Here is a 55,898-nt window from a genome sequence, read left to right as displayed (position 1 = left end):
ACGGCAGGCGCCTCATCCAGCAGGCCGCCGGCCGGCATCCGCGGCACATCGCCATCATGCTCGACGGGAACCGCCGGTGGGCCCGTGAAGCGGGCTTCACGGACGTTTCGGATGGTCACCGCGCCGGGGCGAAGAAGATCGCCGACTTCCTGAGCTGGTGCCAGGAGGCCGAGGTCGAGGTCGTCACCATGTGGCTGCTGTCCACCGACAACCTCAACCGCGACCCGGACGAGCTCACGCCGCTGCTCAAGATCATCACCGACGTCACCGACGAGCTCGCCGGGCCCGGCACGCCGTGGCAGTTGCGGATCGTCGGCGCGCTGGACCTGCTGCCCGCCGACGTCGCGAAGCGGCTCAGCGAGGCCGCCGCCCGGACCGAAGGGCGGACCGGGATGGAGGTCAACATCGCCGTCGGGTACGGCGGTCGGCAGGAAATCGCCGACGCCGTGCGCAAGCTGCTGCGCCAGCACGCCGACGAGGGGACGTCCATTCAGGAACTGGCGAAGATCCTGGACGTCGACCACATCTCCGAACATCTCTACACCTCGGGCCAGCCGGACCCGGACCTCATCATCCGCACCTCCGGTGAGCAGCGGCTTTCCGGCTTCCTGCTGTGGCAGTCCGCGCACTCGGAGTTCTGGTTCACCGAGGCGTACTGGCCCGCGTTCCGGCGGGTCGACTTCCTGCGTGCGATGCGCGACTACGCCTGGCGGCACCGCCGGTTCGGCTCCTGAAGCACCCGGAAAACCGCTGGTCACCGGGGCTGAAGCGCACCGAGAGTTGATTTCGGACGACCGACGGTGAGATGACGATCTGGCGAATCACCGTGTTGGCTCCCTGCGCGATCCGGCATTCGTGGGTACCTTCCGAGGAGAGGACGCGCGTTCCGTGCGGGTCCTCGCGGGAGGCCCTGGTCGTGGCGGTGATCGAGGGGGCGGCTCAGCCGCCCACGAGACGCTCGAGGGGGCCGGCACCCGGCCCTCGTGGCCGCGCCACCTGACCCACCGGTCAGGAGGAGTGGTCCAGCCAGGGAGGTGCCCGGCCCAGCGAGTGCGGGCGTGAGGTGCACACGCCCTCGAGGGAGATGCCGTCGTGACTGCGCAGCGTTTGCCCCGTAAGGCCTCTGGCCACTCTTCGACCGGTGCCGTTTCCGGCCCGGAGAAAGCGCCCGTATCCCAGCAGCACATGTACGTGCTCGACACGTCGGTCCTCCTTTCGGACCCGTGGGCCGTCACTCGGTTCGCCGAGCACGCCGTCGTGCTTCCGCTGGTCGTCATCAGTGAACTGGAGGCGAAGCGCCACCACCCGGAGCTGGGCTGGTTCGCCCGGGAATCCCTGCGCATGCTCGACGACCTGCGCCGGCAGTACGGCAGGCTCGACGCGCCGCTCCCCATCGGGGACCACGGCGGCACGCTGCAGGTGGAGCTGAACCACTCGGACCCGTCGGTGCTCCCGTCCGGGTTCCGGACCGACTCCAACGACCACCGCATCCTCGCCTGCGCGCTCAACCTCGCGGCCGAGAACCAGGCGGTCACGCTGGTGACGAAGGACATCCCGCTGCGGGTCAAGGCCGGGGCCGTCGGTCTCGAGGCGGACGAGTACCGCGCGCAGGAAGTGACGCCGTCGGGCTGGACCGGCATGGCGGACGTCGACGTCGAGCAGGACGTGCTCGACACGCTGTTCGGCGGCAGCACCGTCGACCCGGTCGAATACGGCATGGACGAGCTTGCCGAGCTGCCCTGCCACACCGGGCTGCGGCTGCTCGCGGGCAGCTCCAGCGCGCTCGGGCGGATCACGGCGGACAAGCGCATCCGGCTGGTCCGGGGCGACCGCGAGGCGTTCGGCCTGCACGGCCGCAGCGCCGAGCAGCGCGTCGCGCTCGACCTGCTGCTCGACTCCGACGTCGGCATCGTGTCGCTGGGCGGCCGGGCCGGCACCGGCAAGTCGGCGCTCGCCCTCTGCGCCGGCCTCGAGGCGGTGATGGAACGCCGTCAGCACCGCAAGGTCGTGGTGTTCCGGCCGGTCTACGCGGTCGGCGGCCAGGACCTCGGCTACCTGCCCGGGTCCGAGAGCGAGAAGATGCAGCCGTGGGCGCAGGCGGTGTTCGACACCCTCGGCGCGCTGGTCAGCCAGGACGTCCTCGACGAGGTCTTCGACCGCGGCATGCTCGAGGTGCTCCCGCTGACCCACATCCGCGGCCGGTCGCTGCACGACACGTTCGTGATCGTCGACGAGGCGCAGTCGCTGGAGCGCAACGTCCTGCTCACGGTGCTCTCGCGGCTCGGCACGGCGTCGCGGGTGGTGCTCACGCACGACGTCGCCCAGCGTGACAACCTGCGCGTCGGGCGGCACGACGGCGTCTCGGCGGTGATCGAGAAGCTGAAGGGCCACCCGCTGTTCGCGCACGTCACGCTGACGCGCTCGGAGCGGTCGCCGATCGCGGCCCTGGTCACCGAGATGCTGGAGGACCACGGCTGACCCGGTGGCTCGTGAGTGGTAAGGCGAGTTAGAACTCGCCTTACCACTCACGACCTGGACCACCGCACCCGGCAACCGTTTCCGCGTTTGCGGGACATCCGGTGGAAAACCCGCTCGGCCGCTGTACGGCCGATCCGGGCCTGGGCATAGTGGGCCGCATGGGGCCGGAGAATCTTTCCCGTCGTGAGCTTCTCGTCCGTGGTGGCGCAGCCGCCGCCGCGCTGGCCGTGGCCGGGGCGGGGGTTGCCGAGGCCGAACCGGACGTCCGGCCGGAGGCCGGGCCGGACGGCGTGGTGCTGCGGGAGGGCACGAACATGTCCGCCGCGTTGTCGCCGGACGGCCGGTGGATCGCGGTCGACCTGGTCACCGGGATCTGGGTGCTGCCCGCCGGCGGCGGCCGCGCCCGGCGGCTCACCGACGACCTGCAGGACGCGACGCTCCCAACTTGGTCGCCGGACGGCCGCCGGATCGTCTTCCAGTCCTACCGGGACGGCAACTTCCACCTGTACGTCATCGATGCCACGGGCGGGACGCCCCGCAAGCTCACCAGCGGGCAGTTCGACCACCGGGAGCCCGTGTTCTCCCCGGACGGCACCAAGATCGCCTTCAGCAGCGACCGGGACGGCAGCTACGGCGTCCACCTGCTGGACGTCGCCTCCGGAGCGATCAGCACGGTGGCGTCCACCGCCGACGAAGAGGCGTCGCCGCGGTGGTCGCCCGACGGCACGAAGATCGTCTTCACGGTGAACGACACCGCCATCGACGCCGTCACCCTCGCCACCGGCGCCCGGGCGCGCCTGGTCACCGCGACCGGCGCCGACAAGTTCTACGGCCCCGCGTTCGGTCCCGGCGGGCAGCCCAGCTATCTGCGGCTGCGCGGCGCCGAAGCGGACCTCATGCTCGGCGACGAGCAGCTGACCGACGGCGAGGACGTCTTCGGTTTCGCCGCGAACTGGTCCGGACCCACCGTGCTCTACACCGCGGACGGGCACATCCGGCGACGCGAGCAGTCCGGCGCGGTCAAGGACGTTCCGTTCGAAGCGCGCGTTTCCACGGCCACACGCGACTACCGCAGGCGGTTCCGTGACCTGGACTCGGCCGCGCCGAAGCCCGTCCGGGGCATCGCCAGTCCGGTCGTGTCGCGGGACGGCAAGCAGATCGCGTTCCGGGCCCTCAACGCGATCTACGTCGTCGGGGCCGGCGGGGGCCGGCCGCAGCGGCTGATCGGCGACGGCTACTTCAACTCCGATCCGGACTTCCACCCGGACGGGACGAAGCTGCTCTACACGAGCGACCGGCTCGGCACCGCCGACCTGTGGCTGCACGACCTCGGCACCGGCCGGGACACCGTCCTCACCCGGCTGGCGGGCGCCCAGGTCGCGCCGCGGTGGTCGCCGGACGGCGGCCGCGTGGCCTACGCCGACCAGGACGGCGCCACCTGGATCTACGACGTGGCCGCCGACAAGGCCCAGCAGGTGACGCCGCCGCTGTTCATGCCCGGCCGGCCCACCTGGTCGCCCGACGGGTCGGTCACCGCGCTGGCCGCGGTCAAGCCGTACTCGAAGCGGTACCGCGAAGGCACCAGCCAGATCCTCACCGTCGACCTGAAGACCCACGAACTCCGGTACGCCGAGCCGATGCCGTTCCGCTCGCTCGCCACCCGCGGCGACGACGGTCCACTGTGGTCACCCGACGGCCGGTACCTCGCGTTCACGGTCGAAAGCGTCGCCTGGATCGCCCCGGTCGACGGCGCCGGGAAGCTGATCGGCGCGCCGCGGCAGGTCACCCACGACGTCACCGACTCCCTTGCGTGGCAAGGGAACGACACGCTCGTGTACCTGTCGAAGGGGCAGCTCAAGGCCCAGAAGATCACCGGCGGCGAGCCGCGCACGATCCGGCTCGGCTTCACGTGGGCCCGGCCGCGCCCGCCGCGCCCGACCGTCATCCACGTCGGCGCGGCGTGGGACGGCGTCGCCCGCACGCTGCGGCGGGACGTCGACATCGTCGTCGACGGCGGCCGGATCGCCGACGTCCGGCCGCATCGGCCCGCCCCCGGGACCGTCGACGCGCGCGACCTGACCGCCATGCCCGGGCTCGTCGACATCCACAACCACTGGCACCTGCGCGGCCGGCAGTGGGGTGACCGGCAGGGCCGCCTGTGGCTGTCCTACGGCATCACCACGACCCGCTCGCCCGGCGACCCGGCGTACCAGATGCTGGAGACGCGCGAGGCCCTGGAATCCGGAAACCGCGTCGGGCCAAGGTACTTCGGCACCGGCGAAGCCATCGACGGCTCCCGGATCTACTACAACTTCATGCGGCCGACGCTGTCACCCGGGCAGCTGGACCTGGAGCTGTCCCGCGCGGTCGAGCTGGACTACGACCTGATCAAGACCTACGTCCGGCTGCCCGTGGCCTACCAGCAGGCGACGGTCCGGGCCGCGCACCGGGCGGGCATCCCGCTGTCGTCGCACTACCTGTACCCGGCGGCGAACATCGGCATGGACGCGATGGAGCACACCGGGGCCACCAACCGGCTCGGGTACTCGCACACCGTCAGCCGGACGGGCCGGGCGTACCAGGACGCGATCGCGTTGTTCGTCCGCTCGGGGATGTCGATCACGCCGACGTTGTTCACCTCCCGGGCGTTGTACGCCGACGACAAGTCGCTCGTGACCGACGAGCGCACCGAGGTCCTGTTCCCGCCGTGGGAATACCAGCTGCTCAAGACCACGGCGGACACCGCGGGCAACCCGGAGAACGCCTACCTCCGCCAGGTCCTCGCCGGGAACGTCGACATGGTGCTGCGGATCCACCGGGCGGGCGGGTTCGTGGTCACCGGCACGGACTCCCCGCTGGACAACGTGGCCGTCTCCACCCACCAGAACCTGCGGGCCATGGTCGCGTTCGGGTTCACGCCGTACGAGGCGCTCACCACCGCCACCCGCAACCCGGCGCGCTGGCTGGGTCTCGAGGGCCGGATCGGTGTGCTCAAGCCGGGTGCGTACGCCGATCTGTCGCTCGTCAGCGGCAACCCGTTGCAGGACATCAAGGCAGCCGCGAACGTCCGCACCGTGATGGTCGGCGGGGTGCTGCGGTCGGTCGGCGAACTGCTGGCGCCCTACCGGAACCAGCCGGGCACGCGGGCGGCCACCGAGGTGGCGCCCGCGGCCCGATCGGCGGAGAAGCAGCACTGGTGGCACGTTCCGGAGTGGTCGGAACACGTGTGCTGCGCGGGCTGAGCTCTTACCAGCCGGCGGGGAGGGGGCGGCCTTCGGCGAAGCCGGCCGCCGACTGGACGCCCAGCAGCGCGCGCTCGTGGAACTCCTCCAGGGTGCGGGCGCCCGCGTAGGTGCAGGACGAGCGCACGCCGGAGCCGATCGAGTCCAGCAGGTCCTCGACGCCCGGGCGCTGCGGGTCCAGGGCCATCCGCGACGACGAGATGCCCTCCTCGAACAGCGCCTTCCGCGCGCGGTCGAAGACGTTGTCCGTGCGCGTCCGCGCGCCCACCGCACGCTTCGACGCCATGCCGAACGACTCCTTGTAGGGCCGGCCCTGCTCGTCGAACCGCAGGTCGCCGGGGGATTCGTAGGTGCCGGCGAACCACGAGCCGACCATCGCCGCGGACGCGCCGGCGGCCAGCGCCAGCGCCACGTCACGCGGGTGGCGGACCCCGCCGTCGGCCCAGACGTGCTTGCCCAGCTCGCGCGCGGCGGCCGCGCAGTCGGCGACCGCGGAGAACTGCGGGCGGCCCACGCCGGTCATCATCCGGGTCGTGCACATCGCGCCCGGCCCCACGCCGACCTTGACGACGTCCGCGCCGGCCTCGATCAAGTCGCGCGTGCCCTCGGCCGTGACCACGTTCCCGGCGACCACCGGGACCTGCGGCGACACCGACCGGACGGCCCGCAGCGCGGTGATCATCTTCTCCTGGTGCCCGTGCGCGGTGTCGACGACCAGCACGTCGACGCCCGCCTTCAGGACCGCTTCGGCCTTCGCCGCGACGTCGCCGTTCACGCCGATCGCGGCCGCGACACGCAGCTTGCCTTCGCCGTCGACGGCCGGGGTGTAGATGTCCGCGCGCAGGGCCCCGACGGCGGTCAGGACGCCCGCCAGGCGGCCGCCGGCGTCCAGGCCCAGCGCCAGGGTGGCGCCGTGGCTGTGGAGCAGTTCGAAGACCTCGCGCGCCGGCGTGTCCAGCGGCACCGCGACGCTCGCGGGCTGCGCGACGTCGGCGAGCCGCGCGAAGCGGTCGACGCCCGCGCAGGCCGCTTCGTCGACGATGCCGACCGGGCGGCCTTCGCCGTCCACGACCACGACAGCGCCGTGGGCGCGCTTGTGGACCAGGTTGAGGGCGTCGGCGACCGCGTCGCCGCCGGTGAGCACCAGTGGCGTGTCCCACACCGTGTGGCGGCTCTTGACCCAGCCGACGATCTCGGTGACGGCGTCGGTGTCGACGTCCTGGGGCAGCACCACCAGCCCGCCGCGGCGGGCGACGGTCTCGGCCATCCGGCGGCCTGCGACCGCGGTCATGTTGGCGACCACGATCGGGATGGTCGCGCCGGTGCCGTCCGCGGTGGCGAGGTCGACGTCGAAGCGGGACTCCACGTCCGAACGGTTCGGCAGCAGGAACACGTCGTCGTAGGTCAGGTCGTGGGCGGGCCGGTGGCCGTCGAGGAAACGCACGAGTCACCAGACTACCTGCCGGGCCCGTGGCAGGATCTCAGGGTATGAGCCGCCGCGACCGCGACAACGAGGGACGGGCACGCAACGCACGGCCGCGCGACGGCCTCGGCCGGCCGCTGCCGTACGGCGCGGACGGCGTCGAGCGCCAGCCCGAAGGCATCGAGCGCACCCCGGCGCAAACGCTTGCGGAGGCCCAGCGCCTGCTCGACGACGGCAAGCCGTTCCACGCGCACGAGGTGTTCGAGGACGCCTGGAAGACGACCGACGGCGCCGACCGCGAGCTGTGGCGCGGCTTGGCGCAGCTCGCGGTGGGGCTGACGCACGCGGCCCGCGGCAACAACGTGGGTGCGGTGTCGCTGCTGGAGCGCGGCGCGGCGAACATCGAGCCGTTCCGGAGCGAGCCGCCGCACGGCATCGACGTCGCCGGGCTGCAGCAATGGGCGCTCACGCTGGCCGAAGAGGCGAAGCAGCGCGTGCGCGTGTCGCCGAGCGTGCCGCGGCTGACGTGCTGACGGAGCGAGCGCGGGCGATCGGGGAGATCGCCGCCGCCTGGGAGCACGCCTCTTAAGGTTGTTCCCAGCCGTCCGAGGCCGCCTTCTCATCGCCGATCGTGGTGCCTTCACCGTGTCCGGTGTGGACCTTCGTCGCGTCCGGGAGGGTGAACAGCTTCTCGCGGATGGACCGCACGATCGTCGGGTAGTCCGAATAGGACCGGCCGGTGGCGCCCGGCCCGCCGTGGAACAGCGTGTCGCCGGTGAACAGGACGCCCAGGTCCGCCGCGTACAGGCAGACCGCGCCCGGCGCGTGCCCCGGCGTGTGGATGACCTGCAGGGCCGTACCCGCGATGGTGAGCACCTCGCCGTCGGCCAGTTCGCCGTCCGGGGCGCGGTCCGGGTGCGTGAGGTCCCAGACGACCCGGTCGGCGGGGTGCAGCAGGATCGGCGCGCCGGTCGCGGCGGCGAGCTCGGGGGCGGCGTTGACGTGGTCGTTGTGCGCGTGGGTGCAGACGATCGCGGCCAGCTTCCGCTCGCCCACGACGTTCTCGATCGCCTTCGCGTCGTGCGCCGCGTCGATGACGATCACCTCCGCGTCGTCGCCCACGATCCAGACGTTGTTGTCGACGTCCCAGCTGCCTCCGTCGAGCCGGAAGACGCCGGAGGTCACCAGGTTCTGCACGATCGCCGTCATGCGCCCGACCCTAGTGGTCATTCGACGGGTAGATGACATACCGGCGGTATGCTACCGTCGAGTCATCTTACCGTGAGTAAGTTCGAGAGGTGACGCGATGACGCTCCTGGCGGAACCGCTGAAGCTGCGGTGCGGAGCCGTGCTGCCGAATCGCGTGGCCAAGTCGGCGCTGAGCGAGCAGCTCGGCGACCGCCGCAACGCCCCCACGCGCGAGCTCTTCGAGCTGTACCGGGCGTGGGCCCGCGGCGGCGCGGGCGTCCTGGTCACCGGGAACGTCATGGTCGACCCGGCCGCGCTCGGCGAGCCGCGCAACGTGGCGGCGACCGCGGACCCGGCCGGCTTCCGGGCCTGGGCGCGGGCGGTGGAGGGCACGGACACCCGGCTGTGGGTGCAGCTGAACCACCCCGGGCGGCAGAGCCCGCGGTACCTCTCGCGCGAGCCGGTGGCGCCGTCCGCGGTGTCGTTCGGCAACCGGGGCATCCGGACCGCCTTCGCGCCGCCGCGCGCCCTGACCGGCGAAGAGATCGAAGCGATCATCGAGCGCTTCGCGGTGGCAGCGCGGACGTTCGCCGACGCCGGCTTCCACGGCGTCCAGATCCACGGCGCGCACGGCTACCTCGTGTCCCAGTTCCTTTCGCCGCTGACGAACCTGCGCACGGACGCGTGGGGTGGCGACGCGGTGCGCCGCCGCCGGTTCCTGCTCGAGGTCGTCCGGCGGGTGCGCGCGGCCGTCGGGGACGGCGTGCCGGTGGCGGTGAAGCTCAACAGCGCGGACTTCCAGCGGGGCGGCTTCACCGAGGAGGAGTCGCTGGAGGTCGTGCGCGAGCTCGGCGAGGCCGGGCTGGACCTGCTGGAGGTTTCCGGCGGCACGTACGAGAAGGCCGCGATGATGGGCTCCGGACGCGCGAGCACGCAGGCGCGCGAAGCGTACTTCCTGGACTATGCGGCGAAAGCGCGTGAAGTTTCCGACGTCGCCCTGATGGTCACCGGCGGCTTCGCGACCCTCGGCGGGATGGAGGAAGCGCTGCGCTCGGGCGCGCTGGACGTCATCGGGCTCGGCCGGCCACTGGTCGTCGACCCGGGGTTGCCGGCGCGGCTGATCGACGGCGAAGACGTCCGGGCCGAGCGGCGCTGCCCGAAGACCGGCGTCCGGCTGGCCGACAGCCTGCTGGAAATCCAGTGGCACACCCGGCAGATGCACCGGATCGCCGCCGGCAAGCCGGTCGACCGGCGTGGCGCGCTGCCGACGCTCGTCCAGGCCGGGCTGACCGACGGGCTCAACGCGTTCCGCCGCGTCCGCGGTTAAGCGGGTTCGGCCCGCGCGAGCCGGCGGTCGTACAGGAACGCGGCGGCCGCGAGCGCGGTGAAGAACAGCCCGATGAACACGCAGTTCAGCGCCACCCGGCCGTAGCCGAGGGCGCCCGCGTCGACGAACGGGTACGGGTAGAAACCCGTGACCGCCCCGCGCGGGAGCGTGAACGCGAGCCAAGCGAGCGGGTACAGCAGCGACCACCACACCGTGCGCCGGCCGAGCACGCCCCGCGGGGCGGCGAGCAGCCAGCCGAGCACGAACAGGATCGGCGTCACCTTGTGCAGCATCGTGTCGGCAAACAGCGAGAGGCCGTGCAGTTCGTAGAGGCCGGCCAGCGCCACCTGGTAGACGATGCCGGTCACGATGATGCCGACCAGCGCGTCGAGCCAGAGGACGGTGAACAGCCGGCCGCGGGCCACGCCCAGCGCGACCAGCGCCGAGGTGAGCGTGACCAGCAGGTTCGAATCGATCGTGAAGAAGCAGAGCAGGTTCGCGACCCGCCCGTCCGGGGCGCTCGCGGTGGCGACGACCTGGGTGACCAGGCCGGCCAGCGCGACCACGGCGGTGACCGCGAACCAGGCGCGGGTGAGCTTCTCGCTGGGCATCGGAGGAGTTTAGCTCCACTGTGGACCGACTGCGCCCCGGCGCCGTCCGGCCCCGGGGCGCCCGGTCGTCAGGCCGCGAGGAGCGAGTCCCGGAGCGCGACGAACGCCTCGTACTCCGCCTTCTGCTCGACCGGCAGCTGGTAGGCGGCGGCGAGGAGCTTGTTCACGGAGGGGAGGATGCTGAGCCGGAACGTCCGGCCCTCGGTCGTCTTGATGACGAACCGGCCCTGCAGGTCACGCTTCTTCACCGACGCGCGGTTCGTGTCCGTGATCGTCAGCGGCGTGCCCGCCGTGACGGTGCCGTTCTTCTCCTCGAGCGGGACCAGGACGAGGTCCGTCTGCCCCGGTTTGAAGCCCAGCGCGAAGTTGGCGACGCTGGTCGTGCGGAAGACCAGGTAGTTCTTCTGCCGGATCTCCGCGGCGTACACCTTGGTGTAGTCCGCTCCGCCGTCGACGGCGCCGTCGAAGGCGGCGTGGATGGCCGCCTTCATCTGTTCCTTGCTGACCACTGGTTGCTCCTGCCATGACCGCTCGGGAAGCGAGCGGGATCCCTGTGAAGGAGCGCACTTTAGGGAACCTCGGGCACCGGCCGTGTCGGGAAAATTCTCGTCACCGCACGTCGAATTCGTCGAACGACAGCCCGGACTCGACCTTCCTCCACTGTGGCCGGTGCGGAGCGCGGGCACCAGCTACTTTCGTCTGTCAGCTCCCTTCCGGCCGGTCGCCGTGCAGCAGGCCGCGGACGGTGTCGATCGTGTCGGCGTCCGCCGGGTCCTTGTCCGGGCGGTAGCGGACCACCCGCGCGAACCGCAGGGCCAGGCCGCCCGGGTAGCGGGTGCTGACCTGGGCGCTGTCCAGCTCGATCTCCACCACGATTTCCGGGCGCACGTACACCGTCCAGTCGTCGCGGTGGGTTTCGATCTCCTGGAACGTCCTCGTCTGCCAGGCCAGCAGCTCGTCGGTCATGCCCTTGAACGTCTTGCCCACCATGATCGGCGGGCCGCCGTCCGGGTCGCGGGCGCCCAGGTGCAGGTTCGACAGCGTGCCGGTGCGCCGGCCGTGCCCCCACTCCGCCCCGAGCACCACCAGGTCGATCGTGTGCACCGGCTTGACCTTCAGCCACGCCCGCCCGCGCCGCCCGGCCGCGTACGGCGACGCGAGGTCCTTGACCATCACCCCTTCGTGGCCGGCTTCCATCGCCGCCTCCAGCACGGCGTCCGCGCGTTCGGTGCCCACCTCGCCGGGGATCACGTGCGCCCCGGCGACCTTGCGCAGCGCCGCGTTGCGCTCCGACAGCGGCGCGTCCAGCAGGTCGACGCCGTCGAGGTGCAGGCAGTCGAAGAAGTACGGCCGCAGCAGCAGCGCCTTGACCTGTTCCTCGCGGGTGCTGCCGAACCGGCTCTGGGTGTCCTGGAACGGCCGCGGCCGCCCGGCGTCGGTCAGCGCGAGCGTCTCGCCGTCGAGCACCACCGATTCGCACGGCAGCGCCCGCACGAGCTCCACCAGTTCCTGCACGCTGGCGGTGATCTCGCGCAGGGTCCGCGTCCAGATGTGCACCTCGTCGCCCTGGCGGTGCACCTGGATCCGCGCACCGTCCATTTTGTACTCGACGATCGCCTCGGCGTGCTCGGCGACGGCCTCGTCGAGCGACTCCGCCGGGGAGGCCAGCATCGGCTTGACCGGCGTGCCCAGGGTGAGCCGGAACTCCGCCAGCGCCGCCTGCCCGCCGGTCAGCGCCGCGACCGCGGTGACGCCGAGCTTCCCGGACAGCATGAAGGCCCGCCGCACGTCCGGCGCGGGCACCTCGGCCGCCGCCGCGACCGCGTCGACCATCACGCCTTCCAGCGCGCCCTGCCGCAGCTCGCCGGTGACCAGCCGGAACAGGAACCGCTGTTCCTCCTCCGTCAGCCGCACGAACAGCGCACGCAGCACGTCCTGCCGCCGCGCGTTCGACCCCGTGCCCGCCGCCACGCCCGCGGCCGCCGTCAGGGCCGCGTCGACCTCGGTGACCGTGGCCACGGGCTCCGCGGCCGGCGAAGCGCCCAGAGCCGCCAGAGTGCGCCAGCCCGCACCCAGCCTGTCCTGCGCCGTCTGCCCCGTCAGGTACGCGACCACCGCGGGCAGCTCGGCGATCTCCGCCGCGCGCAGCACCGCGGCCAGGACGGCGATCTTCGCCTTCCTGGACCTGGTCGCCGCCAGCTCGGCGGACGCGCGGACCAACTCGTTCAGCAGCACCCGGACATCATGACCCGGACCACCGACAATTTCTCGTCGGTCAGCTGTCCGCCCTGGTGCAGAGGGGGTCGAGCAGCCCGTCCTTGGCCACGCAGGGCGTGTACCCGGCGTCCTGCAGCTCGGCCCGCGCGGCCGGGCTCGCCAGGTAGTCGAGGAACCGCTTCAGCACGCTCTCGCCGTCCGGCACGCCCTTCGTGTACAGGTACTCGACGGTCCAGAACCGGTAGCCGGCGTCGATGGCCGTGACGTCGGGGTAGTGGCCGTCGAGCTGCACGACGCCGACCTGCTGGTTCCGGGCGGCCGCCGTTTTGGCCGCCGGGACGTCGGCGTACCCGATCGCGCCCGGCACCGCGGCGACTTCGGTGAGCACCTCGGCGGTCGTGCCGCGCTCGCAGCGGGTGGTCGCCGCGGCCGGGTCGCGTTCGGGACGGCGGCAGGAGTCCGACGTCAGCCGGTCCTCCGCGCCGCCCAGCACCTTCCGCTCGAACGTCTTGCGCGTACCCGACTCCTGGCCGCGCCCGACGATCCCGATCGGCACCGAGGGCCCCGGCCGCAGCTGGTCCCAGTTGCGCACCCGGCCGCTGAAGATGTCCTTGACCTGCTGGGTCGTCAACCGGTCGACCCCGGCGGCGCGGTTGACGACCAGGCTGTACACGACCACCGCGACGGCCTTCGCCTCGAGATCGGGCCCCGCTTCACCCGACCGGCCGTCCGAAAGCACTGCCAGCCCGTCCTTGCCCGCGGCGTCGAGCGGGGCGAGCGCGCGGACGCCGGTGACGCTGCCGGTCGCGCGGGTCGTGATGGCCGCGTCGTCGCACTGGGCGTGGTACTCGGCGGCGATGCCGTCCATGATCGGGACGAACGCGCTCGACCCTTCGACCGACAGCTTCCCGCCGGCGCACTGCGCGGAGCCGCTCGGCCGGGACCACGAGACGAGCAGCGTCGCGAGCAGTGCGCCGGTCAGCAGCACCCCGACCGCCGTCGTGACGATCGGCCAGGTGACCCGGCGCTGCTTGCGCTCGTCCTTGATCCGGCCGGCGGCGAGCCGGGCGTGGTGGTCGATCTCCTTGCTGATCTCGCCGTCATCGTCGCCGGGCTCGCGCAGCACGACGACCAGCTTGAACTTCTCCTGGCGCTTCAGGGAAAGCCGGGCCAGCCGGACGCCGTGCCATTCGGGCGCTTCGGGGGCGGGCACCCCGGCCAGCCGCTTGGGCAGCAGGGCGCGCACGCGGGACAGCTTCGCGCTTTCGACCGGCTGCGGGGTTTCCCGCGTGAAGAACTCCAGACCTTCGCGGACGTGGCGGCGCAGCCCGTCGTCGGTGGCGTCGGACACCCGCGCGTCCCAAACGATCCGGCTGCCGAAGGTGAACGACAGCGGGATCTCGAAGTCGCCCGGCGCGATGTCGAACCCGCCGGTGTTGCGGATCCGGATCACGACCACGCTCATCCGGCTCAGCAGCCGCGCGGTGCGTGCCAGCTGCGGATCCGCTTGCGCGGAACCGTTTTCGCCGTCGTGCAGGTCGATCGGGGACAGCCCGATCTTGGAGTTGTAGAGCACCCGGAACGCCAGCCGGCGCCGCCGGATGAAGTAGCGGTCGACGAACGGCGCGGCCATCGCGACCAGCGCGGCGAGGCCCAGGACGAGACTGCCCGAGTCCGAGCTGAGGATCTCGGCGAGAGACTGCATCGTCGCGCCGACGCCCACCGTGCTGCTCCTCTACCCCCGACGCCCCAGGACAAGCAGCGTAGGCAGCGCAACCGCGGCACGGGACGGCTATCGGTGAGTGTTCACCGGTCGTTCACCGGCGCCGAGCCGGCCGGCCAGCAGGCCGAGCGCGCGCTCGCTTTCCGACCCCGGTTCGGCGTGGTAGATCACCACGCCCTGGTCGGGGTCGTCGGGCAGGCGCAGCGTCTGGTAGCGCAGCCGCAGCTCGCCGACGACGGGGTGCACGAACAGCTTCCAGCCCTGGGCCTTCTCCTGGACCGCGTGCTCGGCCCACAGCTCGCGGAACTGTTCGCTCGCCAGCGAAAGCTCGTCGACCAGCCGGGCGAGCTGCGGGTCGCCGGGGTGCCGCCCGCTCTCCGCGCGCAGGTTGGCGACGAGCTCGCGGCACACCACGTCCCACTCCGGGTGCAGCTGCTTCGCGCGTTCGTCGGTGAAGAGCAGCTTCGGCATGCTGCGTTCTTCGAGACGGCCGAAGTCGAACGAGACCGCGCCGCCGAGCGGGTTCCAGGCCAGCACCTCCAGGTACCGGCCGAAGACGAACGCGGGCGCCTGGATGGCGTCGAGCAGCTGCTGCAGCTCGGGCCGGATCCGTTGCGGCGCAGTGCGTTCCCGGCGCTTCGGCGCGGCGAGGTTGTGCAGGTAGGACTCCTGGCCGTCGTCGAGGCGCAGCGCACGGGCCAGCGAGCCGAGGACGGCGTCGGAGACGTTCTTGGCGCGGCCCTGCTCCAGCCGCGTGTAGTAGTCGACGCTGATCCCGGCCAGCTGGGCCAGTTCTTCGCGACGCAGCCCCTCGACCCGGCGGTGGGTGATCCCGCGCGGCAGGCCCAGCTCGGCCGGGTCGAGGGCGGCCCGGCGTGCCTTCAGGAAGGCGCCGAGCTCGGCTGCGTCACTCATCACTTCCCGCCGCGGGCCATGCGCAGCACGTCGAGCGCCTCGTCGAGCTGCGCTTCGGTGAGCTTGCCGTCCTTCACGAATCCGCGTTCGATGACGACTTCGCGGATCGTCTTCAGTTCCTTCAACGCCTGCTTCGCGACCGCGGCCGCGGCTTCGTACCCGATGTACTTGTTCAACGGCGTCACGATGGACGGCGAGCCCTCGGCGTAGGTCCGCGCGCGGTCGGCGTTCACCGTGATGCCCGCGAAGACCTTGTCCGCCAGCAGCCGCGAAACGGCCGCGAGCAGCCGCGCCGATTCGAGGACGTTGCGGGCGATCACCGGCAGGTTGACGTTGAGCTGGAAGTTGCCCGCGGCCCCGGCGAACGCGACCGCCGCGTCGTTGCCGATCACCTGCGCGACCACCTGCAGCGTCGCCTCCGGGATCACCGGGTTCACCTTGCCCGGCATGATCGACGAGCCCGGCTGCAGGTCCGGCAGCGCCAGCTCGGCCAGGCCGGTGCGCGGCCCGGACCCCAGCCACCGCAGGTCGTTGGCGATCTTGTTGAGCGACACGGCGACCGTGCGCAGGTGCCCGGAGGTCTCGACGACGCTGTCCTGCGTCGCCTGCGCCTCGAAGTGGTCGCGGGCCTCGGTCAGCGGCAGCCCGGTCACCGCGGCGAGTTCCGCGGCGACCGAGGAGCCGAAGCCGTCCGGCGCGTTCAGGCCGGAGCCGACGGCCGTGCCGCCGATCGGCAGCTCGCCCAGCCGCGGCAGGCCCGACTTCAGCCGCTCGACGCCGTAGCGGATCTGCGATGCCCACGCGCCGGCCTCCTGCCCGAGCGTGATCGGCACCGCGTCCATCAGGTGCGTGCGGCCGGACTTCACGACGTCGGCCCACTCGGCGGCGCGGACCTCGATGGCCCCGGCGAGGTACTCGAGCGCGGGGATGACGTCCTTGGTGACGGCTTCGGTCGCGGCGACGTGGATCGTCGTCGGGAAGGTGTCGTTCGACGACTGCGACGCGTTGACGTGGTCGTTCGGGTGCACGTCCCGCCCGAGGGCCCGCGAAGCGAGGGTCGCGATGACCTCGTTGGCGTTCATGTTCGACGACGTCCCCGAGCCGGTCTGGAAGACGTCGATCGGGAAGTGCGCGTCGTGCGCCCCTTCGGCGACTTCGTCGGCGGCGGCCGCGATGGCGTTCGCGACGTCGGCGTCGAGCACGCCCAGCTTGAGGTTCACCCGCGCGGCGGCGGCTTTGAGCAGGCCGAGCGCCCGGATCTGGGCGCGTTCCAGGCCCCGGCCGGAAATCGGGAAGTTCTCGACGGCCCGCTGGGTCTGCGCGCGGTAGAGCGCGTCGGCGGGCACGCGGACCTCGCCCATCGTGTCGTGTTCGATCCGGTATTCCTGATCAGCCATGACACCGATTCTGGACCTGTTCGGCGGCCGCCGCGTGGTGGCGTCGGCCACCCCGCCCACCGGATGGTGTACGCGGCTGTACACGACACCTACTCGCTGGTAGGTTACGGCGATCCGCGTGATCAGCTTCATGATTCAAAGGGGAGTCATGACCGTTCGCACCGCCGCGTTCGCCGCCGCGCTCGCGCTGGCCCTCGCCGCCGCACCGGCCAGTCCCGCCGCCGCCGCGTCGTCCGATCCCTTCTACTCCTACGACGGCGGCACCCCGCTGTCGTCCTACGCGCCCGGGACCGTCCTCAAGACCCGGACCCTGGCCTACCACGTCGTCGGGCTCGCGACGCCGGTGCAGGCGGTCCAGCTGCTCTACCGGACCACCGACGCGCAGGGCCGCCCGGCCGCGAACGTCACCTCGGTCGTCCGCAGCATCACCGGTGACACCACGAAAGCCGTGTCGTACCAGTCGGCCTACGACTCGCTCGACCCCGCGGACGCGCCGTCGCGGGCGATCGCCGGGGACGTCACCCTCGGCGGCCTCCTGCCCAACGGCGAGTCGCTGCTGCTCCTCCCGTCGCTCCTGCTGGGCTACAACGTCGTCGTGCCCGACACCGAAGGGCAGACCGCGGACTTCGCCGCCGGGCCGGAGTACGGCACGAACACCCTCGATTCCATCCGCGCGGTCACGAGTTCGGCCGCGACGGGGATGACCAAGAGCACGAAGTTCGGGCTCCTCGGCTATTCGGGCGGCGCCATCGCGACCGGCTGGGCCGCCGCACTGGCACCGGGCTACGCCCCCGACGTCGACGAAAACCTCGTCGGCTTCACCGAAGGCGGTGTGCTCGTCGATCCCGCGCACAACCTGAAGTACGTCAGCGGCAGCCCGGTCTGGTCCGGCGTCATCCCGATGGCGCTGATCGGCGTCGCGCGCGGCTACGGCATCGACCTGCGGCCGTACGCGAGCGAATACGGGCTGAAGGTGCTCGACGAGCTGGAGCACGCGTCGATCATCACCGCCCTCGGCCGGTACCCGGGCCTGACGTGGCAGAAGATCGCGAAGCCGGAGTACGCGAACCCGAACTCGGTGCCGCCCTTCGTCGCGGCGGTGAACAAGGTCGACATCGGCTCCGCACCGACCCCGTCGGTGCCCGGGTTCATCGCCCAGGGCAACGCCGGGTTCCTGGAGGGGACCACGAGCAACTTCCCGGGCATCGGCACCGGCGACGGCGTGATGGTGGCCGGCGACGTCCGGGCACTGGCCCGCCAGTACTGCGCCACCGGCAACGGCTCGATCAAGTACACGCAGTACGACGCGCTCAGCCACGTCGGCGGCGCGGCGGCGTGGGCGCCTGCGGCGATCGCCTGGCTGGCCGACCGGTTCGCCGGGAAGGCGGCGCCGTCGAGCTGCGGGCACATCCCGGCGGGCAACGCGCTCGACCCGGAACAGCCGGCCTGACCGCGGCCGTACCCGGCGGGTCCGCCCGCCGGGTACGGTGCCGCGATGCAGACCCGTCTCCCCAAAGGTCCGCACAGCCTCAGCCGGGAGGAGGTGGCGCAGGTCCAGCGCGCCCGGCTGGTCGAAGCGGTGCTGGCCAACGTCGGCGAACGCGGCTACGCGGCCACGACGGTCGGCCACGTCACGGCGTCCGCGGGTGTCTCCCGCACGTCGTTCTACGAGCAGTTCGCCGGCAAGCAGGCCGCCTTCCTGGCCGCCTACCGGTCGGTGACCGGGGAATTCCTCGACCAGGGCGTCGCGGTGGCGGCCGAGGCACCGAGCCCGCTCGACGCCGTCACCGCGTGCGGCGACTTCGTCGTCGGCTACGTGCGCCGCCGTCCCGTCGCAGCCCGCGCCGTCCTCCTGGAGATCTACGCCCTCGGCGACGCGGGCCTCGAGGCGCGCGAAGAGATGCTGCGCGCGAGTGAAGCGGTGTTCGACCGGACGGCGGTGTGGCTGCACACGACCGAGCCGGGCCTGCCGCTCCCGCCGCCGTTCACCGCACGCACCGTCGTCGCCGCGACGATCGAGCTGCTCACGCAGGCCATCTGGCTCGCCACCGGCGACGCCTACGACCGCGCCCGCGAAGCCATCCGCCACACCTGGCTGCTCGGCCTCTACGGACACCGGAACATCCCCGGGCGATCCGGCTAGGATCGGCTGTGTTCTCGATCACCGCCATCCACCACTGGCTGGAGCGAGCATGACTGACGTTGCTGGGGATCCGTACGACCTCGTGATCATCGGCGCGGGCCCGACCGGCCTGTTCGCCGCCTACTACGCCGGGTTCCGCGGCCTCTCGATGGCGGTGGTCGACTCGCTGCCCGAGCCCGGCGGGCAGGTCACCGCGATGTACCCGGAGAAGATGATCTACGACGTCGGCGGGTTCGCCGAGGTCCGCGGCCGGGACCTGGTCGAGGGCCTGGTGAAGCAGGCCGCGCCGTTCAAGCCGAAGTACCTGCTCGGGCGCAAGGCCGAGAAGCTGGAGCCCGCCGGGGAAGCCGTCGAGCTGACCCTCGACGGCGGCGAGACGCTGCACGCCCGCGCCGTGCTGATCACCGCGGGCATCGGCGAGTTCACCCCGCGCCCGCTGCCCGCCGGCGACGGCTGGCTCGGCCGCGGCATGGTGCACTTCGTGCCGTCGCTGCAGGCCCACGCGGGCCAGCACGTCGTGGTCGTCGGCGGCGGTGACTCGGCGTTCGACTGGATCCTCGCGCTGCACCCGGTCGCGGCGAGCGTGACGCTCGTGCACCGGCGGGCGAAGTTCCGCGCCGCCGAGTCGATCGTCCGGCAGGCGCGCGAGCTCGGCACCCGGATCATCACCGACGCCGAGGTCACGCGGTTCGTCGAAGCCGCGGACGGCACGCTCGAAGCCGTCGACGTTTCGATCAAGGGCGCGGGCGACGAGCGGCTCCCGGCCAACGCCGTCGTCGCGGCGCTGGGGTTCACCGCCGACCTCGGCCCGATCGAGAGCTGGGGCCTGGAGATCCACCACCGCGCGATCGCCGTCGACTCGACGATGGCGACCGCGCGCGAACGCGTCTACGCGGCCGGCGACGTCGCCGCGTACCCCGGGAAGGTGAAGCTGATCGCGACCGGCTTCGGCGAGGCCGCGACGGCCGTCAACAACATCGCCGTCGCGCTCGACCCGGACGCCCACCTGTTCCCGGGCCACTCGAGCAACGCCGAATAGGTCAGGACTTCGTCTTCTCCGCGATCCACGGCGCGTAGGCGACGACGGAGGTGTAGATCGACGGCGCCGTCGCGCATTCCGGGTCGTTGTTGCCCGGCCGGCTGGTGACGCCGACGAGCAGCCAGTGGTCGCCGTCGCGCACGATCTGCGGGCCGCCGGAGTCGCCGAAGCACGCTCCGGCCTTGCCGCCCGGGTTGTCGGTGCACAGCTCGGCTGTGCCGTCGAACACCGACGTGCACTTCGTGCCCTCGACGATGTGCGTGTCGAGCTGCTGCAACGTCGTGGGGATCGCGCCGCAGTTCAGCTTCGGGCAGGTCTGGCCCCAGCCGACGATGCGGGTCGCGGTGCCCGGGGACGCGGCCGCCGCGAGCCCGATAGGTGCCGTCGAGACCGGCTTCGCCAGGCGCAGCAGCGCGATGTCGCCGGCCGGGCTTTCGGTGTTGAACGCCGGGTTGACGACGATCTCGGCGGGCTGCGCGACCTCGCCGCCCTGTCCCGAGTCGTTCGTCCCCACGCGCAGCGAAATCGCGGACGCGGTCTTGCCGAACGCGCAGTGCGCGGCCGTGACGACCCAGGTGGGTGCGATCAACGCGCCCGCGCAGTACAGCTTGCCCGAGGAGGTGTGCAGCGAAACCGTGAACGGGTACGGCTGGTCCGCAACGACACCCCCGACGATGCCGGGGGCGGCCGTGGCCGTGCCGGGGACCAGGACGGCCAGGATCAGGACCAGCAGGGCCGGCAGTCGCCTGGGCACGGAACTCCTTACGGCAGCGGGGGCACGACGTCGTCGTCGGGGGCGTCCAGGTGGCCGTCGAAGTTGACCGAGGAGTACGCCCGCAGCTTGTTCAGCCGGTGGTAGCCGTCGATCATTCTGACGGTCCCGGACTTGGACCGCATCACGATGGACTGCGTCGTCGCGCCGCCCTCGCGGTAGTGGACGCCGCGCAGCAGGTCGCCGTCGGTGACGCCGGTGGCGCAGAAGAACACGTTGTCACCGCGCACGAGGTCGTCGTTCAGCAGGATCCGGTCGAGGTCGTGCCCGGCGGCGAGGGCCTTCTCGCGCTCGGCGTCGTCCTTCGGCCACAGCCGGCCCTGCAGCTCGCCGCCGAGGCACTTCATCGCGCAGGCCGCGATGATGCCCTCGGGGGTGCCGCCGATGCCGATCAGCATGTCGACGCCGGTGGTCGGCCGGGCCGCGGCGATCGCGCCGGCGACGTCGCCGTCGGAGATGAACCGGATCCGCGCGCCGGCCTCGCGGACCTCCTTGATGATCTGCTCGTGCCGCGGGCGGTCGAGGATGCACACGGTGACGTCGCTGACGCTGCTGTGCTTCGCCTTGGCGACCCGGCGGATGTTCTCCGCGATCGGCGCGCCGAGCTCGACCTTGCCGGCCGCGTCCGGCCCGACGGCCAGCTTCTCCATGTAGAACACCGCGGACGGGTCGAACATCGCGCCGCGCTCGGCGACCGCGAGCACGGCGAGCGCGTTCGGCATGCCCTTGGCCATCAGGGTGGTGCCGTCGACCGGGTCGACCGCGACGTCGCAGTCCGGCCCGTCGCCGTTGCCGACCTCTTCGCCGTTGAACAGCATCGGGGCTTCGTCCTTCTCGCCCTCGCCGATCACCACGACCCCGCGCATCGACACCGTCGAGACGAGCTGGCGCATCGCGTCGACGGCCGCGCCGTCCCCGCCGATCTTGTCGCCACGGCCGACCCAGCGGCCGGCCGCCATCGCGGCGGCTTCGGTGACCCGGACCAGCTCCATCGCGAGGTTGCGGTCGGGCGCTTCACGACGACTGTCTGCGGCGGGCATCTGTGCCTCCCGGATCGTGGAACTGGCGGGTAGCCAGTCTGTCAGATACCCGCGTTGTTTCCAGATACCGACGGCATGGCCTACCTCACTGCTCGGAGTCGTCCTCCACGGACGCCAAAGCAGCTTCAATCCGCTCGCGGGCGCCTTCGAGATGGCGCTCACAGACCTTCGCGAGCTTCTCGCCCTTCTCCCACAACGCGAGCGACTGTTCGAGGGACAGACCGCCGGCTTCGAGCTCGCGGACGACCTCGACGAGGCGGTCGCGCGCCTGCTCGTACCCGAGTTCCTCGCTGGCTGCTTCACTCACGCTCGGTGTTCTCCGACCTTCCGGGCTTGCACGCTGTTCGCGCACACTACCGCGCTGGCCATGGCGTGGTCGTACCCGACGAAGGCGAGGGCGAACTCCTGCCCGTCACCGTCCGCGATCGCCTCTTCGAGGTTCTCCTGCGCGCCGGCCACCCGCTTCCGGTGCCCCGCCCCTTCGGCGAACCACCAGCGCGAGCCGACCTGCATCGACGTCGCTTCGGACAGCCGCCGCAGCTGCGGGCCCAGGTCGCGGCGGGCCGCAGTGCCGCAGCCGGCGAGCAGCGCCGTCCAGCACTCGGCGGCGGCCCGGTCGGTGCGCACCGCCTGGTCCAGCAGCGGACGCGCGCCCAGCCTCCTGGCCGCGTCCACGGTGAGCGGGAGGAACGTCACCTTCACTCCTGCGCTCCTTCCGCCACCGCCTTGATCGCGCCGTCGCCCACGCGCACGCGCAGCTGGGCACCGGCCTCGACTTCGGAGACGGAGCGGAGTACCTGGAGGTTGCCTTCGGCGTCGACGAACTGCACGACCGCGTACCCGCGGGCCAGCGTCGCGGCCGGGCCGAGCGCGGTGAGCCGGGCCCGCGCGCTCGCCACCTCGGCCTGGTCCTTGGCCAGCAGCGTCAGCATGGCGCGGCGGGCCCGTTCGCGGTGGACGTCGACGTCGTCCTGCCGGCGCTGGACCGGCCCCAGCGGGTCGGCCAGCGACGGGCGGCTGCGGATCTGGTTGAGCAGCCGCGCCTGGGTGTCGACCCAGCCGTGCAGCGCGCGGCGCCCGCGGTCGCGCATCTGCCGGACCCGCTCGGTCTCCTCGCGCAGGTCGGGCACGATCCGCTTGCCGGCGTCGGTCGGCGTCGAACAGCGGAGGTCGGCGACGTAGTCGAGCAGGGGGGTGTCGGGCTCGTGCCCGATGGCGCTGACCACCGGCGTGCCCGCGGCCGACACCGCGCGGCACAATGCCTCGTCGGAGAACGGCAGCAGGTCCTCGACGCTGCCGCCGCCGCGGGCGATGACGATGACGTCGATCTCGGGGTCGGCGTCGAAGATCCGGAGCGCGCGCATGACCTGCGGCACCGCCTGCGAGCCCTGGACGGCCGTGTTGAGCACCTTGATCCGGACGTGCGGCCACCGCCCCTGCGCGTTGGCCAGGACGTCCCGCTCGGCCGCCGATGCGCGGCCGGTGATCAGCCCGACGCCCTTCGGCAGGAACGGGATCGGCCGCTTGCGCTGGGCCGAGAAGAGGCCCTCGGCGGTCAGCAGCTTCTTGAGCCGTTCGATCCGGGCCAGCAGCTCACCGATGCCCACCGCACGGATCTGGTCGGCACGCAGGCTGATCGTGCCGCGGCCGAAGAAGTACGACGGCTTCGCGTGCACCACCACGCTCGCGCCCTCGCGCAGCGGCGGCTCCATCTCGCGGATCAGCCAGTTCGGGCAGGTGACCGACATCGAGACGTCCGCCGAAGGGTCACGCAGGGTCAGGAACGCCGTCTGCGTGTTCGGGCGCGAGCTGACCTGCGTGACCTGGCCTTCGACCCAGACGCTGCCGAGCCGGTGGATCCAGTCGCCGATCTTGCGCGCGACGGTCCGGACCGGCCACGGCGATTCCGCGGTGCTCGCGGGGGCTTGTGCGGACTCGGTGCTCACTGGCCTTCGGTGCCGTCCCCGTCTTCCTTCGCCTGCTGGGTCTTGCGGGCGTTGGCGATCCGGCGGGACAGCATGCCGGTGAACGACGAGCGGTCGGCGTTGGCGCGTTCGTACTCGAGGATGGTCTCGAGCTGGTCGATCGACAGCTGGCGCAGCCGGGCGCGCAGCTGCGGCAGGGTGAGCTGGTCGTAACCGGTCAGCCCGGCCGGCCCCTCGTACCCGGCGGCGCTGGTCCGGGGCGTCTCGTTCTTGACCTTCTTGTCGATCTTGGGCGTGCCCGGCTTCGGCTTGCGAGGCGGTTCGTCGTCGCTGTCGTTCTCGCCGTCGGCGTGCTCCTCGGCGAGCGCGCGTTCCTCCTCGGCCCACGGATCGCCGAGCTCCGCTTCGAGCTCGGCGGCCGACGGGACGCGGCCGTTGATCTCCGAACGCGGTTCGGGCACGTCGGCGACCGGGGCGAGGTTCGGCCGGGCCGGCGGGACGTCGGGCTCGGCGTCCTCGTCGAACGTCGCCCAGCTCGGCGTGTCTTCGACCGGGCGCAGGCTCGACAGCGCGCTGTCGCCCTTGATCGCCAGCTCGGTGACGTGCTGCTGGACGCGCATGGAGGCCTGGAGCACCTGGCTGACCACGGTCACCGGGAGCCCGGCCAGCTGCCGGGGAAGTTCGCGAACCCGCTCGGCGGTGGAGACGGCGAGGCCCGCGGCGACCCGGAGGGGGAGCGGGAATGGCTTCATGGGTCCAGCCTGCCCCATGACCGCCCCTCCTGCCCAACCGAACGGGTGGGACCGGCCGCGGTGCGTGACCTGCGGCACAGCGCGGAAGGGGGACGAAGCTCACCCGAAAGGGACTTCGAGTTCGGTTCGGGGCTGCCCGTACCCTGGGTGGCATGAGTGCAGCGAGTCCCGGAATCGAGCCCGCGGGTACCCCCACGATCACCGGAACCGCTTCCGGCAAGCGGGTGCTGCTCGCCAAACCCCGTGGTTACTGCGCGGGTGTCGACCGCGCGGTGATCGCCGTCGAGAAGGCCCTCGAGGTCTACGGCGCCCCGGTCTACGTCCGCAAGGAGATCGTCCACAACAAGCACGTCGTCGAGACGCTGCGCGAGCGCGGCGCGATCTTCGTCGACGAGACGTCCGAGGTGCCCGAGGGCGCGCTCGTGGTGTTCTCCGCCCACGGCGTCTCGCCGATGGTGCACGCGGAGGCGGCCGAGCGGAACCTGCGCACGATCGACGCGACCTGCCCCCTGGTGACGAAGGTGCACAAGGAGGTCAACCGGTTCGCGAACGACGACTACGACATCCTGCTGATCGGCCACGAAGGCCACGAAGAGGTCGAGGGCACGGCCGGCGAGGCGCCGGACAAGGTCCAGCTGGTCGACAAGGCCGAGGACGTCGGCAAGGTCGAGGTGCGCGACCCGTCGAAGGTGATCTGGCTGTCCCAGACGACGCTGTCGGTCGACGAGACGATGGAGCGCGTCGACCAGCTCCGCGAGCGCTTCCCGAACCTGGCGGACCCGCCGAGCGACGACATCTGTTACGCGACGACGAACCGCCAGGTCGCGGTCAAGGCGATGGCCGCGGAGTGCGACCTGGTGCTGGTGGTCGGGTCGACGAACTCGTCCAACTCGAAGCGCCTGGTCGAGGTGGCCCTGAAGGCCGGCGCGCGAGCGTCGTACCTGGTCGACTTCGCGCACGAAGTCGACGAAGCGTGGCTTTCCGGCGTGACGACCGTCGGGGTCACTTCAGGCGCCTCGGTCCCGGACGTCCTGGTCATGGAGCTGCTGGACTGGCTGGCCGAGCGCGGCTACGGAGACGTCGACGAGGTCACGACGGCCAACGAGAAGATCTCCTTCGCCCCGCCCAAGGAACTCCGCAAGGTCTGATGCCCCGCCAATCACGCGTGTTGACCTGCCAATCACGCGTGATGACCCTCTGATCACGCGTGATGCCTCTCGGCGCACGTGAAAACGGCGGTCACCTCCGGGCTTGGAGGTGACCGCCGTTTCGTCAGCGTTCTTCGTCGTCCCAGGGACGGTTCCGCCGCGGCGGGGCACTCCGGCCGCCGGACGGGCGGCGGGGCGGCGGGGTGTCCCGGCCGTCCTCGGCGGGCGGGCGCGGACGTCGCCGCGGAGCGTCACCGCGGGGCTCGCGCCGGCGCGGGTCGCCGTCTTCGGGGCGGGGCGTGCGCCGGGTGGCCGGCGGCGGCTTGCGCGTGCCGCGGGTCCCGGGGTCGCGTTCGGCGGGCGCACCGGCCCGGGGTGCGCGGCGTTCGCCGTCGGCGGGCGGCCGCGGGCGTCGCGGCGGTTCGCCGTCCCGGCCACGGCGGGCGCCGGACGGCAGGGGGGTCTGCCCGGTGCGGTTCGAGCCGGCCGGCCGCGGACGGCCGGCCGCAGCGCGCGGCTTTTCGTCGTCCTCGTCGGTCTTCTTGACCTTCTTCGGGGCGTCCGGATCGCGCTCGCGGACCATGCGGACGATGCCGATCAGCAGGGTGACGCCGGTGGTGATGGCCATCATGGGGAAGCTGTTGATCAGCGGGGTGCCGATGTTCAGCGCCTTCGACAGCATGTCGTCGCCCTGCGCACCCGAGGCCGACCCTGTCAGCAGGATCACGCCGGGCACGGTCACGGCCAGCACCAGCGGCGGCATCACCATGGGCCCGAACAGGCCGCGCCGCCGCACCGCGCAGACCGCGATCACGGCCCCGGCGATGAAGCAGACGACGAAGATCACCGGGATGTTCGCCTGGCTGGGTTTGCCGAGGACGGCGCCCACGACCGCCAGGCCGAGGCCGACCAGGACCGCGGCCCACCAGGGCAGTCCCCGCCTCGAACCGACGACAGGACGCTCATCCCACGGCACGGGGACGTCGTCGGCATCTGGATCGCTCTGGCGATCGCGAATCGCGGTCACAAGCGAACACCGTATCTCGTGGTTGTGAAGATCTTGCCAGCACCGCCGCCGACGTGGGCCGACAGCCACCCGCCGGCATGATCCGGTGGCGCGGGGCAACGGCTGGTGAGCACGCCCGTTTTCGGCCGGCCGGGGGCGTTCAGCCGCCTACCGGTGAGGGTGCTCGGCGGCCGGGCGGAATCCAGCTGTCGGACGAAAGCCGCTGGTCACGGCGTGGCGTGCGCAGCCGGCAGGCTCTCGTGCGAGCCGGCGCGGCCGGTTCCCGCCACCCGAGGTCTCAACCGGCTCGATTCGCGAGCTTCGACAGCCGTCGGCTCCGGGCCGTGCCGGGCGATCACTCCCAGAGCCGCGAAATTCTCGCGGCACCCGGCCGCGCACCCCGGCACGGCAGTGTCGCCGATCCTCAACTCGCCGCCAGTTCGTCCCCCTTCCGGACCGTCGGCAGGGCGGCCGGGCTCCCCGACGCCTCGCTCAACGGCGCCGCCGTCGCCCGGAACGTCTCCAGCGCCTCCAGCTCCCGCCGCCGTGCCGACAAGAACCGCTGCAGGTGCGTGCTCGACAGGTTCAACGCCTCCACCGCGCCGCCCGCCGCCCGGTGGGCCGCCGCCGCTCCCGCGCGCACCTGCTCCACGTCCGCCTCCAGGGTCCGGTCGCTCGCCGCGAACAGGGCGGCCGAGGCCAGCACCCCGAAGCCCGTCGGACCGCACAGGAACACCCGGCGGTCGAGCAGCCAGCGCAGCAGCTCCGGGTCGGTGTCGAGGGCCGCGACCACCGCCGCGTCCGAGGGGACGAACATGATCGTGCCGTAGATCGCGTCCGCCCAGCGCTGGTAGCCCTTGCCCGCCAGCTCCGCCGCCCGGGAGCGGATCTGGCGGACGTGCGCGCGCAACGCGTCCAGCCGCTCGTCCGGGTCGTCCGTCTCCACCGCCTCGGACCACGTCGCCATGCTCGCCTTCGCGTCCACCGGGACCGTGCGGTCGCCGCCCACGCGCAGCACCATGTCCGGCTTCGCCGAGCCGCCGCCGCCCAGGTCCGTCTGCAGCGTGAAGTGCAGGTCCTCGCGGAGCCCGAGGGCGCGCGCCGTTTCGACCAGCACCTGCTCGCCCAGCTCGCCGCGGCCGCTGATCGAGGCGAACGCGACCTCGTAGCGCCGCAGGGCCAGCTGCTGCTGGTCCGCCTTGGCCCGCTCGGCCGCCACCAGCCGGGCCGCCGCGTCCGCCCGGCGCATCCCGTCCTGGTACAGCCGCCACAGCAGCGCGACGGCGAACAGCAGCAGGACCGCGAGCACGATCGCCGCCGTGGTCAGCACTGTCGCCACTTCGTCTCCTCCGTCCGAACTCTCCGGGCTCGCAGACATCATGGCGGACCGCACCGACAAAAACCGCACCCGTACCGTCGCTCTGGGTAGCTGACCTGCGAACACATCGATTCGCGGCAGGGCGTGTCCGATCCGGCACGCTCGTGTTAGTACACACGTTCGAGTGAGCCGGCGGCGTGCCTGCGCGATTTCGTCGGAGCCGGGTCGTACCTTGGCCACCGTGAGATTCCTGCACACCTCCGACTGGCACGTCGGGCGCACGTTCCACGGCGCCGACCTGCTCGCGGAACAGGAAGCGGTGCTCGGGCACCTCGCCGCCCTCGTGGCCGGCGAGGCGATCGACGTCGTCCTGGTGGCAGGCGACATCTACGACCGCGCGGTCCCCTCCGCCGAGGCCGTGCGGGTGGCCACCCAGGCCGTCGCCCGGATCCGCGCGGCCGGCGCGCAACTGGTCGTGACGCCGGGAAACCACGACTCGGCGCCCCGCCTCGGCGCCTTCGCGGAGTTCGCCGCGGCGGGCGGCCTGCACCTGCGCACCACCGTCGCCGGGCTGGCCGAACCGGTGCTGTTCGAAGACGCCCACGGCCCGGTCGCCGTCTACGGAATCCCTTACCTGGAACCGGAACCGGCGCGCCACGCCCTCGGCGTGCCGGCGGCGCGCGGCCACACCGGCGTGCTCACCGAGGCCATGCGCCGGATCCGCGCGGACCTCGAAACCCGGCCGGGTGCCCGGTCGGTCGTGCTCGCGCACGCGTTCGTCACCGGCGGCGAACCCACCGACAGCGAACGGACCATCGCGGTCGGCGGCGTCGAGCAGGTGCCGGGTTCGGTCTTCGACGGCGTCGACTACGTGGCACTGGGCCACCTCCACGGCCCGCAGACGCTCGCCGGGCACCTGCGCTATTCCGGCAGCCCGCTGGCGTACTCGTTTTCCGAAGCGCGCCAACGCAAATCGGTCTGGCTCGTCGACGTCGGCGAACACGGCCTCGCCGAAGTCCGGCGGCACGAACTGCCCGTGCCCCGGCCGCTCGCCACCCTCGAAGGCGCCATCGACGACCTCCTCGCGAACCCGGACCACGACCGGTACCTCGGCCACTTCCTGTCGGTCACGGTCACCGACCGGGTGCGCCCGGTCGACGCGATGCGGCGGCTGCGCGAGCGGTTCCCGTACGCGGTGCACCTGGAGTGGGAGCCCGTGGGCGGGCACGCCGGCGCCCCGCTGCGCTACTCCGACGCCGTCCGCGGCCGGTCCGACATCGAGGTCTCGCGCAGCTTCCTCGACGACTGCCGCGGCGCCCCGCCGACCGAGCGCGAAGAGCGGCTCCTGTTCGAGGCACTGGAAGCGGCCGACCGGGGGGCCCTCGCGAAATGAGGCTGCACAGGCTGGAGGTCGAAGCCTTCGGGCCGTACTGCGCACGCGAAGTGGTCGACTTCGACGTGCTCGGCGCCGACGGCCTCTTCCTCCTGCACGGCGAAACCGGCGCGGGCAAGACGACGCTGCTCGACGCGATCGCGTTCGCGCTGTTCGGCGTGGTTCCGGGCGCCCGCAACGAAGCCAAGCGGCTGCGCTGCGACCTCGCCGAGCCCGACCAGGTCACCGAGGTCGCGCTGGAGCTGACCGTGCAGGGCCATCGGCTGAAGATCGTGCGCAACCCGGAGTACCAGCGGCCGAAACGGCGCGGCGAAGGCACGACCACCCAGCAGGCCCGGGTGTCGCTGAGCTGGATCGGCACCGCGCCCGCCGGGCTGGCGCCGGAAGGGCTGATCCGGATCGAGGAGGTCGCGCGCACGGTCGAGCGGCTGCTCGGGATGACCGCGGCCCAGTTCTTCCAGGTGGTGCTGCTGCCGCAGGGCGAGTTCGCCCGCTTCCTGCGGTCGGACACCGCGGAGCGCGAGAAGCTCCTGGAACGGCTGTTCGGCACCGAGCGCTTCGCCGACGTCGAACGCTGGTTCGCCGAGCTGCGCGCCGAGCGCGGCCGTCAGCTGGAAGCGCGGCAGCGGGACGTGCGCGAGCTGCTGGCCCGGTACGCGCAGGAGGCGCAGCAGGAGGTCCCCGACCAGGACGTGGCCGAGTGGGTCGACGCCGTGCTCGCCGAGGCCCAGGAACGAGTCACGCGGGTGACGGCCGAGGAGGAGCGGGCGCGATCGGCCGCCCAGCGGGCGGACGCGTACCTGCAGGAAGAACGCGCGAGCGCGGAGAAGATCCGCCGCGTCCGCACCGCGCACCTGCGCCTGCTCGAAATCACCGAACAGGCGCCGCAGCGCGCCGAATGGGCCCAGGAGGTCGCGGCCGCGCGGCGGGCGGCCGGTGTCGCCGTCGAGGCCGACCTGCTGGACCGGCGGGCCGCCGAACTGGCCGAGGCCGAACAGGCGGAGAAGGCCCGCGGTGCCCGGCTGCGGGAGTTCGGCACCCGGGCGACCGGCGACCTCAAGGCCCGGGCGGCCACCGCGCGCGAAGAAGCGGGCGCCGTCGCGGAGCTGGTCGCCGATGCCGAGCAGCAGGAGCTCGACGTCATGCGGCGGGACGACCGCAAGCTCGCCGCCGTCACGGCGCAGCAGCAGGTCGAGGCCCTGACCGCCGAGCTCGCCGCGATCCCCGGCCAGCTGGCCAAGCTGCGGGCGGACGCCCTCGCAGCGGCCGAAGCCGAGGCGAAACTCGACGGCGCCAAGGCGAAGGTGGACGAGCTGCGGGCCTTCGCCCGTGACGCGGCCGAGCTGCCCGAGGCCCAGGCGAAGGTCCAGCGCGGCGAGGCGAAGCTGCGCGAAGTGGTCGACGCGCACCAGGCGGCCCGGCAGCACCGGCTCGACCTGCGGGAGCGGCGGCTCGACGGGATGGCGGCCGAACTGGCCGCCGCGTTGCCCGACGGCGCGCCGTGCCCGGTGTGCGGGTCGGCCGAGCACCCGTCGCCGGCGAACCGGGACGTCGAGCTGGTCGACCCGGCCGAGGAACGCCGGGCCGAAGAAGCCGAACAGGCGGCGGACGCCGTGCGCCAGCGGGTCGTCGTCGCGCTGGAAGAGGCGAAGGCCCGGCTGGCCGGGCTGATCGAGCGGCTGGCCGGCCGCACGGCCGAGTCGATCACCGCCGAGCTCGCGGAAGCCCGCACGACGGTCGCGGCGCTCACCGAAACGGCGGCCGCCAAGACCAAGCTGGGTCAGCAGGTCGTCCTCCTGGAGCGGGACGTCGAGGCGCGCACCGAACGCCTCCGCCGGGCCGAACAGGCGGCGACCGAAGCCACGACGGACGTCCGCGCCCTGGAAGACAGGCTGGCCGAGCGCGAACGCCGGCTGATCGCCGGGCGCGGCGAGTTCGCGGACGTCGGCGCCCGGCGGACCCACCTCCTCGGCTTGGCCGAGGCGCTGGAAGCCGTCGCGGAAGCGCGCACGGCCGTCCTGGGCGCCCGGGAACGGGTCGCCCAGCAGAAGACGCTGGTCGAAGCGGCGGTCGCGGCGAAGGGGTTCGCGTCGCTGAAGAAGGCGCGAGCCGCGATGCTGCCGGACGAGCAGATCGAGAAGCTCGAGCAGGGCATCGCCGAGGCCGAAGCGGCCGCCGCCGGGGCGCGGGCGCTGCTGGCCGAGCCGGACCTGTTCGGGATCTCGCCGGACGACGTCGCCGATGTCGGCCGCGCGGCCGACGCGGCCCAGCTGGCCCGGGCGCGCGCCGATTCCGCGTACGCGGCGCTGCGGGTGGCCACCGCGCAGCACGAAGAGCTGACCCGGCTCGCCGCCCGGCTGCGCGAGACGCTCGCCGGGCTCGCGCCGGCCGAAGCGGAGTACGCCGAGCTGCGGGCGCTCGCGGACGTCGTCAACGGGCGCGGGCAGAACAGCCGCAAGATGTCGTTGCGCTCGTACGTGCTGGCCGCGCGGCTCGAAGAGGTGGCGGTCGCCGCCACGCACCGGCTGCGCACGATGAGCCAGGGCCGGTACTCCTTTGTGCACTCGGACGCGGCCGGGGCGCGCGGCACCCGTGGCGGGCTCGGCATCGACGTCCTGGACGACTACTCGGGCACCATCCGCCCGGCGAAGACGCTGTCCGGCGGCGAGTCGTTCCTCGCCTCGCTGGCCCTCGCGCTGGGGCTGGCCGACGTCGTGGCGGGCGAGACCGGCGGCGCGCTGCTGGACACGCTGTTCGTCGACGAGGGCTTCGGCACGCTGGACGCCGAAACCCTCGACGTCGTGATGAACATCCTCGACGAGCTCCGCGCCGGCGGCCGGGTGGTCGGGCTGGTGTCGCACGTCGAGGAACTGCGGCAGCGCATCCCGACCCGGCTGCGGGTCCGCAAGTCCCGCACGGGCTCGACGCTGGAGGTGCGCGCCGGCTGATCGCCCGGCCAAGATGAGGGCATGACCGACCAGCCGCCGAACGGCCTGCCCCGCTACCGCCTGCTCACCGGCCCGGACGACGCGAAGTTCTGCCACCGGGTCAGCGAAGCGCTGGAACTCGGCTACCGCCTGCACGGCTCACCGGCGGCGACCTTCGACGGTGACCAGGTCATCGTCGCCCAGGCCGTGCTGTGGCCGGGCGAACCGGGCTAGGCGCAGGTACATCCCGGCGTAGGAACACCACGGCGTCCACGCGCGCGCCCGCTCCGGCAGCGAGTCCGGCGCGAGGCCCAGCGCCTCGGCACCGCGGCGGACGTCGGCGTCGCCGGTGAGCAGGACATCCGGGGCGCCGAGAACGCGCATCAGCACGTAGTCCGCCGTCGACGCGTCGATCCCCGGGCAGGCCAGCAGCTCCGCGCGCAGCTCGGCCGCCTCTCGGCCGACGTGGACGTCCAGGCGCCCTTCGGCCAGGGCTGCGGCCACGCCGGTGACGGTCTCGCCCAGCCCGGCCGCCGCGACCTGCGCCGCCGTCGGGAACAACCGGTTCACGCCCCACTCGCCGGGCACCTCCTCGCCCGGCGGCACCTCCCGCAGCAGGGCGCGAAGCAGCAGCTCCTCGCCGTCGACGGCGCCCGGCACCCGCATCCCCGGCGCGGCCGCGACCACCGGCGCCAGCGCCGGGTCGCCGCCGAGGACGCGGGTGACCGCCGCGGGGTCGGCGTCGAGGTCCAGCAGCCGCCGCACCCGGCTGACCGCGCTGCCGAGGTCGCGCAGGTCGGTGAGCAGCAGCTCGCAGCGCACGTGGTCCGGCGAAGGCGTCAGCCGCACGACACCGGTGCCGTGGGCGAGCCGCAGCGTGCGCGCGTAGGACTCCGAAGTGACGTTCTCGACGCCCGGCATCGCGTTGTCCGCGAAGAAGCGAAGCAGCCCTGAAGCGTCGAACGGTGGCCTGAACGGCAACCGCAGGCTGAGCCGGGTTCCGCTCACGTCTCCCTGACGCCCACGCCGTGAAGCAGCGAAGGCGCGAAGCTGCGAAGGCGTCGTCGCGAACACTTCGCGGATCGTCTCGTTGAACTGCCGCACGCTGGAAAAGCCTGCCGCGAAGGCGACGTCCGTCAGCGGCAGCTCGGACATCTCGATGAGCAGCCGCGCCGAGTGCGCGCGGTGCGCCCGGGCCAGCGCGAGCGGGCCGGCGCCGAGCTCGGCGGTGAGCACCCGGCCGAGCTGGCGTTCCGAGTAGCCGAGCCGCCGGGCGAGGCCCGGGACGCCTTCGCGCTCGACGGTCCCGTCGGAGATCAGGCGCATCGCCCGCGCGGCCAGGTCGGCGCGCACGTTCCAGTCCGGCGAGCCGGGCACGGCGTCCGGCAGGCAGCGGCGGCAGGCGCGGAAGCCGTTGGCCTGCGCGGCCGCCGACGTCGGGAAGAAGCGGACGTTCTGCACCTTCGGCGTCGACGCCGGGCAGGACGGGCGGCAGTAGATCCCGGTGGTGCGGACCGCCATGATGAACTGGCCGTCGAAGCGCGGGTCGCGGGCGGTGACCACGCGGTAGCAGCGCTCGGCGTCGCGCCAGAGTGAGAGCGTTTCGGTGACCATTGCACCGAGCATGCCAGCAGGTCAGCGCGGTCGCTGGCGGAAATCCGCCACGGCGTTGGGTGCGTGGGGCCGTGGCCGGGCGGACACGTAGACTGCGGGGTCGTGAGCCTCACCCTCGGTATCGTCGGCCTGCCCAACGTCGGCAAGTCCACCCTGTTCAACGCGCTGACCCGCAACGACGTGCTCGCCGCGAACTACCCGTTCGCGACGATCGAGCCGAACGTCGGTGTCGTGCCGCTGCCGGACCCCCGGCTGGACAAGCTGGCCGAGCTGTACAAGTCGGAGAAGACGGTCCCCGCCGTGGTGTCCTTTGTGGACATCGCGGGCATCGTCAAGGGCGCGTCCGAGGGTGCCGGGCTGGGCAACAAGTTCCTCGCGAACATCCGTGAGGCCAACGCGATCTGCCAGGTCATCCGCGTGTTCGACGACCCGGACGTGGTGCACGTCGACGGCCGGATCGACCCGTCGAGCGACATCGAGACGATCAACACCGAGCTGATCCTCGCCGACCTGCAGACCCTGGACAAGGCGCTGCCGCGGCTGGAGAAGGAAGCGCGGACGAAGAAGGAGAACAAGCCCGCGCTCGACAACGCCCAGAAGGCGAAGGAGATCCTCGACGCCGGGCGCACGTTGTTCCAGGCGCAGAAGGAAGTCGACTTCGAGGCGCTGCGCGAGCTGAGCCTGCTGACGACGAAGCCGTTCCTGTACGTCTTCAACGCCGACGAGTCGGTGCTGACCGACGACGCCCGCCGCGAGGAGCTGACCAAGCTGGTCGCGCCGGCGGACGCGGTGTTCCTCGACGCGAAGGTCGAGGCGGAACTGCTGGAGCTGGACGACGAGGAGTCGGTCCGCGAGCTGCTCGAGTCGGTCGGCCAGCCGGAGCCGGGCCTGTACTCCCTGGCCCGCGCGGGCTTCCACACGCTCGGCCTGCAGACGTACCTGACGGCGGGCCCGAAGGAGTCCCGCGCGTGGACGATCCCCCAGGGCGCAACGGCCCCCCAGGCGGCGGGCGTGATCCACACGGACTTCGAGCGCGGCTTCATCAAGGCGGAGATCGTCTCCTACGACGACCTGATGGAGGCGGGCTCGATGGCGGCCGCGAGGGCGGCGGGCAAGGTCCGCATGGAGGGCAAGGACTACGTCATGGCCGACGGCGACGTGGTCGAGTTCCGCTTCAACGTCTGACGTCGTTCGTAGCAGTCGGCTACTGACTGTTGTTTTCATTGGACGCAGGATATGCTGCGTCCAATGAAAGCTTCGCCGAGTCTCCTGCCGCTGCTGCGTTCGCGCATGCAGGGCGAGCTGCTCGCGCTGGTCCTGCTGCACCCGGAGCGCGAGTACAGCATCACCGAGCTCGCCGAGGCTTGCGGCGTCACGCCGACGGCCGTGCTGCGCGAGGTCGAACGGCTCGTCGGGGGTGGCATCCTCGAAGACCGGCGGGTGGGCCGGAGCCGGCTCGTCAAAGCGCGCACCGACACCCCGCTGTACCGGCCGTTGAGCGAGGTCATCTCGGTCACCTTCGGGCCGCTGCCGCTGCTCGCCGAGGCCCTGTCCGGGCTGGCGGGCGTGCGCGAGGCCTACATCTACGGGTCCTGGGCCGCGCGCTACCGCGGCGAACCGGGGCCGCCGCCCGGTGACGTCGACGTGCTCGTCGTCGGCTCGCCCGATGCCGACGCGCTGTTCGACCTGGCCGAGGGTGTGTCGCAACGGCTGGGCCGCGAGGTCAACGTCCACCGGATCTCGCCGGCGGCGTGGGCGGCGGACACGGCGGATCCGTTCCTCACCAGCGTGCGCGAACGTCCGCTGGCCCGGCTGCACCTCGACCAGGAGGCCTGATGCCCCCAGTGGAACCAAGGGCGTGAACGGATCGACGCCTTCATCGCACGCGGCGCCATCGAGCACGTCCCGGCGTCGCGGGAGGCGGCCGAGGCCGAGCTGATCAGGGCCCGCACCCACCTCGCTTCGGCACGGCAGCTGCAGGACACCGACCCGGAAGGCGCCTACACGCTGGCCTACGACAGCGCGCGCCGGGCGTTGGCGGCCGTCCTGCAGAACCAGGGCCTGCGGGTGACGAGCCGGGGCGGCCACGTGACCGTCTACGAGGCGGTCCTCGCCCAGCTGGATCCGCCGCTGGGGTCGCTCCTGCGGCCGTTCAACCGGATGCGGGCGCGGCGCAACGAAATCGCCTACCGGTCTTCGGAGGTGCCCTCGATGACCGCCGAGGACGTGGCGGCCGACGTGCCGAAGGTGCTCGCCCTCATCGAAGTGGCGGAGAAGGCCATCCCGAACATGCCCCGGTACTGATCGTGGAACGCACCCGCCCGCTGACGCCGGACGAGCGGACGACGCTGAACACGCTGCTCGCCGGGGACTTCCCCGGCGCCGCCGAACTGCGCGCGCAGGCCGCCACGGCGCGGGTGACCGGCCGCTGCGGCTGCGGGTGCCCGAGCATCAACCTGGCGGTCGACCGGACCCTGCCGGCCGCGGCGGTCGCGGACGACCCGGTGGCGGTCGAAGCCGACGCGCCCGACGGCGGTCTGATCGTGTTCGTCGAAGACGGCCGGCTGTCATGTCTCGAGTATTGGACGACGGCCGACGAATCCCCGGCCGGTTTCCCGCCGGCCGGGCAGATCGTCGTGTAGCGAACTAGCCGAGCAGGCCCAGCAGCGCGATCGCGATCAGCACCACCGCGGGGGCGAGGGCGCTGATCCAGGCGCGCTGGGCGGGGGTGAGAGCGGCGGTGCTGTTCATGGCGTTTCCCGGAGTCGAGCCGATGCTTCCGCAGGATCAGCGCGCCGATCATGCCCCGCGTTAACAGCTGTGATCGAACTCTCAGCCGTCCAGGTGACGGCGGTGGCGGGCGGTGAACCAGAGCACACCGCCGGCTGCCCCCACCATGGTCGCGAACGCCGCCGTGCCCACCACGATTGCCTGGGTCATCTCGTCTCCCTTCCCGAAGGTTCCGGTAACCGAGAGACGCCGAACCGGCGCTATGGTGCACTCAGCGTAGCCAGGATCACAGCACCGAGTCGATCTGCCCGGCCAGGTCGAAGTCCTTCGCCGTCAGGCCGCCCGCCGAGTGCGTGGAGAGCCGGAACGTCAGCGTGCGCCAGCGGATGTCGATGTCCGGGTGGTGGTCGGCCGCCTCGGCGAGCTCCGCCACCCGGTTCACCGCCGCGATCGCCTCGGGGAAGCTGCCCAGCTCCACCTCGCGGGAGATCACCGCACCTGACCGCGTCCAGCCCGGGCCCAGCCGCCGGTCGGCCTCGTCGTCGCTCAAGATTTCCGTCATGTCTCCATGGTCGTCCGTCCTGGACTACGCTGCACGGTTGCCACGGGAGTCCGGTGAGCCGGGCTGAGAGGCGGGGTCACCCGCGACCGTTCGCACCTGACCGGATCATGCCGGCGAAGGGAGGGCTTCCTCTCCTCGTCCGGCGAAGTGCAGGAGGGTAGATGAAACGCAGGGCTGTGCGCGCCGCGACGGCCATCGCCGCCGTCAGTGCCGTCGCCGCGGCGTGCTCGCTGTCGGACGGATCCGGTGGCACGCAGCAGACGCCCACCGTCACCCTCGTGACGCACGACTCCTTCCTGGCGCCGCAGGAGGTGCTCGACGCCTTCCAGAAGCAGGCGGGCATCAAGATCTCCGTGCTCAAGCAGGGCGACGCCGGATCGCTGACCAACAAGCTCGTGCTGACTAAGGCCAACCCGATCGGCGACGTCGCGTACGGCGTCGACTCCACCTTCGCCTCGCGCGCGCTCAGCGAGGGCGTCTTCGAGCCGTACACCAGCCCGGAGGCCGACCGCGGGCCGCAGCGCTACGCCGTCGACCCGGAGCACCGGCTGTCCGCGGTCGACGTCGGCGACGTCTGCGTCAACGTCGACACGAACTACTTCACCGCCAAGGGCATTCCGGCGCCGTCGAGCTACGACGACCTGGCCGACCCGAAGTACAAGGACCTGCTGGTCGCCGAGGACCCGGCGACGGCGTCGCCCGGCCTGGCCTTCCTCCTCGGCACCATCGCCAAGTACGGCGAAGCCGGCTGGAAGGACTACTGGACGAAGCTGAAGGCCAACGGCGTCAAGGTGGTCAGCGGCTGGGAAGAGGCCTACACCAAGCAGTTCTCCGGCTCGTCCGGCAAGGGCCCGCGGCCGATCGTCGTGTCGTACGCGTCCTCACCCGCCGCGGAGGTCGGCGACGACGGGAAGCCGCGCACCAAGGCGCTGCTCGACACCTGCTACCGGCAGGTCGAGTACGCCGGTGTGCTGGCGAACGGCAAGCAGGCCGACAACGCGCACAAGGTCGTCGACTTCCTGCTCTCCCAGCAGTTCCAGGCGACGGTCGCCGCCAACATGTACGTCTACCCGGCGCGCCAGGGCGTCGACCTGCCCGCGGGCTGGGCGCAGGTCGCGCCGCTGCCGCAGAAGCCGCAGACGCTGCCCGCGGACCAGGTGCAGGCGGGCCGCGAGAAGTGGATCGGCGAATGGCGCACGCTCCTGCAGTGACCGCCGAGGCCGGGGACTCCGCCGGCCGGAGCCCCGGAAAAGCCACCGCCCCGCCGCGGACCGCCCGTGGCCTCGGCCTGGCCCTGCTCGGACTCGCGCCGATCGGGTTCCTGGTGGTCTTCTTCGCCTGGCCGGTGCTGGCGATCGTCGGCCGCGGGTTCGCCGCGGGCGGCCTCGGCGTCGTCCTCGGCGACCCGCGGACCTGGCAGCTGGCCGGGTTCACCGTCGGCAGCGCGGCCGCGTCGACGGCCGTCGCGGTCGTGGCCGGGCTGCCGGTCGCCTTCCTGCTGGCGCAGGTGCGGCTGCCCGGCGTCGGCCTGGTGCGGACGCTGGTGCTCGTGCCGTTCGTGCTGCCGACGGTGGTGGTCGGCCTGGCGTTCCGCGCCCTGTGGCCGGACGGCGGCGTGCTGCCGATCGTGCTGGCCAACGCCTTCTTCAACGTCGCCGTCGTCGCGCGGACCGTCGCCGGGCTGTGGGCGCGGCTGGACGCGCGGACGACCGACGCCGCCCGCGCGCTCGGCGCCTCGCCCTGGCGGGCCTTCCGGTCGGTGACGCTGCCCGCGCTGGCGCCCGCGATCGCGTCCGCCGCGGCCGTGGTGTTCCTGTTCTGCGCCACCAGTTTCGGCGTCGTGCTGATACTTGGCGGCGCCCGGTACCGGACCCTGGAAACCGAGATCTACCTGCGGACGGTGGATCTGCTCGACCTTTCGGGAGCGGCGGCCCTGTCGCTGATCCAGTTCGCGGCCGTGGTCGCCGCGCTGGTGCTCGGCGGGCTGGCCCGGCGGCGCAAGGAAAGCGCGGCCCGCATCGGCTCGCTCCGGGCCCGCCGGCCGGAAGGCGGCGAGTGGTGGGTCGTCGGCGCGGCGGGTGTCGTGCTGGTTTCGCTGGTGACGCCGATCGTCGCGCTGCTCGCCGAATCACTGTCCACGGAGGACGGATGGAGCCTGGCCGGGTACCGCGCGCTCACGAGCACCGGCGAGAAGGGCGCGCTGCAGGTGTCCGGCTGGGACGCCGCGCTGAACTCGCTGAAGGTGGCGATCGACGCGACGCTGCTCGCGCTGGTCGTCGGCGTGCTCGCGTCCGTCGTGCTCGTGGCCCTGCGGCGCTCGCCGGCCAAGGCCGCGCGCGGGCTCGGCGAGACGATGGACGCGGTGCTGATGCTGCCGCTCGGGGTCTCCGCGGTCACCGTCGGGTTCGGCTACCTCGTCACGCTCGACGCGCTCCCCGGCGACCTCCGGACGTCGCCGTACCTGGTACCGCTGGCGCAGGCGCTGGTGATCATCCCGCTGATCGTCCGGATGGTGCTGCCGGTGCTGCGCTCGGTCGACGTCCGGCTGCGGCAGGCCGCCTCGACGCTCGGCGCGAGCCCGCTGCGCGTCTGGCGGGAGATCGACCTGCCGCTCACCCTGCGGCCGCTGGTCGCGGCGGCGGGGTTCGGCTTCGTCGTCGCGCTCGGGGAGTTCGGCGCGACGAGCTTCCTCGCCCGGCCGACGGCGCCGACGCTGCCGGTCGCGGTCGCGACGCTGATGGCGCGCCCGGGGGAGCTGAACAACCAGATGGCGTACGCGGCGTGCGCGCTGCTGATGCTCGTGACGGTGCTGGCGGTCGCGCTGATCGACCGGCTCGGGGCCGCGCGCGGCCGGGTGGGAGAGTTCTGATGGCGCTGTCGGTGCGGGACCTGACGGTCCGCTACGGATCGTTCGCGGCGGTGCGCGACGTCCGGCTGGACATCGCCGACGGCGAGGTGCTGGCGCTGCTCGGCCCGTCGGGCTCGGGCAAGTCGACGCTGCTGCGCGCGATCACCGGGCTGGAGCCCTCGGCGCGCGGTTCGGTGAGCTGGGACGGCGAGGACCTCGGCGCGGTGCCGGTGCACCGGCGAGGCTTCGGCCTGGTGTTCCAGGACGGCCAGCTGTTCGGCCACCGCGACGTCGCCGCGAACATCGCGTTCGGCCTGCGGATGCACGGCGTCCCGCGGGCCGAATGGACACCGCGGGTGGCCGAGCTGCTGGCGCTGGTGGGCCTGTCCGGGTTCGAGAAGCGGCGGGTGACGGAGCTGTCCGGCGGCCAGGCGCAGCGGGTGGCGCTGGCCAGGGCGCTGGCGCCGAAGCCGCGGCTGCTGCTGCTCGACGAGCCACTGTCCGGGTTGGACGCCGGATTGCGGGAGCAGCTGGCCATCGACCTGGCCGACCTGTTGCGCCGCAGCAAGATCACCGCCCTGCTCGTCACGCACGACCAGGAGGAGGCGTTCACCCTCGCGGACCGGGTCGCGGTGCTCGACACCGGCGAGGTCCGGCAGGAGGGCGCGGTCCGGCGGGTGTGGCGCAACCCGGCGGACGACGACGTGGCGCGCTTCCTCGGCGTGACGACGTTCGCCGACGGCGTCGCGGCCGCCGGGCACGTGCGCACGCCGCTGGGAGACGTCGTCCTGCCGGACGCGGGCGACGGCCCGGTGCGGCTCGGGCTCCGGCCGCACGCGCTGCGGGTGGCCGCCGAGGGCGTGCCCGGCGAGGTCGTCGCGGCGGTGCACCGGCGTGAGCACGTGCGGCTGGTGGTCAAGCTCGAAAACTCCACTGTGGACGCCGTCGCGCCGGCCACTTCGGACCTGCGAGCCGGGGACGCGGTGCGGCTGCAGCTCGACGCGGACGGCGTCGCCCTGGTCGGTATTACTCCGAACGGGCCATGCTCTCCTCCTGATCACGGCCTACAGTGACCGAACGCTGATCAAAGCGGCCCGAGCCGGCCTGGGGAGCACCTCTGCATGAACATCGACACGGCGTTGAAAGAAGCGATGGCCATCACCGGTGCGGTGGGCGCCGCGGTGGTCGACTACGACAGCGGGATGTCGCTGGGTTCGCTGGGCGGTGGTGACTGGCTGGACCTCGACGTCGCCGCGGCGGGCAACACCGAGGTCGTGCGCTCGAAGCTGCGCGTGATGTCCGCGCTGCAGCTCAACGACGACATCGAGGACATCCTGATCACCCTGCGCCGCCAGTACCACCTGATCCGGCTGATGGATCCGTCCAAGCGGGACAGTGCCACGCTCTTCCTGTACCTGGTGCTGGACCGGGAACGGGCGAACCTGGCCATGGCGCGGCTCCAGCTCAAGCGCATCGAAGCCGACTTGGTCGTATGAGCGAAGCGCACGCGGGACGGCCCGTGCCGCTGCCCAAACGCGGGACCACGCCGGTGCTGCCGGACACGCGCCGGGTGGCGCCGGCGGTTTCCCCCGCCGACGCGGCCGCGGCGGACGAGGCGCTGCGTGACATCCGCGGCCGGATCGACTGGACCAACGTCAAGGGACTCCTGGCGGCCAGCCGGGACGGGCTCGTGGTGTGCAGCGACACCCGCGACGTCGAGGACGACAGCGTCGCCGCGATGGCCGCGACGGCGGTGGGGCTGGCCATCCAGTTCACCAAGCAAGCCGGCGTCGGCGCGCCGCGGGCGGCGATGTTCGAAGGCGAGTCCGGCCACGTCGGCGTTTTCCCGGTGCAGTCCGGCATCCTGCTGGTCGTGCTCGGCGAACGGGACACCACCATGGGGTTGTTCAACGTCGCGGCGCGGCAGGCGTTGTCGCTGTTCCAGCAGGCTGTCGCCGAACGCCGGGTGCGCGCCCTGCGCGACGTTTCGTCGTCCGCCGGCCACGAGGAAGACCCGTCGTGGCCGGCGTGACGGAACCTCAGCCGTCGCGCGTCGAAAGCCTCGCGTAGGCCAACGACAGCCCGATCACGATGTAGCAGACGGCCCGCAGGGCTCCTTCGCCGAGCATCTGCGTGCCCATCGGATCCTGCAGCACCTCCGCCGGCGCCAGCGACCAGTTCTGCGTGAGCAGGAACGGGTGCAGCCAGTCCAGCGAGTTCAGGAACCCGAGGATGGTGAACACGATGTCGCCCGCCAGCACGGACGCCACCACCAGCATCGGGTGCTCGGTCCAGCTGGACAGGGCCAGCGCGACCGCGCCGACCGCCCACAGCTGCAGCACCACCCAGCCCGCCACCAGCAGGATCCGCGCCAGCGCGCCGCCGAGCGACAGCGTCGTGCCCGACAGCGTGAACAGCGAATCCGTGCCGTTGATGATCAGCCCGGTCACCACGCCCGTCACGCACATCGCCAGCACCGCGGCGACCGACACGGTCGCGACGCCGAACGCCTTCACCGCCAGCAGCCGGCCCCGGCCGACCGGGGCGATCAGCCAGCCGCGCAGCGTGCCGTGCGCGGTTTCGCCCGCGATCGCGTCCGCGCCCGCCATGGCCGAGGCCAGCGGGAGCAGCAGCGCCAGCGACATCACGATCGCCGCGATGGGCAGCACGAACGCGTTGTTGACCGCGGACGCCAGCAGCGCGCCGTCGGGGTTCGGGCCGCCGGCGTCGGGCGGCCCGCTCACCAGCGTCAGGCCGATGCCGATCACGATCGGGATCAGCGCCAGCAGGCCCAGGACGGCGAGCGTCCGCGGCCGCCGGAAGATCCAGCGCAGCTCCGCGGCCAGCAGCCTGGGCAGCGGCACCGTGTCGTGGCCCGTGCGGGCCGCCGGTGCGTCGAGAACCGCCGTCGTCATTCCGCCCCCTCCGTCAGCCGCGCGAACAGGTCTTCCAGGCCGGTGCGGGCCCGCGTCGCCTCGTGGACCGCGACCCCCGCGCCCACCAGGACCTGCAGCACCCGCGGCGCCTCCGCCGCGGTGAGATCGGCCCGGATGCCCTCCGGCGTGAGCCGGGCGCCGATCCGGTGCTCCCGCAGCACTTCCACCGCCTGTTCCGCATCCGGCGTGCGGACCAGCAGGGCCGCGTTCCCGGACTCCAGCAGCTCCGCCAGCTCGCCCTGCGCGACGACGTTCCCGCTCTGCAGCACGGCCACGTGCGTGCAGGTCGCTTCGACCTCGGCCAGCAGGTGTGACGACACCAGCACGGTGACGCCCTCGGCGTGCAGCTCGGCGACGATCCTGCGGATCTCCCTGGTACCAGCAGGATCGAGGCCGTTGGTCGGCTCGTCGAGCACGACCATCTTCCGCGGCACCAGCAACGCCGAAGCGAGCCCGAGCCGCTGCTTCATGCCGAGCGAATACCCCTTGTACCGCCGGCGCGCGGCGCCGGTCAGCCCGACGCGCTCCAGCGCGGAGTCCACAGCGGACGGAATCCCGGCCGACGTCAGCCGCGGTTCCGCCGCGGCGAAGCGCAGCAGGTTGTCGCGCCCGGAGAGGAACGGGTGGAAGCCCGGCCCCTCGACCAGCGCGCCGACGTCCGGCAGCGCGTGCGCGGCGGCGTCCGGCATCGGACGGCCGAGCAGCTCGACCTCGCCCTCGGTCGGCCGGACCAGGCCGAGCAGCATCCGGATGGTCGTCGTCTTGCCCGAGCCGTTCGGCCCGAGCATCCCGACGACCGCCCCCTGCGGGATGTCGAGGTCGACGTGGTCCACCGCGACGGTGCTGCCGTACACCTTGCGCAGTCCCCGGGTCCGCGCGGCGAGCGGGACCGCCGGGGCGGACGCCTCCGCAGAGACATCCGCCCCGGACTGGACAGCAGTGCTGGTCACTTCTGGCCCAGCGCTTCGTACAGGACCTGCTCCGGCACCGCACCGGCGGCGAAGCGGCCGTCGTCGGTCAGCACCGCGCTGCCCACCTTCGTGGTGACGAGGTAGCCGCTGCCCCACGTGCCGCTGACCTTCTTGGCGAACCGCTCGAGCAGCGCCTTCGGGTCGGCGTTGGCCCCTCGGCCTTCCCGGCCGGACTGCTGCTTCGGCGCCGCGTTGAGCGCGTCGGCCGGGACCTTGCCCGTGACGACGGTGTCCCAGCCGTCGCCGACGATCTTGGTGTCCTGCTTGGCCTGCTCGGCGAGGTCCTTGTGCTGCTGGTCGACGGTCGGCGTCTTCTCCTGCACCTTGGCGCCCTTCGGCGGGGTGAAGGTGAAGAGGCCGGCGGGCTGCTGGGTGAACTCGATCTGCGTGAACGCGACCTCCAGCGCCGGCGTCGCCGTGCCGTTGCTCAGCACCGACACCCGCAGCGGCATCCGCGTCTGCGAGTCGACCGCGACGCGGATCTCGCGCAGCAGCGTCCGCTCGGTCGGCTTCGGCGTCAGCACCAGCTCGTAGGCCGGGCGTCCCGCGACGCTCGCGGTGCCGTCGACCGACACCGTGCTGCTCTCGCGGACCTTGGCGAGCAACTCGGCCGAAGCGGCCAGCGGGTCGGCGGTCTTCTCGCTGCCCGCGCCCTTCTGCCTGGCCACGTCGGCCGGGATGGTCACCTTGGTCGCGGTGTTCGTCCGGGAGCTGTAGTCCCAGACGGTGGTGCCGTCGTGGACCACGGTCTCCTGGCTGGCCCCCTGCGTGACGGCGAGCCGGCTCTTGCCCGCGCCGTCGCTGAAGATGTGCGCCGAGTCCATGGTCAGCGCCGACGCGCCCGGCACCGCGTTCCCCAGCGCGGGCAGGCCCAGGTCGTTGCTCACCTTCACCGTGCCGTCGAACGCGCCGGGCTTCGCCTTGGCGACCGACTGCACCAGGTCCTCGGCACTCACCTGCGGCAGCGCCGGCTTGTCGTCGGCACTGGCCGGCATCGCGACGAACGCGAGGCCACCGGCACCGAGCGCGGTGCCGAGGACCGCGGCGGTGATGCCCTTCGTCTTCGGTTTCATGCGTCTCTCCCTGTGGTGTTCCCGGACTCGAGTGTGCCCGGCTCCCTGGCCACGACGCTTCCCTCTCGAGGCTGAGATACCCCTGAAGGTTCGCCCCCCGACGCTGAGATCGCGCTGAGAACCGACGCACGACCTGCGAAAACCGGCCATGATGAGTCTCGTGAAACCTCGGGTGCTGGTGGTCGACGACGAACCGGGCGTGCGGAAGGCCCTGCAACGCGGGCTGCGCGCGGAGGGGATGGACGTGGTCACCGCCGCGGACGGGCCCACCGGGCTGCAGCTGGCGAGCACCGGCTCGTTCGACGTCGTGCTGCTCGACATCATGCTGCCGGGCCTGTCCGGCTACCGCGTGCTGGAGCGGCTGCGCAAGGACGGCGTCACCACGCCGGTGCTGCTCGTCTCGGCCAAGGACGGCGAGGTCGACCAGGCCGACGGCCTCGACCTCGGCGCCGACGGCTACCTCGTCAAGCCGTTCTCCTTCGTGGTGCTGGTCGCGCAGGTCCGCGCGGTGCTGCGCCGGGCCGGGCCGGAAGCGGGCCGCGGCACGCTGCGGCTCGGCGCGCTGGAGGTCGACCGCGGCTTGCGTCAGGTGCACTGGAACGGCGCGGAAGTCGGGCTGAGCCCGCGGGAGTTCGCGCTGCTCGAGGTGCTCGTCGGGCGGGCGGGCACGGTCGTCACGAAGGACGAGCTGCTGCGCGCGGTCTGGGGCGAGGAGCAGGCCGTGACGCGCAACCTCGTCGAGGTCTACGTGGGGTACGTGCGGCGCAAGCTCGACGCGGTCGGCGCGGGCGCGTTGCTGCGGACCGTGCGCGGGCACGGCTACCTCGCGTCCGACGCGCAGCTCGACGAGGTCATCACCCCGTGAATTCCTGGTGGCGGGGCCGGTCCCTGCAGGTCCGGATCACCCTGCTGGCCGCGACGATCACCCTGGTCTGCCTGCTCGGGCTGGCGGCGCTGGCGGCGGCGAACCTCTCACCGCTGCTCATCGGCTCGGTCGACCGCGAGCTGTCCGGCGCACTCGGCCCGGCCGGTGCCGAGGTGAGCGCCGGGCGGCCGCTGTCCGGCGCGGCCCCGGTGACGCTGCGGGTGCTGGACATCGCGGGCACGCCGGTGGACGGCGGCACCCCGGCCGGGCTGTCCCCGCCGGACGTCTCGACGCTCAAGGCGGGACAGCCGGTGCAGCGCGACGGCGCGCGGTACCTGGGCACGGTCGTGAGTGCCCCGGACGGGTCGCAGCGCCTGATCGTGGCGGGCGCCGGCCTGGTCGGGTTCTCGGCCGCGGTGCACTACGGCGGCGTCTGGCTGGTGGTCGTCGCCTCGGTCGGCGCGCTGGTGGCGGGCTTCGCGACGTGGCTGGTGGTGCGCCTGTCGCTGCGGCCGGTCGCGCGCATGCGGGGCTCGGTCCGGTCGCTGCCGCCGGGGGCGCGGCTGGCGCTGCCGGACTCCCACGACGAGCTGCGGGCGCTGGCCGAGGAGTTCAACGCGCTCCTGGAACGGCAGGAGCAGGCGAGCGAACGGCTCCGGCGCTTCACCGGCGACGCGGCGCACGAGCTGCGGTCGCCGGTCGCGTCGATCCGGGTGCAGGCCGAAGTGGCCGTGACCAACCCGGATCCGGAGCTGGCGCAGGAGACGCTGTCGGACATCCTCACCGAAGCCGAGCGGCTGTCGTCGCTGCTGGACGGGCTGTTGTCGCTGGCCCGCTCGGACGCGGGGGAGGTGCCGGCGGCGGAACCGGTCGAGCTGGTGAGCGAAGTCCGCTCGGCGGTCGCGCGGCTGCCGGCGGGGGCGCCGGAGACCCGGGTGAGCACGGCGGTCGCGCAGGCGTGGGCGTCCTCGGCGCACGCGGAGGTGGAGCTGGTGCTGGACAACCTGCTGCGCAACGCGTGCCGCTACGCGCGCGGGCAGATCGTGGTGTCGGTGCTGGCCTCGCGGTCTTCGGTCCGGGTGGTGGTCGACGACGACGGCCCGGGGATCGCCCCGGAGCACCGGGAGAAGGTGTTCGACCGCTTCTACCGGATCGCCGACGACCGGGCCCGCTCCTCGGGCGGCACGGGACTGGGCCTGGCGATGGTGGCGGAGACGGTCCGCCGCCGCGGCGGCCGCGTCCAGGTGGGCGAGTCCCCGGACGGCGGCGCGCGGTTCGTGGTCGTCTGGCGCGCGGCCGGCGGCGGGGCTTCCGGGTAAGTTCCGGGACTGTGAACGCTGTGATCGTGGGAGCTGCCCTGGTGCGCGACGGCAAGCTGCTGGCCCAGCAGCGGGCCTGGCCGCCGAAGCACGCGGGGCAGTGGGAGCTGCCCGGCGGCCGGGTCGAAGAGGGCGAGTCCGAGGCGTTCGCGCTGGCCCGCGAGTGCAGCGAGGAACTCGACGTCGTCATCGAGGTCGGCGGCCGCGTCGGGCAGGACGTCCCGCTGCCCGGCGGGCGCGTCCTGCGCATCTACGCCGCGACGCTCGTTTCGCCCGGGGAGGAGCCGCGGGCCGTCGAGCACCGAGCCGTCCAGTGGCTCGGGCCCGACGACCTCGACGACGTCGACTGGCTGCCCGCGGACCGGATCCTGCTCCCGGCCTTCCGCGCGCTGCTCAGTTAGCGCCGATCATCCGCAGCGCGGCGTCCAGCCGGTGCGAGCCGCGCTCGCGGGCGCGTTCGGCACCCGCCTTGCGGACCCGGTCCAGCTCGGCGACGTCGTCGAGCAGCGCCAACGCGCGTGAGCGCACCGGCGCCAGCTCCTCGACCACGGCGTCGGCGACGGCGTCCTTCACCGCCCCGTACGACGTGAACTCGTCGGCCAGCTCCGCCGGGGACCCACCGCGGCACGCGGCCAGGATCTCCAGCAGGTTCGCCATCCCCGGCCGGGTTTCCGGGGCGTGCACCGGCACCGAACCGCCGTCGGTGACCGCGCGGCGGATCTTGCGGCGGATCTGGTCGGGCTCGTCGAGCGCGAACACCACGCCCACCGCGTCCCGCGCCGACTTCGACATCTTGCGCGTCGGGTCGGCGAGGTCCTTGACCCGCGCGCCCGCGGGCGGCAGCACCGCGCGCGGGATGGTGAACACGTCGCCGTACGTGCCGTTGAAGCGCTTGGCCAGCGTGCGCGTCAGCTCGACGTGCTGGCGCTGGTCCTCGCCGACCGGCACCTCGTCCGCGCCCTGCAGCAGGATGTCCGCGGCCATCAGCGCCGGGTAGGTCAGCAGCGACAGCCGCACCCCCGCCTGGCCCTTCGACTTCTCCTTGAACTGGATCATCCGCGCGGCCTCGCCGTAGTTGCAGGTGCACTCCAGGACCCAGGTCAGCGCGCCGAGCTCGCGGGCCAGGTCGGACTGGACGAACACCCGCTCGGGATCGATGCCGGCGGCGATCAGCACGGCGAGCTGCTCCCTCGCCAGGGATCGGAGTTTCGCCGGGTTGTGCGGCGTCGTCATGCCGTGCAGGTCGGCGACGAAGTACAGGTCGTCCGCACCGCCCTCACGCGCCCAGCGGCGCACGGCACCGAGGTAGTTGCCGAGGTGGACGTGGCCCGAGGGGGTGATGCCGGACAGCTTGCTCATGGGTTGGCCTTTCCGGGTGGGGCCACCCCGGAGAAGGCACGAAAAAGGCCGCCCGTCCGGGGCGGCCGCTGGTGATCAGCGCAGGACTAGACGGCCGCCGAGGGCGGCCACCAGCTGGCGGTCTGCGCGTGCATGCCCCGATCATAACCGGGTCCGTCACCACTTCGCATCGCCCGGACGCGCGAGAGCCCGCGCGGAGTTACGGTCTTGGGCATGTATGTCGTCCTGCTGAACTACACAGCCCCGATCGAGGAAATCGACTACGCGCTCCCGGACCACGCCGAGTGGCTGAACAAGCAGTACGAGCACGGCCACTTCCTGGCGTCCGGGGCGCGGAACCCGCGCACCGGCGGCGTGATCATCACGCGGCCGATGGCCCGCGGGAAGCTGGACGCGATCCTCGCGTCCGACCCGTTCTGCGTGAAGCACCTCGCGAAGTACGAGGTCATCGAGTTCTCGCCGACGAAGACCGCGCCCGAGCTGCGGCAGCTCAACGAGGCCGTGCCCCGCTGAGTCAGGCCGCCAGGTCCTCTTTCGCCTTCTTCAGAGCCAATACCGGGCACTTCTTGCAGCGCGGCTTCGACCGGCAGCACTTCTTCTTGACCTTGCCGGCCTTCATGAGCTTGCGCACGACCTTCCGCGGGTCTTTCGGCTTCTTGCCCACGCGCACGCCCCTTCCGGATCGGCGACGTTCACCGGGTTTCCACGTTAGGTCAGCCTAATCGCCAGGGGGGCGTGGGGCCGCTCACACAGGGGTGGCAGGTATCCTGGGTGAGGTCCGCGTGTGACCAGAGCCGGTCACGGATGCCTGAGCGGCTTGCGCGGCCATCCAACCCTTGAAGTTCAGGAGTTCTCGCGTGCCCGCAGCCAGCGCTACCGTCGAAACCGGCCGGCCGACCGGTAAGACCCGGCCCGACCTGCGCAACGTCGCGATCGTCGCCCACGTCGACCACGGCAAGACCACGCTCGTCGACGCGATGCTGCGCCAGTCCGGCGCCTTCGCCGAGCGCGCCGAGCTCGTCGACCGCGTGATGGACTCGGGGGAGCTCGAGCGCGAAAAGGGCATCACGATCCTCGCGAAGAACACCTCGATCCACCGCCAGACGCCCGAGGGCTCGGTGACGATCAACGTCATCGACACCCCCGGCCACGCCGACTTCGGCGGCGAGGTCGAGCGCGGCCTGGCCATGGTCGACGGCGTCGTGCTGCTGGTCGACGCGTCCGAGGGCCCGCTCCCGCAGACCCGGTTCGTGCTGCGCAAGACCCTCGAAGCCGGCCTGCCGGTGATCCTGCTGGTCAACAAGACCGACCGGCCGGACGCCCGGATCGCCGAGGTCGTCGAGGAGACCCACGACCTGCTGCTCGAGCTGGCCAGCGACATCGAGGACGCCGACCACGACGCGATCCTCGACCTCCCGGTCGTCTACGCCTCGGCGCGCGCCGGCAAGGCGAGCCTGGAGCAGCCCGCCGACGGGGAGATCCCCGAGAGCGAGAACCTCGACCCGCTGTTCGACACGCTGCTGCGCCACGTGCCGCCGCCCGCCGCCGACCTCGACGCGCCGCTGCAGGCGCTGGTCACCAACCTCGACGCGTCCAACTTCCTCGGCCGCATCGCGCTGATCCGCATCCACGCCGGCAAGCTGCGCAAGGGCCAGACCGTGGCCTGGATGCGCGAAGACGGCACGGTGCAGAACGTCCGCATCTCCGAGCTGCTGGTCACCGAGGCGCTCACCCGCGTCCCGGCGACCGAGGCCAGCGCGGGCGAGCTCGTCGCCATCGCGGGCATCCCGGACATCACGATCGGCGACACCCTCGCCGACGTCGACAACCCGGTCGCGCTGCCCCGGATCACCGTCGACGAGCCCGCGATCTCGATGACCATCGGCGTCAACACCTCGCCGCTGGCCGGGCGCAACGGCGGCGACAAGGTCACCGCGCGGCTGGTCAAGGCCCGCCTCGACCAGGAGCTGATCGGTAACGTCTCGATCCGCGTCCTGCCGACCGAGCGCCCGGACACCTGGGAGGTCCAGGGCCGTGGCGAGCTGGCGCTGGCCATCCTCGTCGAGCAGATGCGCCGCGAGGGCTTCGAGCTGACCGTCGGCAAGCCGCAGGTGGTCCTGCGCACGATCGACGGCAAGCTGCACGAGCCGTTCGAGCGCCTTTACATCGACTCGCCCGAGGAGCACCTCGGCGCGATCACCCAGCTCCTGGCCGCCCGCAAGGGCCGCATGGAGGACATGAGCGGCAACGGCACCGGCCGGATCAAGCTGGAGTACGTGCTCCCGTCGCGCGGCCTGATCAGCTTCCGCACCGACTTCCTCACCGAGACCCGCGGCACCGGCATCGCGAACCACGTGTTCGAGGGCTACTTCCCGTGGGCGGGCGAGATCCGCACCCGGCATAGCGGCTCCTTGGTCGCCGACCGCACCGGCCCGGTCACCGCGTACGCGATGATCCAGCTGGCCGACCGCGGCACGTTCTTCGTCGAGCCGGGCGCCGAGGTGTACGAGGGCATGGTCGTGGGCGAGAACCCGCGGTTCGAGGACCTCGACATCAACATCACCAAGGAGAAGAAGCTGACGAACATGCGTCAGTCCTCCGCCGACGTGATGGAGACGCTGGCCCGCCCGCGCAAGATGGGGCTGGAAGAGGCGCTGGAATTCTGCTCGGTCGACGAATGCGTCGAGGTCGCACCCGAGGTCGTCCGGGTCCGGAAGGTGATTTTGGACGTGAACACCCGCGCGAAGGAACGTTCGCGCGCCAAGAGCCGCGACAACGGCTGATCCGCAGCTTCGAAAAAACCTCCCGGCGCGCGTCGCCGGGAGGTTTTTCCGTCTCGGTTCCCTTACGCTGGGTGGGCCGGACGCGAACCCATCGTCACGAATTCCGCTGTTCTTCTCCTTATATCTTTATAGGGGTTCGGACGGACTCATCGCCTGGTGCCGGCCACCGATGTGAACCATTCTCGTGTCCCGCCCGTGTTCGTTCCGCCGTTCCGGAACGGTCCGGGAACCCGGACGGCGGTCCGCGCGTCCTTCCCCGTAGTGGCACCACGGGGTGGCGGACCCGCCTGATCCGGGTGTGGGAATCCCGGTTCCGGCGGCGAGGGCGGTCGTGGGAGCATGGCTGACCCGATCGGTGGATTCTGGGAGGAACGGGGCGTGCGGGTGAATCGCAAGGCGGTGCCGGTACTGGCACTCGCGGCCGTGCTGCTCACCGCCTGCTCGAACACCCCGCCGCCACCGGTCGTGTCGTCGTCGGTGGCGCCGGCGTCGACCACCGGCCGGACGCCGTCGCAGATCGTCGTCGGCGTCGATGACGTGCTCGGCGGGTACAACCCGCACAACCTCGCGGACTCGTCCCAGGTGACCTCCGCGCTCTCGCAGCTGCTGCTGCCCTCGGTGTTCCGCCAGAAGGACGACGGCACCACCCAGCTGGACAAGAACCTGATGAAGTCCGCGCAGGTCATCTCGCAGCAGCCATTCGTGGTGGCCTACGACATCCGGGCCGACGCGTCCTGGTCCGACGGCGCGCCCATCGCCGCCGAGGACTTCGACTACCTGCGCACCCAGATGCGCGACCAGCCCGGCGTGATCGCGCCGGCGGGCTACCGGCAGATCACCGACCTGCAGTCCCGCGAGGGCGGCAAGCGCGTCGAGGTCACCTTCGCCAAGCCGTACCCGGGCTGGCAGACGCTGTTCTCCGACCTGCTGCCCGCCCACCTGCTCAAGGACGCGCCCGACGGCTGGCGCGGCGCGCTCGCGTCGAACTTCCCGGCCATCGCCGGCCCGTTCTCGATCAAGAGCCTCGACACCGCCCGCGGCGAGGTCATCCTCGAGCGCAACGAGCGCTACTGGGAGAAGCCCGCGGCAATCGACCGGATCGTGCTCCGCCGGTCGGACCAGAGCACGCTGCTGGCCGCGCTGCGCAGCGGCAACGACCAGTTCGCGCTGGCCAGGACGACCGGCGACGAGCTCAAGCTGCTCGGCGAGCTCGGCCCGGCCGTCCGGCTGCACACCGTCGCCCGGCCGCTGGTCGCCGACGTGCTGCTGCGCCCGGTCAGCGCGACGCTGCAGGACGCCCAGGTCCGCGCCGGGGTCGCCGCGCTGATCGACCGCCCGAAGCTGATCACCGAGGGCGTCAACGGCGGGCCGTCGTCGGCGCTCCACGCCGACGCCCAGGTGACGGCGCCGTCGGTGAAGGGCTACGCGGCGACCATCCCGCCCGGCCCGCCGACCGCGCCCGACGTCGCCAAGGCCGAGGAGTCCCTGAAGGCGGCCGGCTACACCAAGACCGCGGGCACCTGGCGCAAGAACGGCAAGGCCCTTTCGCTGGTCATCGCCTCGCCCGGCACCCAGGAGCCCTACGCGACGATCGCCAAGGAGCTCACCAGCGAGCTCACCGCGCAGGGCATCGAGGTCAACGCGATCGCGCCGCAGCCGCGCGACCTGTTCAGCGGCCTGCTCGCGATGCCGGTCGTCAGCGGGGTCCAGCAGCCGACCGGCGACTCGGCGGGCAACGTCGGGGTCGACATCGCCGTCGTCCCGCAGGCGGTCGGCGGCGACACCGCGTCGGTGCTCGCCTCGACCTTCGGCTGCCGCCCGGAGCAGACGGCCCCGGGCGTGGACAAGACCAAGCCGGTCGTCCCGGGCAATTCGGCCGGCTTCTGCGACCCGGCGCTGCAGCCGTCGATCGACGCGGCGCTGTCCGGATCGACGCCGATCGCCGACGCGCTCACCACCCTTGAGCCTGAACTTTGGCGTCAGAACGTGGTAATCCCGTTGTTCCAATCGGCTGACACCCTGGCGATCGGATCGGGCATCTCGGGCGTCACACCAGGTCCCCCGATGGTGGGCCCGTTCGGGTCCGCGGTGAACTGGACCCGCGGCCCGAAGTAATCGCTTGGCTACGCATTCAGTACTACCGGGTGATCTTCACCAACGCGTTCGAGTGGGACGTTGTGAATCCATGAGGTAACCGTCGTATTTCTGGATGTCGACTGGATGTCACCCTTTGGTCACGATCGACCCTGAACTGGTGACTGTCGGTGCTTTTCCTTTCTAGCGTGCTCCCGCAGTGCGCCAGTTGAGTGTCGCTTGGCGTGTCGTAGGCTCCGGCCCATCCAAACCGGAGCGGTGTGGGCCCTTGTCCCGATATTCAAGGGCTCAGTGCTAGGAGGGCACACTTCATGAGGAGATCCAAAGCAGTCTCCGCTTTGTCGCTCGTCGCCGGCGCTTCGCTGTTGCTGAGCGCCTGCAGTGGCGGCGATTCAGGCTCGGGCAACACCGACCAGAACGGATCGTCGACCGACGTCAAGGCGATGGCTGTCGGCAAGGCCGAGACCGGCGACCTGTTCAAGCTCGCGGACACGAAGCCTTACGACGGTACCGTCACGATCGGTATCGACGACGGGTACTCGGGGTACAACAACCAGACCCCGGACACCAACAGCTCGTACAACAACTACGTCCTGGCCGCGGTGCTCTCCGGTACGTTGAAGCTCGACGGCAACAACAAGGTGCTGCTGAACAACGACATCTTCGAGTCGTGGGACATCACGCAGAAGGACCCGCAGCAGGTCACCTACAAGATCAAGCCGAACATCAAGTGGTCGGACGGCCAGCCGTACGACTGCAAGGACATGTACCTGGCGTGGCTGTCGCAGAGCGGCTTCGCGAAGGGCCCGGACGGCAAGAACCCGTTCAACTCGGCCTCGACCACCGGGTACTCGCTGATCAAGCAGGCCACCTGCAAGGACGCGCTGACCTTCGTCACCGACTACAGCGAGCCCTACCTGGACTACAAGGGCCTGTTCAACGCGCCGGCGATCATGCCCGCGCACGTCCTCGAGGCCAAGACCGGCATCGCGGACATCACCAAGCTGGCCCCGACCGGCGACCCGGCCCAGATCAAGGCCGCCGGTGACTTCTGGACGAACGAGTGGAAGGGCTTCAAGGCGGACATCATGCCCGCTTCCGGCCCGTACAAGCTCACCGCGTTCGACGCGAACCAGAAGGCCGTCACCCTCGAGAAGAACCCCATGTGGGCCGGCGGCAAGGGTGGCCCGTCGAAGATCATCGTCAAGGCCATGGAAGACACCAAGGCCATGGCGACCGCGCTGCAGAACGGTGAGATCGACGTGGCCGCGTCGACCCAGCCGGACGCCACCGCGGCGCAGACGATGAAGGGCCTCGCGGCCCAGGGCGTGGTCTACGGTTCGGCCCCGCAGCTGACCTACGAGCACCTCGACCTGAACTTCAAGCGCATGTTCGCCGACAAGGACCTTCGCAAGGCCTTCATCGAGTCGATCAACCGCAAGGAGATCACGGACAAGCTGCTCAAGGAGGTCCAGGCGGACGCGGAGCCGCTGAACAGCGTCGTCTTCTTCCAGGGTGAAGAGGGCTACACCGACCTGTACAGCAGCAAGGCCGGCCTGGGTGCCGACGCGGCGGCCAAGACGCTGACCGACGCCGGCTGGGCCAAGGGCGCCGACGGCATCTTCGCCAAGGGCGGCCAGCGCGCTTCGTTCAAGATCACGCACAACCAGAACGCGCGCCGCAGCCAGACCGTCGAGATCATCATCTCGCAGGCCAAGGCGGCCGGCATCGAGGTCAAGGACGAGACCGACGCCAACTTCCTCAAGGGTGGCCGCGTCTCGACCGGTGACTACGACGTCGCGCTGTTCGGCTGGTCGGCCCAGCCGTTCAAGGCGGAGTCCCGCTCGATCTACATCTGCCCGGACAAGGGCGGCGAGCAGAACTACCAGGCGCTGTGCGACCCGAAGATCGACGACGCCTACAACGCTGCGGTGAAGGCGACCGACGAGCAGGTCAAGCTGCAGAAGTACCAGGAGGCCGACAAGGCCATCGCCGACGACTACGCGACCCTGCCGCTGTTCCAGACGCCGAGCATGTGGGCGTTCAAGGGCATCGACCGCGTCTACATGCAGTCGTACGACGGTGTCCTGTGGAACGCCGCCGAGTGGGAGCAGAAGAAGTAGGGTCCGCCCCGCCTCTTCCATCCCCTCGTTCCCAATGACCTGGGGGGTACCGGGGTCCGGCCACGAGCCGGGCCCCGGTACCCACCGGAAGTAGCTGTTGACCGTAGGGTTACCGCCACTACGGTAGACAACCGGGTAGCGGTCCAGCGCACTTCTGACGACCAGGCCCGGATGAGGAGCAGTTCGTTGAACCTGGTGATCTACATCCTTCGCCGTCTGGCGATATCGATTCCCGTCCTGCTGGTCGGGACTTTCCTGTGTTTCGTCATGGTCGCCGGCACCGGCGACCCGCTGGGCGAGCTGCGCCAGAACCCGACGATCAGCAAGGAAGCGCTGGCCGCCACGGCCGCCAAGCTCGGTCTCGACCAGGGCATCGTCCCCCGCTACTTCACGTGGCTCGGTGACTTCCTGAGCGGGAACTGGGGCATCTCCATCGCGCAGGGCAACGCCCTCGCGCCGGTGGCCCCCAAGGTGATGGCCGCCTTCGGCGTCACCCTGAAGCTGGTCGTCGGCGCCGAGATCCTCGCGCTGATCATCGGCATCATCGTCGGCGTGCTGGCCGCGGTGAAGCAGTACTCGATCATCGACTACCTCGCGACCACCCTCGCCTTCCTGCTCTTCTCGATGCCGATCTTCT

The 55,898-nt window shown here is 71.9% G+C and carries 52 protein-coding genes and 1 riboswitch (2 of these 53 running past the window's edge); of the genes, 29 read left to right on the top strand and 23 right to left on the bottom strand.

Annotation, left to right across the window (positions count from 1 at the left end; genetic code table 11):
- The 3 genes from AB0M93_RS20365 to AB0M93_RS20355 all read left to right on the top strand — a co-directional run.
- A protein-coding gene (locus AB0M93_RS20365; RefSeq protein WP_364275594.1) for an isoprenyl transferase crosses the window boundary here: on the top strand, positions 1-734 show its 3' portion. 43 nt of this gene lie to the left of the window's left edge; the window shows 734 of its 777 coding nt (coding positions 44-777); its start codon lies off the left edge, out of view; the stop codon is at positions 732-734.
- A gap of 451 nt (positions 735-1,185) precedes the next feature.
- Positions 1,186-2,478 carry a PhoH family protein gene (locus AB0M93_RS20360; protein WP_364275592.1) on the top strand — a complete coding sequence of 431 codons (1,293 nt, stop codon included), beginning with the start codon at positions 1,186-1,188 and terminating at the stop codon, positions 2,476-2,478.
- A 158-nt stretch (positions 2,479-2,636) separates the two neighbouring features.
- Positions 2,637-5,720 carry an amidohydrolase family protein gene (locus AB0M93_RS20355; protein WP_364275590.1) on the top strand — a complete coding sequence of 1,028 codons (3,084 nt, stop codon included), beginning with the start codon at positions 2,637-2,639 and terminating at the stop codon, positions 5,718-5,720.
- Between the two features lie 4 nt (positions 5,721-5,724).
- On the opposite strand, the gene AB0M93_RS20350 is transcribed toward AB0M93_RS20355, so the two are convergent.
- Positions 5,725-7,164, bottom strand: coding sequence for a GuaB1 family IMP dehydrogenase-related protein (locus tag AB0M93_RS20350; protein WP_364275589.1), 1,440 nt, complete (start codon positions 7,162-7,164; stop codon positions 5,725-5,727).
- 44 nt (positions 7,165-7,208) lie between these two features.
- Here AB0M93_RS20350 and AB0M93_RS20345 point away from each other — a divergent pair, with 44 nt between their 5' ends.
- A complete protein-coding gene (locus AB0M93_RS20345; protein ID WP_364275587.1) occupies positions 7,209-7,676 on the top strand; it encodes a DUF309 domain-containing protein in 468 nt (155 codons plus the stop codon).
- Positions 7,677-7,728: 52 nt separating this feature from the next.
- Here the strand turns inward: AB0M93_RS20345 and AB0M93_RS20340 are convergent, their stop codons facing one another.
- The gene (locus tag AB0M93_RS20340; protein ID WP_364275585.1) at positions 7,729-8,352 is read right to left on the bottom strand and encodes an MBL fold metallo-hydrolase; all 624 of its coding nucleotides are present in this window, start codon (positions 8,350-8,352) and stop codon (positions 7,729-7,731) included.
- Between the two features lie 97 nt (positions 8,353-8,449).
- Here AB0M93_RS20340 and AB0M93_RS20335 point away from each other — a divergent pair, with 97 nt between their 5' ends.
- Positions 8,450-9,658 (top strand): NADH:flavin oxidoreductase/NADH oxidase family protein, encoded by a 1,209-nt coding sequence (locus tag AB0M93_RS20335; RefSeq protein ID WP_364275583.1) that lies wholly within the window; start codon positions 8,450-8,452, stop codon positions 9,656-9,658.
- On the opposite strand, the gene AB0M93_RS20330 is transcribed toward AB0M93_RS20335, so the two are convergent.
- The 6 genes from AB0M93_RS20330 to AB0M93_RS20305 form a co-directional block, all read right to left on the bottom strand.
- On the bottom strand, positions 9,655-10,269 hold the full coding sequence (locus AB0M93_RS20330; RefSeq protein WP_364275582.1) for a Pr6Pr family membrane protein: 615 nt from the start codon (positions 10,267-10,269) through the stop codon (positions 9,655-9,657). The two genes, AB0M93_RS20335 and AB0M93_RS20330, sit on opposite strands and share 4 nt — an antisense overlap.
- Before the next feature lie 68 nt (positions 10,270-10,337).
- On the bottom strand, positions 10,338-10,778 hold the full coding sequence (locus AB0M93_RS20325; protein ID WP_364275580.1) for a hypothetical protein: 441 nt from the start codon (positions 10,776-10,778) through the stop codon (positions 10,338-10,340).
- A 193-nt stretch (positions 10,779-10,971) separates the two neighbouring features.
- Entirely contained in the window at positions 10,972-12,504 is a 1,533-nt protein-coding gene (locus AB0M93_RS20320) for an ATP-dependent DNA ligase (protein WP_364275578.1), read from the bottom strand.
- Positions 12,505-12,544: 40 nt separating this feature from the next.
- Positions 12,545-14,209: a substrate-binding domain-containing protein gene (locus AB0M93_RS20315; protein ID WP_364275576.1), complete on the bottom strand. Its 1,665-nt coding sequence runs from the start codon at positions 14,207-14,209 to the stop codon at positions 12,545-12,547.
- A 69-nt stretch (positions 14,210-14,278) separates the two neighbouring features.
- The gene (locus AB0M93_RS20310) at positions 14,279-15,124 is read right to left on the bottom strand and encodes a helix-turn-helix transcriptional regulator (protein ID WP_364275574.1); all 846 of its coding nucleotides are present in this window, start codon (positions 15,122-15,124) and stop codon (positions 14,279-14,281) included.
- Positions 15,124-16,521 (bottom strand): class II fumarate hydratase, encoded by a 1,398-nt coding sequence (locus AB0M93_RS20305; RefSeq protein WP_364275572.1) that lies wholly within the window; start codon positions 16,519-16,521, stop codon positions 15,124-15,126. Before AB0M93_RS20305 ends, AB0M93_RS20310 begins: the two co-directional genes overlap by 1 nt.
- Positions 16,522-16,669: 148 nt before the next feature.
- Here AB0M93_RS20305 and AB0M93_RS20300 point away from each other — a divergent pair, with 148 nt between their 5' ends.
- Genes AB0M93_RS20300 through AB0M93_RS20290 form a run of 3 tightly spaced genes read left to right on the top strand, consistent with a single transcriptional unit; the run spans position 16,670 to position 19,703 of the window.
- Positions 16,670-17,971, top strand: a complete 1,302-nt coding sequence (locus AB0M93_RS20300) for a lipase family protein (RefSeq protein WP_364275570.1) — start codon at positions 16,670-16,672, stop codon at positions 17,969-17,971.
- A 45-nt stretch (positions 17,972-18,016) separates the two neighbouring features.
- Positions 18,017-18,664 carry a TetR/AcrR family transcriptional regulator gene (locus AB0M93_RS20295; protein ID WP_364275568.1) on the top strand — a complete coding sequence of 216 codons (648 nt, stop codon included), beginning with the start codon at positions 18,017-18,019 and terminating at the stop codon, positions 18,662-18,664.
- Between the two features lie 49 nt (positions 18,665-18,713).
- On the top strand, positions 18,714-19,703 hold the full coding sequence (locus AB0M93_RS20290; RefSeq protein ID WP_364275566.1) for an NAD(P)/FAD-dependent oxidoreductase: 990 nt from the start codon (positions 18,714-18,716) through the stop codon (positions 19,701-19,703).
- 1 nt (position 19,704) lies between these two features.
- Here AB0M93_RS20290 and AB0M93_RS20285 read toward each other — a convergent pair whose 3' ends face one another.
- The 6 genes from AB0M93_RS20285 to AB0M93_RS20260 all read right to left on the bottom strand — a co-directional run bounded on the left by AB0M93_RS20285 (position 19,705) and on the right by AB0M93_RS20260 (position 24,192).
- Positions 19,705-20,445 (bottom strand): serine protease, encoded by a 741-nt coding sequence (locus tag AB0M93_RS20285; protein WP_364275807.1) that lies wholly within the window; start codon positions 20,443-20,445, stop codon positions 19,705-19,707.
- Positions 20,446-20,465: 20 nt separating this feature from the next.
- Positions 20,466-21,515: a class II fructose-bisphosphatase gene (gene glpX / locus AB0M93_RS20280; protein ID WP_364275564.1), complete on the bottom strand. Its 1,050-nt coding sequence runs from the start codon at positions 21,513-21,515 to the stop codon at positions 20,466-20,468.
- A gap of 85 nt (positions 21,516-21,600) precedes the next feature.
- Positions 21,601-21,822: an exodeoxyribonuclease VII small subunit gene (locus AB0M93_RS20275; protein ID WP_013229792.1), complete on the bottom strand. Its 222-nt coding sequence runs from the start codon at positions 21,820-21,822 to the stop codon at positions 21,601-21,603.
- On the bottom strand, positions 21,819-22,217 hold the full coding sequence (locus tag AB0M93_RS20270; RefSeq protein WP_176174957.1) for a hypothetical protein: 399 nt from the start codon (positions 22,215-22,217) through the stop codon (positions 21,819-21,821). The genes AB0M93_RS20275 and AB0M93_RS20270 overlap by 4 nt, the downstream gene beginning before the upstream one ends.
- Entirely contained in the window at positions 22,214-23,461 is a 1,248-nt protein-coding gene (gene xseA / locus AB0M93_RS20265) for an exodeoxyribonuclease VII large subunit (protein ID WP_364275561.1), read from the bottom strand. Before xseA ends, AB0M93_RS20270 begins: the two co-directional genes overlap by 4 nt.
- Positions 23,458-24,192: a lipid droplet-associated protein gene (locus AB0M93_RS20260; protein ID WP_364275559.1), complete on the bottom strand. Its 735-nt coding sequence runs from the start codon at positions 24,190-24,192 to the stop codon at positions 23,458-23,460. Before AB0M93_RS20260 ends, xseA begins: the two co-directional genes overlap by 4 nt.
- Positions 24,193-24,344: 152 nt before the next feature.
- Between AB0M93_RS20260 and AB0M93_RS20255 the strand changes: the two genes are divergently transcribed.
- The gene (locus AB0M93_RS20255) at positions 24,345-25,340 is read left to right on the top strand and encodes a 4-hydroxy-3-methylbut-2-enyl diphosphate reductase (protein WP_364275557.1); all 996 of its coding nucleotides are present in this window, start codon (positions 24,345-24,347) and stop codon (positions 25,338-25,340) included.
- A 124-nt stretch (positions 25,341-25,464) separates the two neighbouring features.
- On the opposite strand, the gene AB0M93_RS20250 is transcribed toward AB0M93_RS20255, so the two are convergent.
- Positions 25,465-26,367 (bottom strand): DUF6542 domain-containing protein, encoded by a 903-nt coding sequence (locus AB0M93_RS20250; RefSeq protein WP_364275555.1) that lies wholly within the window; start codon positions 26,365-26,367, stop codon positions 25,465-25,467.
- A gap of 403 nt (positions 26,368-26,770) precedes the next feature.
- Complete coding sequence (locus AB0M93_RS20245) at positions 26,771-27,685, bottom strand: DNA recombination protein RmuC (RefSeq protein WP_364275554.1); 915 nt, start codon at positions 27,683-27,685, stop codon at positions 26,771-26,773.
- Positions 27,686-27,905: 220 nt separating this feature from the next.
- Here AB0M93_RS20245 and AB0M93_RS20240 point away from each other — a divergent pair, with 220 nt between their 5' ends.
- The 3 genes from AB0M93_RS20240 to AB0M93_RS20230 are packed head-to-tail and all read left to right on the top strand — an operon-like array spanning position 27,906 to position 32,218.
- Positions 27,906-29,057: an exonuclease SbcCD subunit D gene (locus tag AB0M93_RS20240; protein ID WP_364275552.1), complete on the top strand. Its 1,152-nt coding sequence runs from the start codon at positions 27,906-27,908 to the stop codon at positions 29,055-29,057.
- Entirely contained in the window at positions 29,054-32,005 is a 2,952-nt protein-coding gene (locus AB0M93_RS20235; RefSeq protein WP_364275550.1) for an SMC family ATPase, read from the top strand. Before AB0M93_RS20240 ends, AB0M93_RS20235 begins: the two co-directional genes overlap by 4 nt.
- A gap of 21 nt (positions 32,006-32,026) precedes the next feature.
- On the top strand, positions 32,027-32,218 hold the full coding sequence (locus tag AB0M93_RS20230) for a DUF1737 domain-containing protein (RefSeq protein ID WP_364275548.1): 192 nt from the start codon (positions 32,027-32,029) through the stop codon (positions 32,216-32,218).
- Here AB0M93_RS20230 and AB0M93_RS20225 read toward each other — a convergent pair.
- Entirely contained in the window at positions 32,144-33,598 is a 1,455-nt protein-coding gene (locus AB0M93_RS20225) for an AlkA N-terminal domain-containing protein (protein WP_364275547.1), read from the bottom strand. The two genes, AB0M93_RS20230 and AB0M93_RS20225, sit on opposite strands and share 75 nt — an antisense overlap.
- Before the next feature lie 102 nt (positions 33,599-33,700).
- Between AB0M93_RS20225 and ychF the strand changes: the two genes are divergently transcribed.
- The 4 genes from ychF (at position 33,701) to AB0M93_RS20205 (ending at position 36,240) form a co-directional block, all read left to right on the top strand.
- Positions 33,701-34,783: a redox-regulated ATPase YchF gene (ychF, locus tag AB0M93_RS20220; RefSeq protein ID WP_364275545.1), complete on the top strand. Its 1,083-nt coding sequence runs from the start codon at positions 33,701-33,703 to the stop codon at positions 34,781-34,783.
- Positions 34,784-34,846: 63 nt separating this feature from the next.
- Positions 34,847-35,434, top strand: coding sequence for an ArsR family transcriptional regulator (locus tag AB0M93_RS20215; protein WP_364275543.1), 588 nt, complete (start codon positions 34,847-34,849; stop codon positions 35,432-35,434).
- Between the two features lie 198 nt (positions 35,435-35,632).
- Positions 35,633-35,902, top strand: a complete 270-nt coding sequence (locus tag AB0M93_RS20210; protein WP_364275541.1) for a hypothetical protein — start codon at positions 35,633-35,635, stop codon at positions 35,900-35,902.
- Between the two features lie 2 nt (positions 35,903-35,904).
- The gene (locus AB0M93_RS20205) at positions 35,905-36,240 is read left to right on the top strand and encodes a hypothetical protein (RefSeq protein WP_364275539.1); all 336 of its coding nucleotides are present in this window, start codon (positions 35,905-35,907) and stop codon (positions 36,238-36,240) included.
- Between the two features lie 374 nt (positions 36,241-36,614).
- On the opposite strand, the gene AB0M93_RS20200 is transcribed toward AB0M93_RS20205, so the two are convergent.
- Entirely contained in the window at positions 36,615-36,890 is a 276-nt protein-coding gene (locus AB0M93_RS20200; RefSeq protein WP_364275537.1) for a 4a-hydroxytetrahydrobiopterin dehydratase, read from the bottom strand.
- Positions 36,891-36,922: 32 nt separating this feature from the next.
- A riboswitch (TPP riboswitch) is annotated at positions 36,923-37,030 on the top strand.
- Positions 37,031-37,051: 21 nt separating this feature from the next.
- Here AB0M93_RS20200 and AB0M93_RS20195 point away from each other — a divergent pair.
- From AB0M93_RS20195 to AB0M93_RS20175, 5 genes are read left to right on the top strand one after another with little or no spacing between them, the layout of a single operon-like run.
- Positions 37,052-38,101: a thiamine ABC transporter substrate-binding protein gene (locus AB0M93_RS20195; RefSeq protein ID WP_364275535.1), complete on the top strand. Its 1,050-nt coding sequence runs from the start codon at positions 37,052-37,054 to the stop codon at positions 38,099-38,101.
- On the top strand, positions 38,080-39,759 hold the full coding sequence (locus AB0M93_RS20190; RefSeq protein ID WP_364275533.1) for an iron ABC transporter permease: 1,680 nt from the start codon (positions 38,080-38,082) through the stop codon (positions 39,757-39,759). The genes AB0M93_RS20195 and AB0M93_RS20190 overlap by 22 nt, the downstream gene beginning before the upstream one ends.
- Positions 39,759-40,811 (top strand): ABC transporter ATP-binding protein, encoded by a 1,053-nt coding sequence (locus AB0M93_RS20185; protein ID WP_364275532.1) that lies wholly within the window; start codon positions 39,759-39,761, stop codon positions 40,809-40,811. The genes AB0M93_RS20190 and AB0M93_RS20185 overlap by 1 nt, the downstream gene beginning before the upstream one ends.
- A gap of 48 nt (positions 40,812-40,859) precedes the next feature.
- Positions 40,860-41,234: a hypothetical protein gene (locus AB0M93_RS20180; RefSeq protein ID WP_364275530.1), complete on the top strand. Its 375-nt coding sequence runs from the start codon at positions 40,860-40,862 to the stop codon at positions 41,232-41,234.
- A complete protein-coding gene (locus AB0M93_RS20175; protein WP_364275528.1) occupies positions 41,231-41,770 on the top strand; it encodes a roadblock/LC7 domain-containing protein in 540 nt (179 codons plus the stop codon). The genes AB0M93_RS20180 and AB0M93_RS20175 overlap by 4 nt, the downstream gene beginning before the upstream one ends.
- A gap of 7 nt (positions 41,771-41,777) precedes the next feature.
- Here AB0M93_RS20175 and AB0M93_RS20170 read toward each other — a convergent pair whose 3' ends face one another.
- The 3 genes from AB0M93_RS20170 to AB0M93_RS20160 are packed head-to-tail and all read right to left on the bottom strand — an operon-like array spanning position 41,778 to position 44,718.
- Complete coding sequence (locus AB0M93_RS20170; protein ID WP_364275527.1) at positions 41,778-42,653, bottom strand: ABC transporter permease subunit; 876 nt, start codon at positions 42,651-42,653, stop codon at positions 41,778-41,780.
- A complete protein-coding gene (locus tag AB0M93_RS20165) occupies positions 42,650-43,624 on the bottom strand; it encodes an ABC transporter ATP-binding protein (RefSeq protein ID WP_364275525.1) in 975 nt (324 codons plus the stop codon). Before AB0M93_RS20165 ends, AB0M93_RS20170 begins: the two co-directional genes overlap by 4 nt.
- On the bottom strand, positions 43,621-44,718 hold the full coding sequence (locus AB0M93_RS20160; protein WP_364275523.1) for a sigma-E factor regulatory protein RseB domain-containing protein: 1,098 nt from the start codon (positions 44,716-44,718) through the stop codon (positions 43,621-43,623). Before AB0M93_RS20160 ends, AB0M93_RS20165 begins: the two co-directional genes overlap by 4 nt.
- 148 nt (positions 44,719-44,866) lie before the next feature.
- On the opposite strand from AB0M93_RS20160, the gene AB0M93_RS20155 reads away from it, so the two are divergent.
- From AB0M93_RS20155 to AB0M93_RS20145, 3 genes are read left to right on the top strand one after another with little or no spacing between them, the layout of a single operon-like run.
- A complete protein-coding gene (locus AB0M93_RS20155) occupies positions 44,867-45,583 on the top strand; it encodes a response regulator transcription factor (RefSeq protein ID WP_364275521.1) in 717 nt (238 codons plus the stop codon).
- Positions 45,580-46,902, top strand: a complete 1,323-nt coding sequence (locus AB0M93_RS20150; protein ID WP_364275519.1) for an ATP-binding protein — start codon at positions 45,580-45,582, stop codon at positions 46,900-46,902. The genes AB0M93_RS20155 and AB0M93_RS20150 overlap by 4 nt, the downstream gene beginning before the upstream one ends.
- 11 nt (positions 46,903-46,913) lie before the next feature.
- On the top strand, positions 46,914-47,303 hold the full coding sequence (locus tag AB0M93_RS20145; protein ID WP_364275517.1) for an NUDIX domain-containing protein: 390 nt from the start codon (positions 46,914-46,916) through the stop codon (positions 47,301-47,303).
- Here AB0M93_RS20145 and trpS read toward each other — a convergent pair.
- Complete coding sequence (trpS, locus tag AB0M93_RS20140) at positions 47,296-48,261, bottom strand: tryptophan--tRNA ligase (RefSeq protein ID WP_364275515.1); 966 nt, start codon at positions 48,259-48,261, stop codon at positions 47,296-47,298. The genes AB0M93_RS20145 and trpS overlap by 8 nt on opposite strands.
- A gap of 213 nt (positions 48,262-48,474) precedes the next feature.
- Between trpS and AB0M93_RS20135 the strand changes: the two genes are divergently transcribed.
- Positions 48,475-48,774, top strand: a complete 300-nt coding sequence (locus AB0M93_RS20135) for a YciI family protein (protein WP_364275513.1) — start codon at positions 48,475-48,477, stop codon at positions 48,772-48,774.
- Position 48,775: 1 nt separating this feature from the next.
- On the opposite strand, the gene AB0M93_RS20130 is transcribed toward AB0M93_RS20135, so the two are convergent.
- Positions 48,776-48,925, bottom strand: a complete 150-nt coding sequence (locus tag AB0M93_RS20130; protein ID WP_003090169.1) for a hypothetical protein — start codon at positions 48,923-48,925, stop codon at positions 48,776-48,778.
- A 193-nt stretch (positions 48,926-49,118) separates the two neighbouring features.
- Here AB0M93_RS20130 and typA point away from each other — a divergent pair, with 193 nt between their 5' ends.
- From typA to AB0M93_RS20110, 4 genes are all read left to right on the top strand, one after another.
- Positions 49,119-51,044, top strand: coding sequence for a translational GTPase TypA (gene typA, locus AB0M93_RS20125; protein ID WP_364275511.1), 1,926 nt, complete (start codon positions 49,119-49,121; stop codon positions 51,042-51,044).
- A 378-nt stretch (positions 51,045-51,422) separates the two neighbouring features.
- Positions 51,423-53,159: an ABC transporter family substrate-binding protein gene (locus AB0M93_RS20120; protein WP_364275806.1), complete on the top strand. Its 1,737-nt coding sequence runs from the start codon at positions 51,423-51,425 to the stop codon at positions 53,157-53,159.
- Between the two features lie 290 nt (positions 53,160-53,449).
- Positions 53,450-55,261: an ABC transporter family substrate-binding protein gene (locus tag AB0M93_RS20115; protein WP_364275509.1), complete on the top strand. Its 1,812-nt coding sequence runs from the start codon at positions 53,450-53,452 to the stop codon at positions 55,259-55,261.
- A 186-nt stretch (positions 55,262-55,447) separates the two neighbouring features.
- Positions 55,448-55,898: the 5' portion of an ABC transporter permease gene (locus tag AB0M93_RS20110; protein WP_364275507.1), read on the top strand. 566 nt of this gene lie beyond the right edge of the window; only the first 451 of its 1,017 coding nucleotides appear in the window; its start codon is at positions 55,448-55,450; its stop codon lies off the right edge, out of view.

The sequence above is a fragment of the Amycolatopsis sp. NPDC051102 genome (genome assembly GCF_040682815.1).
Taxonomy (GTDB): domain Bacteria; phylum Actinomycetota; class Actinomycetes; order Mycobacteriales; family Pseudonocardiaceae; genus Amycolatopsis.
Note: the sequence above shows the minus strand (reverse complement) of the source record. Positions and strands in the feature narration are given on the sequence as shown.

Excerpts from the sequence above, each read along its gene's own strand:
- AB0M93_RS20360 (WP_364275592.1), top strand. The coding sequence starts at position 1,186 with ATGTACGTGCTCGACACGTCGGTCCTCCTTTCGGACCCGTGGGCCGTC.
- AB0M93_RS20355 (WP_364275590.1), top strand. The coding sequence starts at position 2,637 with ATGGGGCCGGAGAATCTTTCCCGTCGTGAGCTTCTCGTCCGTGGTGGC.
- AB0M93_RS20345 (WP_364275587.1), top strand. The coding sequence starts at position 7,209 with ATGAGCCGCCGCGACCGCGACAACGAGGGACGGGCACGCAACGCACGG.
- AB0M93_RS20340 (WP_364275585.1), bottom strand. The coding sequence starts at position 8,352 with ATGACGGCGATCGTGCAGAACCTGGTGACCTCCGGCGTCTTCCGGCTC.
- AB0M93_RS20335 (WP_364275583.1), top strand. The coding sequence starts at position 8,450 with ATGACGCTCCTGGCGGAACCGCTGAAGCTGCGGTGCGGAGCCGTGCTG.
- AB0M93_RS20330 (WP_364275582.1), bottom strand. The coding sequence starts at position 10,269 with ATGCCCAGCGAGAAGCTCACCCGCGCCTGGTTCGCGGTCACCGCCGTG.
- AB0M93_RS20310 (WP_364275574.1), bottom strand. The coding sequence starts at position 15,124 with ATGAGTGACGCAGCCGAGCTCGGCGCCTTCCTGAAGGCACGCCGGGCC.
- AB0M93_RS20305 (WP_364275572.1), bottom strand. The coding sequence starts at position 16,521 with ATGGCTGATCAGGAATACCGGATCGAACACGACACGATGGGCGAGGTC.
- AB0M93_RS20300 (WP_364275570.1), top strand. The coding sequence starts at position 16,670 with ATGACCGTTCGCACCGCCGCGTTCGCCGCCGCGCTCGCGCTGGCCCTC.
- AB0M93_RS20295 (WP_364275568.1), top strand. The coding sequence starts at position 18,017 with ATGCAGACCCGTCTCCCCAAAGGTCCGCACAGCCTCAGCCGGGAGGAG.
- AB0M93_RS20290 (WP_364275566.1), top strand. The coding sequence starts at position 18,714 with ATGACTGACGTTGCTGGGGATCCGTACGACCTCGTGATCATCGGCGCG.
- glpX (WP_364275564.1), bottom strand. The coding sequence starts at position 21,515 with ATGCCCGCCGCAGACAGTCGTCGTGAAGCGCCCGACCGCAACCTCGCG.
- AB0M93_RS20260 (WP_364275559.1), bottom strand. The coding sequence starts at position 24,192 with ATGAAGCCATTCCCGCTCCCCCTCCGGGTCGCCGCGGGCCTCGCCGTC.
- AB0M93_RS20255 (WP_364275557.1), top strand. The coding sequence starts at position 24,345 with ATGAGTGCAGCGAGTCCCGGAATCGAGCCCGCGGGTACCCCCACGATC.
- AB0M93_RS20235 (WP_364275550.1), top strand. The coding sequence starts at position 29,054 with ATGAGGCTGCACAGGCTGGAGGTCGAAGCCTTCGGGCCGTACTGCGCA.
- AB0M93_RS20230 (WP_364275548.1), top strand. The coding sequence starts at position 32,027 with ATGACCGACCAGCCGCCGAACGGCCTGCCCCGCTACCGCCTGCTCACC.
- AB0M93_RS20225 (WP_364275547.1), bottom strand. The coding sequence starts at position 33,598 with ATGGTCACCGAAACGCTCTCACTCTGGCGCGACGCCGAGCGCTGCTAC.
- AB0M93_RS20215 (WP_364275543.1), top strand. The coding sequence starts at position 34,847 with ATGAAAGCTTCGCCGAGTCTCCTGCCGCTGCTGCGTTCGCGCATGCAG.
- AB0M93_RS20200 (WP_364275537.1), bottom strand. The coding sequence starts at position 36,890 with ATGACGGAAATCTTGAGCGACGACGAGGCCGACCGGCGGCTGGGCCCG.
- AB0M93_RS20195 (WP_364275535.1), top strand. The coding sequence starts at position 37,052 with ATGAAACGCAGGGCTGTGCGCGCCGCGACGGCCATCGCCGCCGTCAGT.
- AB0M93_RS20190 (WP_364275533.1), top strand. The coding sequence starts at position 38,080 with ATGGCGCACGCTCCTGCAGTGACCGCCGAGGCCGGGGACTCCGCCGGC.
- AB0M93_RS20185 (WP_364275532.1), top strand. The coding sequence starts at position 39,759 with ATGGCGCTGTCGGTGCGGGACCTGACGGTCCGCTACGGATCGTTCGCG.
- AB0M93_RS20180 (WP_364275530.1), top strand. The coding sequence starts at position 40,860 with ATGAACATCGACACGGCGTTGAAAGAAGCGATGGCCATCACCGGTGCG.
- AB0M93_RS20175 (WP_364275528.1), top strand. The coding sequence starts at position 41,231 with ATGAGCGAAGCGCACGCGGGACGGCCCGTGCCGCTGCCCAAACGCGGG.
- AB0M93_RS20170 (WP_364275527.1), bottom strand. The coding sequence starts at position 42,653 with ATGACGACGGCGGTTCTCGACGCACCGGCGGCCCGCACGGGCCACGAC.
- AB0M93_RS20160 (WP_364275523.1), bottom strand. The coding sequence starts at position 44,718 with ATGAAACCGAAGACGAAGGGCATCACCGCCGCGGTCCTCGGCACCGCG.
- AB0M93_RS20155 (WP_364275521.1), top strand. The coding sequence starts at position 44,867 with ATGATGAGTCTCGTGAAACCTCGGGTGCTGGTGGTCGACGACGAACCG.
- trpS (WP_364275515.1), bottom strand. The coding sequence starts at position 48,261 with ATGAGCAAGCTGTCCGGCATCACCCCCTCGGGCCACGTCCACCTCGGC.
- AB0M93_RS20135 (WP_364275513.1), top strand. The coding sequence starts at position 48,475 with ATGTATGTCGTCCTGCTGAACTACACAGCCCCGATCGAGGAAATCGAC.
- AB0M93_RS20115 (WP_364275509.1), top strand. The coding sequence starts at position 53,450 with ATGAGGAGATCCAAAGCAGTCTCCGCTTTGTCGCTCGTCGCCGGCGCT.